The organism is Planobispora longispora (genome assembly GCF_016863135.1).
GTDB classification, from domain to species: domain Bacteria; phylum Actinomycetota; class Actinomycetes; order Streptosporangiales; family Streptosporangiaceae; genus Planobispora; species Planobispora longispora.
Genome location: NZ_BOOH01000008.1, coordinates 1 through 56,835 on the forward strand (window position 1 = coordinate 1; position 56,835 = coordinate 56,835).

The 56,835-nt window shown below is 71.9% G+C and carries 52 protein-coding genes (1 of these 52 only partly in view); 33 read left to right on the forward strand and 19 right to left on the reverse strand.

Annotation, left to right across the window (positions count from 1 at the left end; translation table 11 throughout):
- Positions 1–369: 369 nt before the first annotated feature.
- On the forward strand, positions 370–2,034 hold the full coding sequence (locus Plo01_RS03695) for a cell division protein PerM (protein ID WP_203889050.1): 1,665 nt from the start codon (positions 370–372) through the stop codon (positions 2,032–2,034).
- 21 nt (positions 2,035–2,055) lie between these two features.
- Here Plo01_RS03695 and pip read toward each other — a convergent pair whose 3' ends face one another.
- A complete protein-coding gene (gene pip, locus Plo01_RS03700; protein WP_203889051.1) occupies positions 2,056–3,015 on the reverse strand; it encodes a prolyl aminopeptidase in 960 nt (319 codons plus the stop codon).
- A 47-nt stretch (positions 3,016–3,062) separates the two neighbouring features.
- On the opposite strand from pip, the gene Plo01_RS03705 reads away from it, so the two are divergent.
- The gene (locus Plo01_RS03705) at positions 3,063–3,599 is read left to right on the forward strand and encodes a MarR family winged helix-turn-helix transcriptional regulator (protein ID WP_203889052.1); all 537 of its coding nucleotides are present in this window, start codon (positions 3,063–3,065) and stop codon (positions 3,597–3,599) included.
- 21 nt (positions 3,600–3,620) lie between these two features.
- On the opposite strand, the gene Plo01_RS03710 is transcribed toward Plo01_RS03705, so the two are convergent.
- Positions 3,621–4,031 carry a hypothetical protein gene (locus tag Plo01_RS03710; protein ID WP_203889053.1) on the reverse strand — a complete coding sequence of 137 codons (411 nt, stop codon included), beginning with the start codon at positions 4,029–4,031 and terminating at the stop codon, positions 3,621–3,623.
- Between the two features lie 83 nt (positions 4,032–4,114).
- On the opposite strand from Plo01_RS03710, the gene purN reads away from it, so the two are divergent.
- The 4 genes from purN to Plo01_RS03730 all read left to right on the forward strand — a co-directional run bounded on the left by purN (position 4,115) and on the right by Plo01_RS03730 (position 7,889).
- On the forward strand, positions 4,115–4,750 hold the full coding sequence (gene purN / locus Plo01_RS03715) for a phosphoribosylglycinamide formyltransferase (protein WP_203889054.1): 636 nt from the start codon (positions 4,115–4,117) through the stop codon (positions 4,748–4,750).
- A 116-nt stretch (positions 4,751–4,866) separates the two neighbouring features.
- Positions 4,867–6,411, forward strand: a complete 1,545-nt coding sequence (purH, locus tag Plo01_RS03720; RefSeq protein ID WP_203889055.1) for a bifunctional phosphoribosylaminoimidazolecarboxamide formyltransferase/IMP cyclohydrolase — start codon at positions 4,867–4,869, stop codon at positions 6,409–6,411.
- Between the two features lie 356 nt (positions 6,412–6,767).
- The gene (locus Plo01_RS03725) at positions 6,768–6,941 is read left to right on the forward strand and encodes a hypothetical protein (protein WP_203889056.1); all 174 of its coding nucleotides are present in this window, start codon (positions 6,768–6,770) and stop codon (positions 6,939–6,941) included.
- 102 nt (positions 6,942–7,043) lie between these two features.
- Positions 7,044–7,889 (forward strand): bifunctional methylenetetrahydrofolate dehydrogenase/methenyltetrahydrofolate cyclohydrolase, encoded by an 846-nt coding sequence (locus Plo01_RS03730; protein WP_203889057.1) that lies wholly within the window; start codon positions 7,044–7,046, stop codon positions 7,887–7,889.
- Between the two features lie 171 nt (positions 7,890–8,060).
- Here the strand turns inward: Plo01_RS03730 and Plo01_RS03735 are convergent, their stop codons facing one another.
- A complete protein-coding gene (locus Plo01_RS03735) occupies positions 8,061–8,705 on the reverse strand; it encodes an FHA domain-containing protein (protein WP_203889058.1) in 645 nt (214 codons plus the stop codon).
- Positions 8,706–8,886: 181 nt separating this feature from the next.
- On the opposite strand from Plo01_RS03735, the gene Plo01_RS03740 reads away from it, so the two are divergent.
- The 3 genes from Plo01_RS03740 to Plo01_RS03750 all read left to right on the forward strand — a co-directional run bounded on the left by Plo01_RS03740 (position 8,887) and on the right by Plo01_RS03750 (position 11,635).
- The gene (locus Plo01_RS03740) at positions 8,887–10,008 is read left to right on the forward strand and encodes a citrate/2-methylcitrate synthase (RefSeq protein WP_203889059.1); all 1,122 of its coding nucleotides are present in this window, start codon (positions 8,887–8,889) and stop codon (positions 10,006–10,008) included.
- A complete protein-coding gene (locus tag Plo01_RS03745) occupies positions 10,008–10,289 on the forward strand; it encodes a DUF3017 domain-containing protein (protein ID WP_203889060.1) in 282 nt (93 codons plus the stop codon). Before Plo01_RS03740 ends, Plo01_RS03745 begins: the two co-directional genes overlap by 1 nt.
- A 131-nt stretch (positions 10,290–10,420) precedes the next feature.
- Complete coding sequence (locus Plo01_RS03750) at positions 10,421–11,635, forward strand: NADP-dependent isocitrate dehydrogenase (protein ID WP_203889061.1); 1,215 nt, start codon at positions 10,421–10,423, stop codon at positions 11,633–11,635.
- Positions 11,636–11,710: 75 nt separating this feature from the next.
- Here the strand turns inward: Plo01_RS03750 and Plo01_RS03755 are convergent, their stop codons facing one another.
- Positions 11,711–12,682, reverse strand: coding sequence for a hypothetical protein (locus tag Plo01_RS03755; RefSeq protein ID WP_203889062.1), 972 nt, complete (start codon positions 12,680–12,682; stop codon positions 11,711–11,713).
- The gene (locus tag Plo01_RS03760; protein ID WP_203889063.1) at positions 12,597–13,349 is read right to left on the reverse strand and encodes a hypothetical protein; all 753 of its coding nucleotides are present in this window, start codon (positions 13,347–13,349) and stop codon (positions 12,597–12,599) included. The genes Plo01_RS03755 and Plo01_RS03760 overlap by 86 nt, the downstream gene beginning before the upstream one ends.
- A gap of 104 nt (positions 13,350–13,453) precedes the next feature.
- Here Plo01_RS03760 and Plo01_RS03765 point away from each other — a divergent pair, with 104 nt between their 5' ends.
- The gene (locus tag Plo01_RS03765; RefSeq protein WP_203889064.1) at positions 13,454–13,990 is read left to right on the forward strand and encodes a hypothetical protein; all 537 of its coding nucleotides are present in this window, start codon (positions 13,454–13,456) and stop codon (positions 13,988–13,990) included.
- A 54-nt stretch (positions 13,991–14,044) separates the two neighbouring features.
- Here Plo01_RS03765 and Plo01_RS03770 read toward each other — a convergent pair whose 3' ends face one another.
- Positions 14,045–15,580, reverse strand: a complete 1,536-nt coding sequence (locus tag Plo01_RS03770) for a sigma factor-like helix-turn-helix DNA-binding protein (RefSeq protein WP_203889065.1) — start codon at positions 15,578–15,580, stop codon at positions 14,045–14,047.
- Positions 15,581–15,807: 227 nt separating this feature from the next.
- On the opposite strand from Plo01_RS03770, the gene Plo01_RS03775 reads away from it, so the two are divergent.
- Positions 15,808–17,991 (forward strand): bifunctional serine/threonine-protein kinase/glutamate ABC transporter substrate-binding protein, encoded by a 2,184-nt coding sequence (locus tag Plo01_RS03775; protein ID WP_203889066.1) that lies wholly within the window; start codon positions 15,808–15,810, stop codon positions 17,989–17,991.
- On the opposite strand, the gene Plo01_RS03780 is transcribed toward Plo01_RS03775, so the two are convergent.
- Positions 17,972–18,511 carry a PadR family transcriptional regulator gene (locus Plo01_RS03780; RefSeq protein ID WP_203889067.1) on the reverse strand — a complete coding sequence of 180 codons (540 nt, stop codon included), beginning with the start codon at positions 18,509–18,511 and terminating at the stop codon, positions 17,972–17,974. The two genes, Plo01_RS03775 and Plo01_RS03780, sit on opposite strands and share 20 nt — an antisense overlap.
- Before the next feature lie 55 nt (positions 18,512–18,566).
- Between Plo01_RS03780 and Plo01_RS03785 the strand changes: the two genes are divergently transcribed.
- From Plo01_RS03785 to Plo01_RS03795, 3 genes are all read left to right on the forward strand, one after another.
- Positions 18,567–20,024, forward strand: coding sequence for an MDR family MFS transporter (locus Plo01_RS03785; RefSeq protein WP_203889068.1), 1,458 nt, complete (start codon positions 18,567–18,569; stop codon positions 20,022–20,024).
- 42 nt (positions 20,025–20,066) lie between these two features.
- Complete coding sequence (locus Plo01_RS03790) at positions 20,067–21,044, forward strand: malate dehydrogenase (RefSeq protein WP_203889069.1); 978 nt, start codon at positions 20,067–20,069, stop codon at positions 21,042–21,044.
- A 188-nt stretch (positions 21,045–21,232) separates the two neighbouring features.
- Positions 21,233–22,054 (forward strand): DUF11 domain-containing protein, encoded by an 822-nt coding sequence (locus tag Plo01_RS03795; protein WP_203889070.1) that lies wholly within the window; start codon positions 21,233–21,235, stop codon positions 22,052–22,054.
- 35 nt (positions 22,055–22,089) lie between these two features.
- On the opposite strand, the gene galE is transcribed toward Plo01_RS03795, so the two are convergent.
- Complete coding sequence (gene galE, locus Plo01_RS03800; RefSeq protein ID WP_203889071.1) at positions 22,090–23,049, reverse strand: UDP-glucose 4-epimerase GalE; 960 nt, start codon at positions 23,047–23,049, stop codon at positions 22,090–22,092.
- A gap of 122 nt (positions 23,050–23,171) precedes the next feature.
- On the opposite strand from galE, the gene Plo01_RS03805 reads away from it, so the two are divergent.
- From Plo01_RS03805 to Plo01_RS39965, 4 genes are all read left to right on the forward strand, one after another.
- Complete coding sequence (locus Plo01_RS03805) at positions 23,172–24,575, forward strand: hemolysin family protein (RefSeq protein WP_239315855.1); 1,404 nt, start codon at positions 23,172–23,174, stop codon at positions 24,573–24,575.
- 14 nt (positions 24,576–24,589) lie between these two features.
- Positions 24,590–25,594, forward strand: coding sequence for a tryptophan--tRNA ligase (gene trpS / locus Plo01_RS03810; RefSeq protein WP_203889072.1), 1,005 nt, complete (start codon positions 24,590–24,592; stop codon positions 25,592–25,594).
- Positions 25,595–25,824: 230 nt separating this feature from the next.
- Positions 25,825–26,757 (forward strand): YihY/virulence factor BrkB family protein, encoded by a 933-nt coding sequence (locus Plo01_RS03815; RefSeq protein WP_239315856.1) that lies wholly within the window; start codon positions 25,825–25,827, stop codon positions 26,755–26,757.
- A gap of 56 nt (positions 26,758–26,813) precedes the next feature.
- Complete coding sequence (locus tag Plo01_RS39965) at positions 26,814–27,671, forward strand: MarR family winged helix-turn-helix transcriptional regulator (RefSeq protein ID WP_239315857.1); 858 nt, start codon at positions 26,814–26,816, stop codon at positions 27,669–27,671.
- A 68-nt stretch (positions 27,672–27,739) separates the two neighbouring features.
- Here Plo01_RS39965 and Plo01_RS03825 read toward each other — a convergent pair whose 3' ends face one another.
- Together Plo01_RS03825 and Plo01_RS03830 are read right to left on the reverse strand one after the other, a co-directional pair.
- Positions 27,740–28,681, reverse strand: a complete 942-nt coding sequence (locus tag Plo01_RS03825) for a 1-aminocyclopropane-1-carboxylate deaminase/D-cysteine desulfhydrase (protein ID WP_239315858.1) — start codon at positions 28,679–28,681, stop codon at positions 27,740–27,742.
- Between the two features lie 131 nt (positions 28,682–28,812).
- Positions 28,813–29,388 carry a GNAT family N-acetyltransferase gene (locus Plo01_RS03830; protein WP_239315859.1) on the reverse strand — a complete coding sequence of 192 codons (576 nt, stop codon included), beginning with the start codon at positions 29,386–29,388 and terminating at the stop codon, positions 28,813–28,815.
- A 129-nt stretch (positions 29,389–29,517) separates the two neighbouring features.
- On the opposite strand from Plo01_RS03830, the gene Plo01_RS03835 reads away from it, so the two are divergent.
- Positions 29,518–29,904 (forward strand): VOC family protein, encoded by a 387-nt coding sequence (locus Plo01_RS03835; protein WP_203889075.1) that lies wholly within the window; start codon positions 29,518–29,520, stop codon positions 29,902–29,904.
- A gap of 142 nt (positions 29,905–30,046) precedes the next feature.
- Here Plo01_RS03835 and Plo01_RS03840 read toward each other — a convergent pair whose 3' ends face one another.
- Positions 30,047–31,195: a D-alanyl-D-alanine carboxypeptidase family protein gene (locus tag Plo01_RS03840; RefSeq protein WP_203889076.1), complete on the reverse strand. Its 1,149-nt coding sequence runs from the start codon at positions 31,193–31,195 to the stop codon at positions 30,047–30,049.
- An 87-nt stretch (positions 31,196–31,282) separates the two neighbouring features.
- Between Plo01_RS03840 and Plo01_RS03845 the strand changes: the two genes are divergently transcribed.
- Positions 31,283–31,552, forward strand: a complete 270-nt coding sequence (locus Plo01_RS03845; protein WP_203889077.1) for an SCO4848 family membrane protein — start codon at positions 31,283–31,285, stop codon at positions 31,550–31,552.
- Here Plo01_RS03845 and Plo01_RS03850 read toward each other — a convergent pair.
- Positions 31,511–32,896 (reverse strand): peptide ligase PGM1-related protein, encoded by a 1,386-nt coding sequence (locus Plo01_RS03850; RefSeq protein WP_239315860.1) that lies wholly within the window; start codon positions 32,894–32,896, stop codon positions 31,511–31,513. The two genes, Plo01_RS03845 and Plo01_RS03850, sit on opposite strands and share 42 nt — an antisense overlap.
- A gap of 553 nt (positions 32,897–33,449) precedes the next feature.
- Here Plo01_RS03850 and Plo01_RS03855 point away from each other — a divergent pair.
- The 7 genes from Plo01_RS03855 to Plo01_RS03885 all read left to right on the forward strand — a co-directional run bounded on the left by Plo01_RS03855 (position 33,450) and on the right by Plo01_RS03885 (position 41,894).
- Positions 33,450–34,691 (forward strand): M20 family metallopeptidase, encoded by a 1,242-nt coding sequence (locus Plo01_RS03855; protein WP_203889079.1) that lies wholly within the window; start codon positions 33,450–33,452, stop codon positions 34,689–34,691.
- Positions 34,692–35,021: 330 nt separating this feature from the next.
- Positions 35,022–36,101, forward strand: a complete 1,080-nt coding sequence (locus Plo01_RS03860; protein ID WP_203889080.1) for a BMP family lipoprotein — start codon at positions 35,022–35,024, stop codon at positions 36,099–36,101.
- Positions 36,102–36,199: 98 nt separating this feature from the next.
- Complete coding sequence (locus Plo01_RS03865) at positions 36,200–37,738, forward strand: ABC transporter ATP-binding protein (protein WP_203889081.1); 1,539 nt, start codon at positions 36,200–36,202, stop codon at positions 37,736–37,738.
- Between the two features lie 46 nt (positions 37,739–37,784).
- Positions 37,785–38,939, forward strand: a complete 1,155-nt coding sequence (locus Plo01_RS03870) for an ABC transporter permease (protein WP_203889082.1) — start codon at positions 37,785–37,787, stop codon at positions 38,937–38,939.
- Entirely contained in the window at positions 38,936–40,210 is a 1,275-nt protein-coding gene (locus tag Plo01_RS03875; protein ID WP_203889083.1) for an ABC transporter permease, read from the forward strand. The genes Plo01_RS03870 and Plo01_RS03875 overlap by 4 nt, the downstream gene beginning before the upstream one ends.
- Entirely contained in the window at positions 40,207–40,614 is a 408-nt protein-coding gene (locus tag Plo01_RS03880; protein ID WP_203889084.1) for a cytidine deaminase, read from the forward strand. Before Plo01_RS03875 ends, Plo01_RS03880 begins: the two co-directional genes overlap by 4 nt.
- 2 nt (positions 40,615–40,616) lie before the next feature.
- Positions 40,617–41,894, forward strand: a complete 1,278-nt coding sequence (locus tag Plo01_RS03885) for a thymidine phosphorylase (protein WP_203889085.1) — start codon at positions 40,617–40,619, stop codon at positions 41,892–41,894.
- A gap of 105 nt (positions 41,895–41,999) precedes the next feature.
- On the opposite strand, the gene Plo01_RS03890 is transcribed toward Plo01_RS03885, so the two are convergent.
- On the reverse strand, positions 42,000–42,464 hold the full coding sequence (locus Plo01_RS03890) for a MarR family winged helix-turn-helix transcriptional regulator (protein ID WP_203889086.1): 465 nt from the start codon (positions 42,462–42,464) through the stop codon (positions 42,000–42,002).
- Positions 42,465–42,551: 87 nt separating this feature from the next.
- Between Plo01_RS03890 and Plo01_RS03895 the strand changes: the two genes are divergently transcribed.
- From Plo01_RS03895 to Plo01_RS03915, 5 genes are all read left to right on the forward strand, one after another.
- The gene (locus Plo01_RS03895; protein ID WP_239315861.1) at positions 42,552–43,991 is read left to right on the forward strand and encodes an MFS transporter; all 1,440 of its coding nucleotides are present in this window, start codon (positions 42,552–42,554) and stop codon (positions 43,989–43,991) included.
- Between the two features lie 168 nt (positions 43,992–44,159).
- Positions 44,160–44,831, forward strand: a complete 672-nt coding sequence (locus Plo01_RS03900; RefSeq protein WP_203889088.1) for an AMIN-like domain-containing (lipo)protein — start codon at positions 44,160–44,162, stop codon at positions 44,829–44,831.
- 33 nt (positions 44,832–44,864) lie between these two features.
- Complete coding sequence (locus Plo01_RS03905; RefSeq protein ID WP_203889089.1) at positions 44,865–45,218, forward strand: cupin domain-containing protein; 354 nt, start codon at positions 44,865–44,867, stop codon at positions 45,216–45,218.
- A 96-nt stretch (positions 45,219–45,314) separates the two neighbouring features.
- A complete protein-coding gene (locus Plo01_RS03910) occupies positions 45,315–46,394 on the forward strand; it encodes an adenosine deaminase (protein WP_203889090.1) in 1,080 nt (359 codons plus the stop codon).
- 64 nt (positions 46,395–46,458) lie between these two features.
- Entirely contained in the window at positions 46,459–47,163 is a 705-nt protein-coding gene (locus Plo01_RS03915; protein WP_203889091.1) for a PH domain-containing protein, read from the forward strand.
- A 103-nt stretch (positions 47,164–47,266) separates the two neighbouring features.
- Here the strand turns inward: Plo01_RS03915 and Plo01_RS03920 are convergent, their stop codons facing one another.
- The 4 genes from Plo01_RS03920 to Plo01_RS03935 form a co-directional block, all read right to left on the reverse strand.
- Positions 47,267–48,700 (reverse strand): ATP-binding protein, encoded by a 1,434-nt coding sequence (locus Plo01_RS03920; protein WP_203889092.1) that lies wholly within the window; start codon positions 48,698–48,700, stop codon positions 47,267–47,269.
- Positions 48,701–49,026: 326 nt separating this feature from the next.
- Positions 49,027–50,706, reverse strand: a complete 1,680-nt coding sequence (locus Plo01_RS03925) for a phospho-sugar mutase (protein ID WP_203889093.1) — start codon at positions 50,704–50,706, stop codon at positions 49,027–49,029.
- Between the two features lie 11 nt (positions 50,707–50,717).
- Positions 50,718–51,521, reverse strand: a complete 804-nt coding sequence (locus tag Plo01_RS03930; protein WP_203889094.1) for a purine-nucleoside phosphorylase — start codon at positions 51,519–51,521, stop codon at positions 50,718–50,720.
- A 107-nt stretch (positions 51,522–51,628) separates the two neighbouring features.
- The gene (locus Plo01_RS03935; RefSeq protein ID WP_203889133.1) at positions 51,629–52,093 is read right to left on the reverse strand and encodes a gamma-glutamylcyclotransferase family protein; all 465 of its coding nucleotides are present in this window, start codon (positions 52,091–52,093) and stop codon (positions 51,629–51,631) included.
- Between the two features lie 115 nt (positions 52,094–52,208).
- Here Plo01_RS03935 and Plo01_RS03940 point away from each other — a divergent pair, with 115 nt between their 5' ends.
- Complete coding sequence (locus Plo01_RS03940; protein ID WP_203889095.1) at positions 52,209–53,603, forward strand: NAD(P)H-quinone dehydrogenase; 1,395 nt, start codon at positions 52,209–52,211, stop codon at positions 53,601–53,603.
- Positions 53,604–53,804: 201 nt separating this feature from the next.
- Here the strand turns inward: Plo01_RS03940 and Plo01_RS03945 are convergent, their stop codons facing one another.
- Entirely contained in the window at positions 53,805–55,511 is a 1,707-nt protein-coding gene (locus Plo01_RS03945) for a histidine kinase N-terminal 7TM domain-containing diguanylate cyclase (protein ID WP_203889096.1), read from the reverse strand.
- Positions 55,512–55,682: 171 nt separating this feature from the next.
- Positions 55,683–56,835, reverse strand: the 3' portion of a protein-coding gene (locus Plo01_RS03950) for an alpha/beta fold hydrolase (protein ID WP_203889097.1). Its footprint extends 494 nt past the window's final position; the window shows 1,153 of its 1,647 coding nt (coding positions 495–1,647); the start codon falls outside the window, past its right edge — the gene reads right to left on this strand; it ends in the stop codon at positions 55,683–55,685.

Here is a 56,835-nt window from a genome sequence, read left to right on the forward strand (position 1 = left end):
ATCATGCAGTCCCGCTAGGGACCGCCCCCGGTAGCCGCCGGGCGCACCACCCTGAGCGGTTACGGACGTTCACCGGCTGCTCGCCGTACGGCGGGCGCCGGGAAGGCCGGTACGGCGTCTCGCCGTACCGGCGCCGTCGTTCACGGGCCATTCCCGTGGGACGGCGTGGCGCCGCCGCGGGCGATGCCGGTTCGGAGTCGTCGTCCGCGGGGCGGTTTCCATGGGGATGACCCGTGCCGTCGCGGGCGGCGCCGGGTCCGGAGGGGAGACCGGTTCCGTCGTGACCGGGACGGCTTCCGGAGGCGTTCCGCGACACGCGGGACGGATGAGGGCCCGTGCACACGCAAGATCCTGAGACTATCGAGTATTGTGACCGCCCTTCTCGACCAGCTGCGGACGGCTCCCCGTACCGTCCTGCGCCGCATCCCCCTGCCCGGCGTCACGGGTGACGACGACATCCGCCGTCCGCTCCCCGTCTCCGGGGTTCTCGCCGCGGTCTGGACGCTCGGCGTCGGTCTGGCGGTGCTCACCACGCTCACCCTGATCGGCTGGATCGCCGCGCCCCGGGACGCGATCGGTCCCGGCCTGCCCGGCGTGTTCCGCACCGCGGCGCAGCTCTGGCTGGCGGCCCACCACGCCGGATTCGCGATCCCCGGCGGATCGGTCGGGCTGATCCCGCTCGGGTTGACGATCCTGCCCACGTTCCTGCTCTACCGCGCCGGGATCTGGATGGCCCGGGACGCCGACCTGCGGTTGCGGATGCCCGCCCGGCTGCCCAAGGACAGCCCCAAGGACGAGGCCAAGGCCCGCCGCCGGGCGCAGCTCGCCCTGGTCGCGCAGGGAGGCGTCTCGCTGGCGGCGCCGTACGCGCTGCTGGCCGGGGGGATCGCGCTCGTCGCCCGGAACGAGATCACCCAGCCGTTCCTCGGCGACGTCCTGGTCAGCCATCTCGCGCTGGCCTTCCTGGCGGGCACGCTGGGCACGGTCAGGGTGATCGGGCCGTGGCGGTCGATGGTGCGCCTGCTGCCGGAGCGGGTGCGGTCGGTCGCGGCCGGCACGGCCGCCGCGACGGGGGTCATGCTGGCGGCGGGCGCGATCCTGGTGCTCGGCGCCGCCGTGGCGAACTTCGACCAGGTCCGGCAGCTGACCGACGTCCTGGCCCCGGGGTTCGTCGGGGGCCTGCTGCTCCTGCTGGTCCAGGGGCTTTACCTGCTCAACGCGTTCATCTGGGGGATGGCCTACATCGCCGGGCCGGGCTTCGCCGTCGGCACCGGCACGCTGGTCGCCCCGACCGGCGTGCAACTGAGCACGGTGCCCAGCCTGCCCATCCTGGGCGCGCTCCCGGAGGCGGGGCCGACCCCGGCCTGGGTGATGGCGGTGATAGCGGTGCCGTTCGTGGCCGGGGCCGTGGGGGGCGTCGTGCTCGTCCGGATCGCCCCGTCGGCCTCGTACGAAGGGGCGCCCCTGTGGGGTTTCGCCTGCGGCGTCACGACCGGCTGCGTGGCGGGGCTGCTGGCGGCCCTGTCCGGGGGCGCGCTCGGCGGGGCCAGGCTCGCCTCGATGGGCCCGGCCGGATGGGAGGTCATGCTCTCGGTGACGCTGGAGACCGGCGTCGCCGCCGGGATCGCGGCGGGCCTGGCCAACTGGTGGCTGATCTTCCGGGGCCAGCACCCCGCCGTCGTCAAGGCCGCCGCCAAGGTCGGAACGGCCACGGCCCCGGTCCGCAAGGCGGGCGTCAAGCTGGCCAAGGCCGCCGGGTCGGTGGCGAGCAAGGCCGGGTTCGCCGAGCCGGGCGAGTCGCGCGCGCTCCCCGGTCACTGGCTGGACGCCACCGAGTGCGACACCCAGCCGATCCCGGTCATCCGGGACGACTGGGAGGACGAGCACGCCTCGGTCGCGGCGGAGGCCCCGGGCGAGGACTCACGCCCCCGTCACGAGGAGCCCCGGCCGCCCCGGCGCGACATCGTCGACGAGACCGACGACAAGGGCGGCCACGTCATCTACCTCGACCCCTACGCCTGGGACCGCGACTGACCCCGGCCGGGCCGGGCCGCCTCACCGTTCGGCGAACCGGTCGATCGCGGCGAGGATCTCGTCGCGCATCGCGTCGCTGCCGGTGTGCCCCGAGTCCTCGATGACGATCAGCTCCGCGCCGGGCCAGGCGCGGGCGAGCTCCCAGGCGGTGCCCACCGGGGAGCCCAGGTCGTGGCGGCCGTGGATCAGGACGCCCGGGATCCCGGCCAGCCGTCCCGCGTCGCGCAGCAGCGCGCCCTCCTCCAGCCACGCTCCGTTGGCGAAGTAGTGCGCGCAGATCCGGACGAACGCCATCAGGTCGTCCGACGGGCGGTCGCCGTAGGCGCCCGGCGTGCCGTTCGACTCCAGGGAGATCACCGCGTCCTCCCAGGTCATCCAGTCGATCGCGGCCTTCGCCCGGACGTCCGCGTCGGGGTGCTCCATGAGCCGGGCGTAGGCCGCGACGAGGTCACCGTCGCGGTCGGCCTCGGGGACGCCGGCCCGGAACCGGTCCCACTGCTCGGGGAAGAAACGCCCGACGCCCCGGTAGAGCCAGTCGACCTCCGAGCGCCGGGTCGTGGTGACAGCGGGGATGACGATCTCCGAGACCCGCTCGGGGTGGCGCTCGGCGTAGGCGAGGATCAGGGTGGATCCCCACGAGCCGCCGTACAGCAGCCAGCGGTCGACGCCGAGATGCTCACGCAGCAGTTCCATGTCGGAGAGCAGATGCTCGGTGGTGTTGAGGCTCATGTCGGCTGCGGGGTCGCTCGCGTGCGGCGTGCTGCGCCCGCAGCCGCGCTGGTCGAACAGGACGATCCGGTAGAGCTCGGGGTCGAAGGTCCGCCGCTGGCCGGCCGTGCACCCGCCTCCCGGCCCGCCGTGGACGACGAGGGCGGGCTTGCCGTCAGGATTGCCGCAGACCTCCCAGTACACGAAGTTTCCGTCACCGGTGTCGAGCATCCCGTGGTCGTACGGCTCGATCGGGGGATGAGGGCTGGCCATGGCGGGGGTCCCTTCGTCAGATCTAACAGCGCTGTTATATTTTAGCCATGGACGTCCCGCCCTCCGGTCCCGCGATTCTCGGGACGCGACTGCGTCATCTGCTCGACCTGCTCGACGGGGACGTCGCCGCCGTCTACGCCGATCTCGGGCTGGCGGATTTCCGCCCCCGGTTCACCCCGGTCGTCAGGGTGCTGGCCGCCTCCGGCCCCCGCTCGATCCGCGACCTGGCACGCGCCATCGGGGTGACGCACTCCGCGGCGAGCCAGACCGTGGCCCAGATGGCCAGGGACGGGCTGGTCTCCCTCACGCCGGGCGAGGACGCACGCCAGAGGATCGTCGGGCTCACGCCGAAGGCCGAGGCGCTCGTGCCGACGCTGGAGGCGGAGTGGGCGGCCACCGCCGCCGCGGCCGCCGCCTTCGAAGCGGAGCTGTCGTTCCCGTTGAGCCGGATCGTCGACGAGGCGCTGGAGGCCCTGGGGCGGCGGTCGATGCGGCAGCGGATCGCCGACGCGGCACCCGGCCTCACCGCCGGCGCGGCACTCGATCTCGCCGCCGGCCGCGCACCGGCCGGCGGCGAGGAGTGAGGAACAGGGAAGGGCCGGCGATCAGGGAGGGAAGGGGAACTCGAGGCTGCCGGGCTCGACGAAGGGGAAACGCTTCTCCATGGCCCGCTCCAGCTGCTCCACGCACTCGTTCTGGGCGGTGACCGTACCCGCGCCGATCTTGCACTCGGCGTAGGCGGACAGCTCGTCGCTGAGGTAGAACTGCAACGCCGTCACCGAGAGCGAGGCCAGGAGCGCCAGGGACGACAGGACGATCCCTGTGACGGCCAGGCCGACGGGTTTGGACACCAGCTTGAGTGTGGGGATCGCGCGGACCGAGACGACGAGTGCGAAGAGCGACATGAACACCCCCGCCAGGGGGAGGATGAGCGTCAGCACGACCGCCGCGAACGCCAGCCACAACGCCCGTCGTCCCGCACCCTCGGCGGGCCGTAGCTGGACCGGTGTCGTCACCTGCAGGACCTCCTTGCGTCACGTGAGCCGGTGGGCCGATACCCTTGCAGCGGCGTGAGTCCCCGTCCGAATGGAGTGCGTCGGTGTCATCCCAGGCCGTTCGGCTTGTGGTTCTCGTGTCCGGCTCTGGAACCAACCTACAGGCCCTGCTGGACGCCGTGGAGGACGAGGGGTACGGTGCCCGGATCGTGGCGGTGGGCGCCGACCGCGAGGGCATCGAAGGGCTGTCCCGCGCGGAGCGCGCCGGAGTGCCGACCTTCGTCGAGCGCGTCCCCGACCACCCGACCCGCGAGGCGTGGGACCTGGCGGTCGCCGCGAAGGTCGCCGAGCACAAGCCCGATCTGGTGGTGCTCGCGGGCTTCATGAAGATCCTCGGCGCTCCCACGCTGGACGCCTTCCCCGTTCTCAACACCCATCCCGCGCTGCTGCCCTCCTTCCCGGGGGCGCACGGGGTCCGCGACGCCCTCGCCTACGGCGTGCGGGTGACCGGCTGCACCGTGATGCTCGCCGACGCCGGGGTGGACACCGGGCCGATCGTCGCCCAGGAGGCCGTCCGCGTCTACGACGGCGACGACGAGCACACCCTGCACGAGCGCATCAAGGCCGTCGAACGGGGCCTGCTCGTCGAGACCGTCGGCCGGATGGCCCGCGAGGGCTGGACCGTGACCGGCAGGACCGTCCGCATCGGGCGGTCCCGCGACCTCGGGCACGCCGGCTAGCCGGCGCGTCCCGCGACCTTCGGGCGTGCCGTTCCCCGGAACGCCCGGCGACCTCGGACGACCCGGCGCACGAGCCGGGCGCCCCGGACCACCGGAAGCAACAGGAGGACCAGGAAGTGACCCGCATCGCCATCCGGCGCGCGTTGATCGCGGTGTACGACAAGAGCGGGCTGGAGGAGCTGGCACGCGGACTCGACGCCGCGGGAGTGGAGATCGTCTCCACCGGCGGCACCGCAGCGAAGATCGCTTCTTTCGGCGTCCCGGTCACCCCGGTGGAGACGCTGACCGGTTTCCCCGAGTGCCTCGACGGTCGCGTCAAGACCCTGCACCCGCGCGTGCACGCCGGCCTGCTGGCCGACAGCGGCAACCCGGCCCACCTCGCGCAGCTGGAAGAGCTGGAGATCGACCCGTTCCAGCTGGTCGTGGTCAACCTCTACCCGTTCCAGGAGACCGTCGCCTCCGGCGCCTCCGACGCCGAGTGCGTGGAGCAGATCGACATCGGCGGCCCGGCGATGATCCGCGCCGCCGCCAAGAACCACGGCACCGTCGCGGTCGTGGTGAACCCCGGGGCGTACGGCGAGGTGCTCGCCGCGGTCGGCGAGGGCGGGTTCACCGTCACTGAGCGCCGCCGCCTGGCCGCCGCGGCCTACGCCCACACCGCCGCCTACGACACCGCGGTGGCCTCCTGGTTCGCCAACGTGTACGCCGCCGAGGACGACGCCTGGCCCGCCTTCATGGGCGCCTCCTGGGAGCTGGCGGCGCCGCTGCGCTACGGCGAGAACCCGCACCAGCGCGCCGCCCTCTACACCTCGGGCGCCGGCGGGCTGGCCGGGGCCGAGCAGCTGCACGGCAAGGAGATGTCCTACAACAACTACCTCGACGCCGACGCCGCCTGGCGGGCCGCGTGGGACTTCGCCGAGCCCGCCGTCGCCATCATCAAGCACCAGAACCCGTGCGGCATCGCGGTCGGCGCCGACGTGGCGGAGGCGCACCGCAAGGCGCACGCCTGCGACCCGGTCTCGGCCTACGGCGGGGTGATCGCGGTCAACGGCGAGGTCACCGGGGAGCTGGCCCGGCAGATCGCGGAGGTGTTCACCGAGGTCGTGGTGGCCACCGCCTTCAGCGACGAGGCGCTGGCCGTGCTGACCGGGAAGAAGAACATCCGGCTGCTGGCCTGCCCGCAGGGCCCGGCCAACGCGGCCGAGTTCCGCCGGATCGACGGCGGCCTGCTGGTGCAGACGGCCGACCGGGTGGACGCCCCCGGCGACGCGCCCGAGACCTGGGAGCTCAAGGCGGGTCCCGCGGCCTCCCCGGAGGTCCTCGCCGACCTGGCCTTCGCCTGGAAGGCGTGCCGCTCGGTGAAGTCCAACGCGATCCTGCTCGCCGCGGACGGGGCGAGCGTCGGCGTGGGCATGGGTCAGGTCAACCGGGTCGACTCGGCCCGGCTCGCGGTCACCAGGGCCGGCGAGCGCGCCAAGGGGTCGGTCGCGGCCTCCGACGCGTTCTTCCCGTTCGCGGACAGCCCCGCGCCCCTCATCGAGGCGGGTGTGAAGGCGATCGTGGAGCCCGGCGGCTCGATCCGGGACGACGAGGTGATCGCCGCGGCCGAGGCCGCCGGGGTCACGCTCTACTTCACCGGCACCCGCCACTTCTTCCATTAAGGGCCTTACACCTGAGGGCTCCGGAGCCCGCGGTACGGCCGCCGCGTCCCCGCGGCGGCCGTGCCTTCTCCGCGATGAGCCGTCGCGGGAAAGGTGCGGGGAGGGTGCGGGGAGGGTGCGGGCGGGCGGGCCCCCGCCGAAGCCCTATGGTCAGGAACGGCCTCGCCGATACTGCTGATGTCGCTTTCGCGTCGTTCCTACTCCGGGAGACGTTCCGGATCTCCGGCCGCCGCCGGATCGGAATGCTGGGACAGGTGACAAGAAAGTGGCGAAATAAGCAGGTTGTTTAGGTTTAATCATCTTTGCCCTGTGATTAGCCTGAAGCATTCCCGATCCCGGCCCTTTGGAGACCTCCCATGCCCATGCTTGACCTCATCCTGCCCATCATGGTGATCATCGGCGGCCTCTGGCAGAGCCCGATCGTCCTGGTGGTGCTCGCGCTCGGTTCGGCATACATGGGTGGGAAGCTCATGGAGGTCATCCCCTTCACGCGCCGGATCATCGAGCAGCGTGAGGCCGGCCGCGGCTGATCCCGCCGGGCGCTCCCACCCGGACAGGTGAGCGCGGGCCCGGGCGGCCACGGAGGGTGGCGGGCCGCCGGACGCGGTTGATCTCATGAGAAGGTTGGTCCCATGAGCGCGCAGATTCTGGACGGCAAGGCCACCGCAGCGAAGATCAAGGCAGACCTCACGGCGCGGGTGGCCGCGCTGAAGGAGCGGGGGATCACCCCCGGCCTCGGCACCGTCCTCGTGGGCGACGACCCGGGCAGCCAGATCTACGTCGCGGGCAAGCACCGCGACTGCGCCGAGGTCGGCATCGCCTCCATCCGCAGGGATCTGCCCGCCGACACCACCCAGGCGGAGCTCGAAAAGGTCATCGACGAGCTCAACGCGATGCCGGAGTGCACCGGCTACATCGTCCAGCTCCCGCTGCCCCGGCATCTGGACACCCAGGCGGTCCTGGAGCGCATGGACCCCGCCAAGGACGCCGACGGCCTGCACCCGGTCAACCTGGGGCGCCTGGTCCACATGGTCGACGCCCCGCTGCCCTGCACCCCGAACGGCATCGTCATCCTCCTGCAGCAGTACGGCGTGCCGATCAAGGGCGCCGAGGTGGTCGTGGTCGGCCGGGGCATCACCGTGGGCCGCTCGCTCGGCCTGCTGCTCACCCGCCGTAGCGAGAACGCCACCGTGACCCTCTGCCACACCGGAACCCAGGACCTGGCGGCGCACACCCGCCGCGCCGACATCGTCGTCGCCGCCGCGGGAGTGCCGCACCTGATCACCGCGGACATGGTGAAGCCCGGCGCGGCGGTGCTCGACGTCGGCGTCTCCCGGGTCGACGGGAAGATCGCCGGTGACGTCGCTCCCGGTGTCGCGGACGTCGCGGGCTTCCTCACCCCCAACCCCGGCGGCGTGGGCCCGATGACCCGGGCCCTGCTCCTGGCCAACGTGGTCGAGGCCGCCGAGAAGGCGTGAACCCCGGCCGTCCGCGGGAAACACCGGCCGGCCGCACCCTCCACGGGCAGGCCGGCCGCGCCGTCCCCGGGGAACGCCGGCTGGCCGCGGGGCCCCTGCGGGGCGGCCCCGCGGCAGGTCAGGGCGTCTCGCCTGCGGGGCGTCCGTCCGGCACCGGGACGCCCGCGGACGTCAGGACGCCCTGCGGCTCACCGAGGTCTGCTGTTCCGGGGTCCCGGCCGCTCGCTGCGGCGGAACCACCGGGGTGGGCCTGACCAGCCCCAGGGCGACGACCTCGTTGGCCAACCTGGTGCGCCGGTTGGTGCCCTCCGGAATCCGGAACTTCTGGTAGAGACGGAGCAGGTGCTGCTTGACCGCAGCCTCGGTCACCACCAGGTCGTCGGCGATCTCGCGGGCGGTCGCCGGCGCGACGAACGCCTCGTCCGACAGCGCCGGCCGGCACAACGAGGTGAGCACGTCGACCTCCCGCCGGGTCAGCTCCGGCGCCGCGGCGCGGCGGAGTTCGACCTCGGGGACGAAGTCCTCACGGGGGACTCCGCCGATCCTGCCCCGGGCGGCGCCGAAGGAGACGACGTCGCCGTCGTCAAGGACCCTCCGGGCGATCGGCCTGCCGTTCACCCGTGTGCCGTTGCGGGACAGGCCCAGGTCAACGACATACACGTAAGGTCCGCGCCGGACGAATTCCGCGTGCAACCGGGACACGCTCGGGTCGGTGAGCCGGATGTCGACTCCTCGGCCGCGCCCGACCGTCGTGATCTCGGGGCGCAACGGGACCACCTCGCCGGTGTCCTCGATGCGTATGAACGGCCCCTCCACGGCAGTTCCTCCCCAGGTAGCCCGCCGTAACTATTACTACAGCTCCGGCTTACCCAGACGAGGGGATGGGGAATCGCCTTTGCCAGAAGCAGAATCCTTCGTGAAATTGGTCTGGACCTTTCGCGGGGGTCTGGCCTGCTCACGGGTAGACTTCGGGCGAAGATAAGCGGAGGAAACACTCATGGCGGACAAACCCACCAAGGGCCTCGCCGATGTCGTAGCCGCGTCCACGGCGCTCAGCGACATCGACGGCAAGGCCGGACGCCTCTTCTACCGCGGCTACGACATCCATGACCTGGCCGGCCGCACCACCTTCGAAGAGACCGCCCACCTGCTGCAGTGCGGCAAGCTCCCGAACCGGGAGCAGCTGGCCTCCTACGGGACGGAACTGGTCCGGGGGCGCACGCTCGGCGCTCTCGTCGAGGCCAACATCCCCGAGATCGCGGAGAAGCAGGCGCCCATGGAGGCGCTGCGCACCCTCGTCTCCCTCGCCGCTGCCGACGATCCGGACAAGGACTCCAACAGTCCGGACGCCAACCTGCGCAAGGCCGCCCGGCTGACCGCGCAGCAGCCCCTGCTCGTCGCCCGCTATCACGCGGCCAGGACCGGGAGCGCGATTCCCGACCCGGACCCCGAACTCAGCATCGCGGCGAACTTCCTGCTCCAGATCACCGGCCGCGTCCCGGACCCGCGCGCGGTGGAGATCTTCGACGCCTGCCTGGTCCTGCACGCCGACCACACGATGAACGCCTCGACGTTCGCCGCCCGCGTCTGCGCCGCGACCCTGTCGGACATGCACTCGGCCATCGTCGCCGCGATCGGCACCCTCAAGGGCCCGCTCCACGGCGGCGCCAACGAGCAGGTCATGCGCACCCTGGAGTCGCTCGACCCGGACGGCGTGGCCCAGTCCGTGCGCGACCGGCTCGCCGCCGGAGAGAAGATCATGGGCTTCGGGCACCGGGTCTACAAGACCGAGGACCCGCGTGCCACGCACCTGCGCCGGATGTCGCAGGAACTGGCCGAGGCCTCCGGCGACGACACCTACTACCGGATGTCCAAGGAGATGGAGGAGGTCGTCTACGAGACGAAGGGCCTCTACCCCAACGTGGACTTCTACGCCGCGACGGTCTACCACTACCTCGGCGTCCCGACCGACCTGTTCACCCCGGTCTTCTCGGTCAGCCGCATGTCAGGATGGACCGCGCACGTCATCGAGCAGCACGCCGACAACCGGCTGATCCGCCCGGACAGCGAGTACATCGGCGAGCGCGACCAGAAGTGGAAGCCGATCGACGAGCGGTGATGAACAGAACCGACAATCGATGGGGACCGTACCCGCTGGTGCTGGCGGGTGCGGTCCTCGCCGTGGCATACGCCGCCCTGGCGCCGGAGCCGAATCTCTACTGGGGCGGCTTCGGGCTGGGCGCCCTCATCGCGCTGGGCGCGCTCATCCGGCTGATCGGGGGTGGCGGGCGGCTGGCCGTACGGAAGAAGGCGACCGACGTCGTCACGCTCGGGCTCTTCGGCGTCGCGCTCATGGCGGCCTCCGTCCTCCTGATCCTCAAGGACGAAATCCCTCTGTAAAAAGCCATGCCCACATAAGTCGGATGACCGGGTGGCCCGCAGGGTGCGGGCGCCCGTCCGATAGCCTCACGGCCAGTGAGCCTCAAAAGGACTAACTGGCTGGTTGTTCGTTAAGAAGGGGAACCACACGCATGCCCAAGATCAAGGTAGAGGGCTCCGTCGTCGAGCTTGACGGCGACGAGATGACCCGGATCATCTGGCAGTTCATCAAGGACCAGCTGATCCTTCCCTACCTCGACGTCGACCTGAAGTACTACGACCTGGGGATGGAGCACCGCGACGCCACCGACGACCAGGTGACGATCGACGCGGCGAACGCCATCAAGCAGTACGGCGTCGGCGTCAAGTGCGCCACCATCACCCCGGACGAGGCGCGCGTCGAGGAGTTCGGCCTCAAGAAGATGTGGAAGTCCCCGAACGGGACCATCCGTAACATCCTCGGCGGCGTCATCTTCCGCGAGCCGATCATCATGTCCAACGTGCCGCGGCTCGTGCCCGGCTGGACCAAGCCGATCGTCGTCGGCCGTCACGCCTTCGGCGACCAGTACCGCGCCACCGACCTCAAGGTTCCGGGCGAGGGCACGCTGACCCTCACCTTCACCCCGAAGGACGGCTCGGAGCCGATCGAGCTCGACGTCTACGACTTCCCGGGCGGCGGCGTCGCCATGGCGATGTACAACCTGGACGAGTCCATCCGCGACTTCGCCCGCGCCTCCATGCGGTACGGCCTGGCCCGCAACTACCCGGTCTACCTCTCCACGAAGAACACGATCCTGAAGGCCTACGACGGCCGGTTCAAGGACATCTTCGCCGAGGTGTACGAGACCGAGTTCAAGAAGGACTTCGAGGCCGCCGGCCTGACCTACGAGCACCGCCTGATCGACGACATGGTCGCCGCGGCGCTCAAGTGGGAGGGCGGCTACGTCTGGGCCTGCAAGAACTACGACGGCGACGTCCAGTCCGACACCGTGGCCCAGGGCTTCGGCTCGCTCGGCCTGATGACCTCGGTCCTGATGACCCCCGACGGCCGCACCGTCGAGGCCGAGGCCGCCCACGGCACCGTGACCCGTCACTACCGCCAGCACCAGCAGGGCAAGCCGACCTCCACCAACCCGATCGCCTCGATCTTCGCGTGGACCCGGGGCCTCGCGCACCGCGGCAAGCTCGACAACACCCCCGCGGTGATCGAGTTCGCCGAGAAGCTGGAGCAGGTCTGCATCGAGACCGTCGAGGGCGGCCAGATGACCAAGGACCTCGCCCTCCTCGTCGGCGGCGACGCCGAGTGGCTGACCACCCAGGACTTCCTGGCGGCCCTGGACGAGAACCTCAAGAAGAAGATGGCCTGACCAGGTCAGGACAGCACGCGGGGCCGCCCCTCGGGGCGGCCCTCTGCTTTCCCCGGCTCCGGATCGGCCCGGTCGTCACTCGCCGCTCACCTTCCCGATCACCGTCTTCCCGGAGTCCTCGACGGGACCGGAGTCCCGAGGTTCGGCGATCTCGCCCGTGGCAGGGTGGACCAGGTGGAGTCCGCCGTCATCGGGCTCTTCGGGCGAGAGCCTGGCCAGGAAGCGGCCGTCCCCGCTCCAGCCGAGGAACTCCGGGGCGTTGCCGTACGGGTCCAGCCGGAGCTTGATCTTCACCCGGCGCACGGTCCTCCCGGTGGCCGGGTTCACCGTCACCGCCTCGCCGCCCCCGGTGAGGACCAGCAGGCGGCGCCCGTCCGGGAAGAGGCGGGCGACCGACGCGGAGTCGAAGGGCACCCTCGTGCGTACGGCGCCGCGCAGGTCCACCGTGACCAGGTCGGTCTTGTCGTCCTCGGGTACGGTGACCGCCGCGAAGCCCTCCGGGCCGACGCCGAGCACCCGGGCGAGGCCCGGCACCTCCACGCTCCGCCCGTCGCCGGTGCCGACGAGGCGGGTCGTGCCCGGCCCCGTCCCGGTGGTGAGGGCGACGTACCGGCCGTCGTAGGAGAGCACCGGCACCGGGAGATCCGCGTCGGGCAGCGGGCCGGTGAGGTCGCGGCGGGCTCCGGTGCGCAGATCGTGGTGGACCATCCGCCGGGTCCGGGTGTGCAGGTAGACGGCGTGGAAGCCGTCGCCGCTCAGTGCGAGCGGCGCGGGGCGTGGGAGCGGTCCCCACCGTCCGGCGAACGCGGCGGCCTGCGGAAACCAGAGACGGCGCCTCGGCTCGTCGGGCCCCTGGTCCTCCGGGAACAGGCTCCACGTCACGCAGTCCCGGACGGTCAGGCGGGTGCCGCACTTCGACAGCGCCGCGGAGGCGATCGGCAGGGACGAGGTGTTCTCCTCGTCACGTGCGGACCAGGTGACAGGCTTCTCGGGCGGCCGCGGGACGGTGGCGGACCAGGTGAGGGCGGCGCCCAGCGCGACGGTCACCGAGACGGCCGTGACGGCGGCGGTGACCGCCCGCCGGCGCCCCGGTGGCGGCCACCTCCGCCGCGACCCGGCCGCTCAGCAGCACGTGCGTGGATCGGGACCGTGCGGCGGCTTCCAGCGCGGCCTGGTCGGCCGGTTCGAGGGGCAGCGGCCGCGTCCGCAGCCCCCGGGTCAGGAGCATCACGGCCGGTACGGCGGCCGCCGTGATCAGGGCCCACAGCAGGGTGGTCATGCCCGCGTCGAGCAGCAGGAACCGGGCCACCCCGGAGACGGCCAGCGCTCCCGCGACCACCGCGCTCACGCCCCACAGCCAGGTCGCCACCGGCGGGACCAGCCGCACGCCGAGATTTTTCCGCCCGGCCGGCCGGGCCCGTGCCAGCCGTACCTCCGCCACCAGCACGCCGGCGAACCAGCCGAGGACTGGGAAGGGCGGAGCGATCCTGAGCGGTTCGGACGCGAGTACGGCGAGTGCCCCGAAGACCAGGCCGAGGGCCCGCCAGCGGCGGGTGACCCGCAGGTAGGTCAGGATGAGGTCGCTGTCGGCAGGGGCCGGTGCGAGGCCCTGGCGGCGGACGAACCGCTTGATCTGCCCCGGCTCGACCTGGTCGGTGACGGCAGGGACGAGGATCAGGGCGATCGGGGCGAGCACGAGAGCGATGGACAGCACGGTCCCCCTTCCGTCCGAACCGGGAATCTAGCATGATCAAATATCAGTGCATAAGGGGGGATATTGTGACTTCTGGCCAGATTCCGGGAATTCGGGACTCCGGGGTGGGGACACTCACCCGGCGGGACCGGCGCCGGTTCACAGTGGCGGGCTGCGCGGGCCTGGTCCTCGTCGCCGCGGGCCTGCTCTTCTGGCAGGCGGGCGCACTCGCACCCAGGTTCTCGGCCTTCTCCGGGGGCTTCGGCGAGGAACTCCTGGACGACAGTCCGGAACGGCCCGGAACCCTCCTCGTCCACGAGGAGAGGACCGTCGTCAACGACGGGTTCCTGCCGATCACGGTCGCGGAGCTGACGGCGAGCGGCCGGGGGCTGGCGCCGTACTCCGTCACCGCCCAGGACGGACGGGACTTCCCCAGGGTCCTCGAGGCGGGGGAGAGGCTGCCAGTGGTGGTCGACTACGCCGTCACCGACTGCGAGACGGCGACGGAGGTGATCGACCTCCGGGCCCGGGTGGAGCGGTGGTGGGGGACGGCCGAGGCGGGCGTTCCCCTCGTCGAAGCCCTTCCGGGGATAACCGGGCCGGTCACCTCCGCCTGTGGATATGCGGAGTTCATGGCGGAGCACCGGGGAGAGCCGGGGTAGGGGTTTCCCGCGCCGTGACCCGGCGAGGCCGTCTCGACGGCGCCGGGCCGGGGGTCACGGCGCCGTGGTCGCGCCGATGACGACCCGCTTGTCGGCGGGGAGACCGGGCAGGCGGTGGGCCCGGCCGGTGACCGCGTCGATCCGGTAGAAGCCCAGGACGTCCTGGCTGGTACGGCCGGTCAGCATGACGACGACCTCGCGGGCGTTCAGCCAGTCGACGACCCCGCCGTCGACGGGTTCCCCCAGCGAGGGCAGCGGCAGGCGCTTGACGACCCGTCGCGAGGCGGCGTCCACGATGTGCAGGGCGTCGTTCTTGGAATCCCCCGGCACCGTGGCGGCGGCGTACTTGCCGCTGGGGGAGTCCGCCCAGAAGGGGTACTCCTCGCTGAGCCAGTCCGCGGCCTTCTCCACGGGGGTGAGGTCCGCGGCGGACAGGGTGGTCGCCGAGCCGGTGGTGAAGTCGGTCCGCAGCCGCCCGGAGGTCAGGGCCACGGTGAAGTGGCGGCCGTCCGGGGAGACGCTGACGGACGGGCCGTGCCCGACCTCGGCCGGGGTGAGCACCGGGGACAGGTACCGCTTCGTCCCGGACGGCAGGTCGTGGGCGACGTACCTGCGCTCCGCCGCGCTGAGGTAGGCGACGCGCCGGCCGTCGCGGCTGAGGGCGAGGTCGAACTGCCAGGAACTGCCGTCGCCGTCCCCCAGCTCCTGGACCGCCTCTGGGATGCTCAGAGCGGTCTGGCAGGGGAGCGGCTCGCAGGTCGCCTTCGGCAGGTTGGCGTGCTCCTTCGCGGGGTCGTTGGAGATCAGCGTCAGAGTCCAGCCCGAGCAGAGGTCCCTGCCCGCCCACGGCGTCGCGGGACGCGCGCCCGCGCACTTCTCGGGGACCGCGTGATGGATCACATAGGACGTGCGCGGGGCCTGCCACGGCGTGGGAGCGGCGCCCGGGTCCGGGGAGGGGGCGGCGGTCTCCCGGCTCATGGCCGACGCCTGAGGGCCGTTCTCGCCCGAGGCGAGGGCGGGAAGCCAGGCCTGGCCCTGCGGGGTGAGGCCGATGATGAGGCCGACCATCAGGACGAGGACGAACGCCGTCAGCAGGGCCCTCCGCCTGCCCCGGCGGCGCAGGGTCGTCAGGGAGCGGGCCGAGAGGTCGGGGACGGACGCCTCGCCCGCCTGCATGGCGAACCGGTTGACCAGACGCTTGTGGTCGCCCTTGGTGAGGGTCTCGACCCCCTCGGCGAGCTCCGCCTCCACGGTCTCGGCGGACAGACCCAGGATGTCGGCCACTTCGGCCGGGGACCTGTCGTGGTGCAGGCAGGCCACGACGATGAGGCGGCGCCGGGGCGGGAGCTTCACCAGCGCGGTCGCCCCCGCGGCGCTGGGCCGGCGGAGGAAGGCGTGGTAGAGGGCGATGTGGGCGTGCTCGCCCGGGCTCTCCCAGGCGGCGGGGGGCCAGGCCGCGCCGACGACGCGCAGGGCCTGCAGGGTCAGCCGGATGGCCTGCTCGTGGCTGCCGGTCAGGAGCAGGCCGGTGCCGACGAGCGAGCGCTGATCGCGCTGGACGAACTCGCGAAAACCGATATATCGCCTCATAGGCCCTTGCTCCGCTTGGTCGGGGATCTCAACGGTAGCGAGCCAAGAGGCTATAGCGCCAAATCGTGGCGATTGTCGTTATTGATAGTTCGGTGTCCGGCGAGTCCGCGAGGGCGGGTGAGCGGTGAGAGGCGCGCCGGGACGCCAACAGGGTCACGTCGCGGTAACGCGTAGGGTCAAGACGTCGGCGGGCCGTAAAGTTTGGCTGGTCAGAGTTTGACGAAACCGTGGGGACGAAGATGCCGCAGATCGAGCCACTGGGAGCGGGGGAGCCGCGCCAGCTGGGGCCGTTCCGCGTCGTCGGGCGCATTGGCGAGGGCGGCCAGGGGATCGTCTACCTCGGGGAGGACGCGTCCGGGGAGCGGGCGGCGATCAAGCTCCTGCACGTGAAGTTCACCGGCGACGCCTCCGCCCGGTCCCGCTTCGCCCGGGAGGCGCGGGCGGCCCAGCGGGTCGCCTCGTTCTGCACCGCGGGCGTGGTCCACGTGGACCTGGAGGGCGACACCCCCTACATCGCCAGCGAGTACATCGAGGGCAGGTCGCTGAGGGAGGTCGTCGAGGCCGAGGGCCCGCTCCGGGGCGCCCCGCTGCAGCGGCTGGCGGTCGGCACGGCCACCGCGCTCGTCGCGATCCACCACGCCTCGATCGTGCACCGCGACTTCAAGCCCGACAACGTGCTCATGGCCGCCGACGGCCCCCGGGTCGTCGACTTCGGCATCGCCCGCATCATCGACTCCACCGGCACGATCACCAGCCGGGCCATCGGCACCCCCGCCTACATGGCGCCGGAGCAGATCTCCGGCGACGACGTCGGCCCGTACACCGACGTCTTCGCCTGGGGCGCGACCATCGCGTTCGCCGCGACGGGAGAGACGTCCTTCTCCGGCGGCTCGATCGCCGTGGTGCTGAACCGCATCCTCAACCACGAGGTGGACGTCACCTCCATGCCGGAGCCGCTGCGGAGCGTGGTGAGCGCGGCGCTGGCCAAGGCCCCCGCCGAGCGGCCCTCCGCCGACCAGCTCCTGCTCCGGCTGCTCGGCCGCTCCGAGGCCACGAGCGTCTCCCCGGCGCTGCTCACCCAGGGCGCGCAGGTCGCCGCCCCGGAGCCGGGGGACGCCACCAACCCCATGCGCATCCCGCAGCACACCGGCCCGCGCCTGCCGCTGCCGGGCCCCCAGGACCCCCGTACCGGCGCGTCCCAGCCGTTCTCCGGCACTCAGGACCCGCGCACGGGCGCGTCCCAGCCGTTCTCCGGCACTCAGGACCCGCGCGCCGCCGGGCCCCTCCCCGCCCCGCCCGCCACCGGCCGGCGCACCGAGGCCACCGCCGCGGACGAGGCGGGCGCCCACGCCGGCCAGGTCTCCGGGCCGCCCGATCCTTCCACCGGCGTGCGCGTGCCGTACCCCACCCACCCGGACCCCTCCGCCCACGGCTGGCCGGGCGGGGAGGTCGGGCCGCCGAGCTGGGCGACCCGGCCGGTGCCGCCCGCCGACCCGCCCGCGCCCAGGCGCTCGCGGCGGACGGTCTGGGCCGCGGCGGCCATCCTCATCGCGCTGCTCGGGAGCGCCTCGGCCGTCTACGCCACCGGCTGGCGCCCGCCGTTCCTGACCGGCTCCGATCCCACGGTCACGCCCGGCACGGACTCCACCCCGCCGGGCTTCACCTCGCTGGTGGACCGGGCCGCGAAGACCAGGAAGCTCACCGTCGGGATGCGCAACTTCCTGCCGGGCATCGCCCTGAAGAACACCGACGGGACCTGGACCGGGTTCGAGGTGGACCTCGCCACCGAGATCGCCGAGGCGCTCGAGGTGCCCGCGGGCAACATCACCTTCCGGGAGACGGCGCGGGACGAGCGGCCCGGACTGCTGGCGGACGGCGGGGTCGACATGGTCATCTCGACCTACTCGATCAACGACAAGGACGACGTCACCTTCGCCGGGCCGTACTACCTCGCCCACGTCGACGTGCTCGTCAGGGACGGCGCCGCGATCGGCTCCGCGGCCGACCTGCGCGGCAAGCGGATGTGCCAGCCGATGGGCAGCGTCTCGACCGAGCGGGTGAGCCGGGAGGTCGACGGCGACCTGCAGCTGGTCCGGGCCGAGAACTACGCCCAGTGCATGGACAAGCTGCGGGCCGGGGAGGTCGACGCGGTGCCGGGCGACGACCTCCTGCTGGCCGGGTACGCCAACCGGGAGACGGCCCGCTACGAGGTCGTCGGGCTCGAACTCACCGACGAGCGCTACGCCGTGGCCCTGCGCGAGGGCGACGAGCGCGCCTGCAAGGCCATCCAGGCCGTGATCGCCGACCTCTATCAGAACGGCACCGTCAAGGAGCTGCTCGACAAGCACTTCGCCAACGTCGACTTCACCACCCGCGAGGACGAGCTTCCCGCTATGGCCGACTGCGGCTAGACCGCTCGATCTCGTCGGCGGTGTCGCGGGCCCAGTCCCGCATCATCCGCATGTGGCGCAGCCCCAGGTCCAGGGCGTATCTGCCGAAACCTTCGGCGCGCCTCCCACGCTCCAGGGTCTTGGGCTCTCCGAGCGCCTCCAATTCGGCCAGCCTGGCGTCGTAGCCGCGGGCCTGCTCCCGCAGCAGCGCCACGGCCTCGTCCGGCTCCAGCGCGGGCACCAGGAAGGCGCGCAGCGACTCCTCGTGGCGGGCCAGCCGGGAGGGCTCCCCCGCCAGCAGCCATTCGCGCAGCAGCCGGGCTCCCTCCTCGGTGACGGCGTAGGTCTTGCGGCCCCGGGCTCCCTGCTCCCCGACCGTCACCAGGCCGTCGGCGGACATCTTGTTGAGCTCCGGATAGATCTGGCTGTGCCGGGCCTGCCAGGCGTGGTTGATCGAGCTCTCGAAGAGCTTCGTGAGGTCGTAACCGCTCGCCGGGCCCGAGATGGTCAGCAGGCCGAGCAGTGCCATGCGCAGGGACATGCCCCCATCTTAGGTGCGGATTGACATGTTGAAAACAACAGGTAAGTATCGACACGTGGCTATCGACGTTTCGAATCCCCCCTCGGAGAACCGCACCGGCAACGGGCTGCTCCTGCTCGCCGTGCTCGGCGGGATGTTCCTGGCGATGCTCGACCAGACGATCGTCGGCACCGCCCTGCCGCAGATCGTCCGGGAGCTCGGTGGCGCGGACCTCTACACGTGGGTCGTCACCGCCTATCTGCTCACCTCGACGATCACCGTCCCGCTGTACGGCAGGCTGTCCGACATCTACGGCCGCAAGCCGCTGCTACTCGTCGGCGTCGCGCTGTTCCTGCTCGGCTCGGTGCTGTGCGGCGTGGCCCAGGACATGGGCCAGCTCATCGCCTTCCGCGCGGTGCAGGGACTCGGCGCGGGCGCCCTCCTGCCGCTCTCGCTGGCCCTGGTGATGGACCTGTTCCCGCCCGACAGGAGCGGACGGGTGCAGGGCGCCCTCGGCGGCGTGATGGCGCTGAGCTACATCGCCGGGCCGTTCCTCGGCGGGGTGTTCACCGACACCGCGAGCTGGCGCTGGGCCTTCCTGGTCAACGTACCGATCGGCCTGGCCGTCGTCGCGGTCGTCGTGGCGCGGCTGCCGTACTCCCCCGGACAGGGCCGCGGCACCCGTCCCGACTACGCGGGCATCGCCGTGTTCACCGCGGCGATCGGCGCCCTGCTCGTCGGCCTCACCGAGAAGGGCCTGGACGACCGGTCGTGGACCAGCGGCCCGGTGCTGTGGCCGATCGCGGCGGCGGTCGTCCTGCTGGCGGTGTTCATCCAGGTCGAACGGCGCGCCTCAGCGCCGATCATCCCGCTGGAGCTGTTCCGCAACCGGACCTACGCCCTGGCGAACGCGGCCTCGTTCCTGACCGCGGCCTGCCTCTACGCCGGCGTGGTCTTCCTGCCGCGCTACTTCCAGGAGTCCCTGGGACTCAGCGCGACGGACTCCGGCCTGCGGATCTACCCGCTCATGCTCGGCATGGTCGCCGGAAGCATGGTCACCGGCGCGCTCATCTCGAAGACCCGGCGATACAAGCCGTGGCTGGTGGCCGGGCCGTTCCTGATCGCCGTCGGCGCGCTGCTGTGCTCCGGGCTCACGGCCGGCACCTCCGGCGCGGCCCTCGCCGGCTGGATGGCGCTGCTCGGCCTGGGCATGGGGCCCATGCTGTCCGGGCTCACCGTGGCGGTCCAGTTCTCGGTCCCGCCCCGGTTCATCGGCACCGCCAGTGCGAACCTCACCTTCTTCCGGCAGATCGGCGGTTCGGTCGCCCTGGCCCTGGCCGGTTCCCTCTACGCTTCCGTCATCCGGGATCAGGCCCCGCTCCACGGCGCGCAGGCCGCGCACGCCGCGGCGACGGCCACGGTCGTCCCCTGGCTCGCCGTCACCGGGGCCCTGCTCGCCCTCCTGGCGCTCCTCGCGCTGCCCGGAGGGCGGATCGGGGCACTCGCCGGGAGACCGCCGCAGGCCGAGGGGTAACATCCCGTCCGTCAGAATTCACGCTTCGAGTGGGGGAAGGTCATGGCCCAGACTCCCGTAAAGGTCACCGTCACCGGCGCCGCCGGTCAGATCGGCTACGCGTTGCTCTTCCGCATCGCGTCGGGCCAGTTGCTGGGCGCCGACGTCCCGGTCAAGCTGAGCCTGCTGGAGATCCCGCAGGCCGTCAAGGCCGCCGAGGGCACCGCGATGGAGCTCGACGACTGCGCGTTCCCGCTGCTGAGCGGCATCGAGATCACCGACGATCCGAACGTCGCCTTCAACGGCGCCAACGTCGCGCTGCTGGTCGGCGCCATGCCGCGCAAGGCCGGCATGGAGCGCGGCGACCTGCTGGAGGCCAACGGCGGCATCTTCGGCCCGCAGGGCAAGGCCATCAACGACCACGCGGCCGACGACATCCGCGTCCTGGTCGTGGGCAACCCGGCCAACACCAACGCGCTCATCGCGCAGCAGCACGCGCCGGACGTCCCGGCCGAGCGCTTCACCGCGATGACCCGCCTGGACCACAACCGCGCGCTCTCCCAGCTCGCCGCCAAGCTCCAGGTCCCGGTCACCGAGATCAAGAAGATGACGATCTGGGGCAACCACTCCGCCACGCAGTACCCCGACCTGTTCCACGCCGAGGTCGGCGGCAAGATCGCCGCTGAGCTGGTGGACGAGGGCTGGCTGCGCGACACCTTCATCCCGACCGTGGCCAAGCGCGGTGCCGCGATCATCGAGGCCCGGGGCGCGTCCTCGGCCGCCTCCGCCGCCAACGCCGCGATCGACCACGTCTACGACTGGGTCAACGGCGCCGAGTGGACCTCCGCCGCCATCCCGTCCGACGGCTCGTACGGCGTGCCCGAGGGCCTCATCTCCTCCTTCCCCGTCGCCTCGCGCAACGGCAAGTGGGAGATCATCCAGGGCCTGGAGATCGACGCCTTCTCCCGCGAGCGCATCGACGCCTCGGTGCGCGAGCTGGAGGAGGAGCGCGACGCCGTCCGCCAGCTCGGCCTGATCTGACCCGGCGGTCCCCGTAGGGGCCCCCGGCCCGCCGGAATTCCGGCGGGCCGGGGGCTTTTTCGTGGCACGGCGGACGCTCCGGCGTCATACGGCGTGAACACGGAGAGTGCGGTGAACGGCGTGTCGGTCGGGCGGGAAGGGGCGATCTGCGCGTTCAATGACCTCTGAGGGTCGGGGGATCGGTGTTCATGACGCGTGGTGCGGCGCGGCTCGCCGCTGTATTGATCGGTGTCGTTCTCGTCTCGGTGCCCGGTACGGCGGCGCTGGCGGCGCCCCCGGAACCGGACTGGGGCGGGGCCGACCTGTCCGTGCGGCTGGACGCCTCGCCGCGGCGCGCGCAGCCCGGACAGCCGCTGCTCTACCGGGTGAACGTGCGCAACGCGGGCCCGGGAGACGCGGTGCTGCCCGTGCTCACCGTCCGGATCCCGGCCGGGGTGGAGATCGTCAACGCCGACGTGGCCGAGTGCCGGCCGGGGCGGGTCCGGGGCGAGGTGATCTGCGCCTCGGACGCCGACGTCCCGGCCGGGAGCACCGGCGGGGTGACGATCACCGGTGTGGTCCGGCCCGGGGCGCGCGGCCCGCTGACCGCCACCGCCTCGATCACCTCCGAGGTGGTGGACGGCAACGCCGCCAACGACTCGGCGCGGTTGCTCACCCCGGTGGCCGAGGGCGCGGACCTGGCCCTCCGGCTGACGGACAGGTCGCGCGCCGGCCGTACCGTCACCATGGGCGCGACGGTCCGCAACCGGGGGCCGAGGACCGTCCGCGACGCGCTGGTCCTCTTCCAGGCGGGGCGGGCGCGCTTCGTGGCGGCCCGGGGCGCGCGCTGCCGTCCCTACCCCGGCTACGTGGGCTGCGCGCTGCGCTCCGTCGGCTCCGGCGAGCAGGTCAGGCTCCGGCTCTCCTTCCGCGTGCGCGGCCGGGCGGTGCGCGCGGAGGCCGCCGTCTACTCCGCCCACCTGGGAGACCGCCGTCCGCGCAACAACGTGGCCCGCCTTCTCATGCGCTGAGGTCCGCGCGCGTGGCCGCCGAGGCCCCGCCGCGTTCAGCGCGGCGAGGCGTCCCAGGCGTCGGCGACGATGTCCCGCAGGGACGGGTGCTCGGGCTTCCAGCCGAGCTCGCTCTTGATCTTCTCCGAGGAGGCGACCAGCACCGCCGGGTCGCCGGGGCGGCGATCGGCGACGATCGCGGGGATCTCGTGCCCGGTGACCTCGCGGCAGACCGACAGGACCTCCTGGACCGAGAAACCGGTGCCGCTGCCCAGGTTGTAGACCTTGTGCTCGCCCGGCGCGCAGGCGTCCAGCGCGAGCAGGTGCGCGCGCGCCAGGTCGGCCACGTGGATGTAGTCGCGCACGCATGTTCCGTCGGGGGTGGGATAGTCCGTGCCGAACACGTTGACCGCCTCGCGCTGCCCGAGCGCCACGGCCAGGACGTTGGGAATCAGGTGGGTCTCCACGGTGTGACGCTCGCGGTAGACGCGGCCGTCGGCGGCGGTGTGGGCGCCGCCCACGTTGAAGTAGCGCAGGCTCACCGCGGCCAGGCCGTACAGCCCGGCGAACGCGCCGAGCGCGGTGTCGACCGCCAGCTTGGACGCGCCGTAGGGGTTGGTGGGACGGGTCGGGTCGGTCTCCAGGATCGGGGAGCGCTCCGGCTCGCCGTACGTGGCGGCGGTGGAGGAGAACACGATCCGCCCGACGCCGGCGGCGCGCATGGCGTCCAGCAGGGCGAGGGTGCCGCCCAGGTTGTGCTCCCAGTAGAGCGCGGGCTTCTCCACGGACTCGCCCACCAGCGACTTGGCCGCGAAGTGCAGCACGCCGTCCATGCCGTCCAGCACGGCGGCGGCCTCGGTGATCGACGCCTCGACGAAGCGCGCCCCCGCCGGCACCGCGTCCGCGTGGCCGGTGGACAGGTCGTCCAGCACCGTGACCCGGTGGCCCGCCTCGACGAGCTGGGCGGCCACGACGCTTCCGATATAGCCGGCACCTCCGGTGACCAGCAGCTTCACAAGCCCTCCTGTTTGGTCGTGTTGAGAGATGTTTATTTCTGTAAGGCTACTGCCAGCATATGCTGTCAGCTCACCCATCGGTCCCGGCCTGAACGGGCGACGGCCATGACGGAGACGCTCCGGTGAACAGTGTCCTGGCTAACATCTCGCTGGTCCTGCTCTTCGTTCTGATCGGCGGATTCTTCGCCGGGGCGGAGATGGCCCTGGTCTCCCTCAGGGAGAGCCAGGTCCGCAGGCTCAGCACCCGGGGGCGCGCGGGGGCCAGGGCCGCCAAGCTCGCCCGCGATCCCAACCGCTTCCTGTCGGCCGTGCAGATCGGCGTCACCGTGGCGACCATGTTGTCGGCCGCGTTCGGCGCCGACACCCTCGCCAAGGACCTCATCCCCGTGCTGACCGGCTGGGGGGTGCCCGAAGGCGTCGTCGCGCCGCTCTCGCTGGTCGCGGTGACCCTGGTGATCTCCTACTTCTCGCTGGTCCTGGGCGAGCTGGTGCCCAAGCGGCTGGCCCGGCAGCGGGCCGAGGGGCTCTCGCTCCTGGTCGCGCCGTTCCTCGACCGGCTGGCCGCGCTCTCCCGGCCGGTCATCTGGGCGCTGTCGAAGTCCACCGACGGCGTGGTCAGGCTGCTCGGGGGCGACCCCGAGGCCGACCGGGAGGAGATCTCCACCGAGGAGCTCCGGGACATGGTGGTCGGCCACCAGGAGCTCACCGAGGACGAGCGCAGCCTGATCGCGGAGGTCTTCGCGGCCGGCAAGCGGCAGTTGCGCGAGGTGATGCTGCCCCGCACCGAGGTTGAGTTCATGTCCGCCGACACCCTGCTGGCCGAGGCCGCCGTGCTGGCCGCGGCCATGCCGCACTCCCGCTTCCCGGTCTACCGCGACACCTACGACGACGTCATCGGCTTCGTGCACATCCGCGACCTGCTCGACCCGGTCCTCACCGGGTCGGTCGAGCCGATCAGCGAGGTGGTGCCGATCCGGCCGGTCAAGCTGGTGCCCACCAGCAAGCAGGTGCTGACCACGCTGTCGGAGATGCGCGACGAGGGGCACCACCTGGCGATCGTGGTGGACGAGTACGGCGGCACGGCGGGGATCGTCACCCTGGAGGACCTGGTTGAGGAGCTCATCGGCGACATCCGCGACGAGCACGACATCGAGGACGAACACGTCGTCCTGCCCGCCGGGGAGGTCGAGGTCGACGGGCTGAGCAACCTCGGCGAGGTGGTCGACGAGACCGGCATCCGGCTGCCCGACGGCCCCTACGAGACCCTCGGCGGGTTCGTGATGGCGGCCCTGGGGCACGTGCCGGTCCTGGGGGAGAGGGTGGAGATCCCCGGCTTTGAGATGTTCGTCACCGAGCTGGACGGCCGCAGGATCTCCAGGGTCCGCATCAAACGCCTCCCGGAGAGCCCGGCGGAGGAGGGCGCGCGGGCCGCCCAGGAGGCCGGGTCCTCCGGCGCGGGCTCCCCGGCCGTCCCCGGCGCGTCTTCCGGTTCCGGCGGGGAGGGCCCGACCACTCCGGACAGCTGACAGAATTGTGTGTTATGGCGAGTCCCCGTGTTCTGTCCGGCATCCAGCCCACCGCAGACTCCTTCCACCTGGGCAACTACCTGGGCGCGGTGCGGCAGTACGTCTCCATGCAGGAGGGCTACGACGCCTTCTACTGCGTCGTCGACCTGCACGCGATCACGGTGGACTACCAGCCCGAGGCCCTGCGCCGCCGCTCCCGGGTCGCCGCGGCCCAGCTCTTCGCCGCCGGCCTCGACCCGGAGCGCTCCACGGTCTTCATCCAGAGCCACGTGCGCGAGCACACCGAGCTGGCCTGGATCCTGATCTGCCTCACCGGCATGGGCGAGGCCGGCCGGATGACCCAGTTCAAGGACAAGTCGGCACGGTACGGCGAGACCTCGGCCGGGGTCGGCCTGTTCACCTACCCGATCCTCCAGGCCGCCGACATCCTGCTCTACCAGGCGAACAAGGTCCCGGTCGGGGCCGACCAGAAGCAGCACCTGGAGCTCACCCGCGACCTGGCCCAGCGCTTCAACCACCGCTTCGGCGAGACCTTCACGCTGCCCGAGCCGCACATCGTCAAGGGCGTCGAGAAGATCACCGACCTGCAGGACCCGACGGCCAAGATGTCGAAGTCGTCCTCCTCGCCCGGCGGCATCCTCGACCTGCTGGAGCAGCCCGGACCGCTGCGCAAGAAGGTCATGCGCGCCGTCACCGACACCGGCACGGAGATCCTGTTCGACGAGGAGAACAAGCCGGGCATCGCCAACCTGCTCCGCATCCAGTCCGCGCTGACCGGCACGCCGATCCCCGAGCTGGAGGCGCGCTACGCCGGACAGGGCTACGGAACCTTCAAGAAGGACGTGGCCGAGGCCGTGACCGAGACCTTCACGCCGATCCGGGAGCGGACGGAGAAGCTCCTCGCCGACGAGGCCGCGCTCGACAAGATGCTCGCCGCCGGAGCCGCCAAGGCCCGTGCGGTGGCCGCCGAGACCATGGAGAAGGTCCGCGAGCGCGCGGGCTTCCTGCCGTCCCTCTGATCCACGGGCCCTGCCCGTGACCCGCGGGGCCGTTCCCGTGATCCATGAGGCTGTTCCCGTGACCCGCAGGGCTGTTCGCATGACCCCGCGGAGTCCACGCCCGGCTCGCTGACCGTCGCCGGGCGGGGGCTCCCGCCGGAACCCTCAGCCGGATAAGGCTTTCCCGTTTGCCCGCGATGTCCCCGGGTACCGGGACCGTCACGCACGGTGCTGTCCTGAGAGGGGGGCGGGTGTCGGGACTGGGGGAGCGCGTCGAGGCGTTCCACGTGTGGCGCCACGACCGGATCGAGACCGGCCGGGTCCGCTGGCACTGGTTCGACCACCTGCTCAGGACCGTGCAGCGCTACCAGCTCCAGTTCGGCGACCGGCTGGCCGGGGCGGTGACCTACTTCGCCTTCCTGTCCTTCTTCCCGATCATCGTGCTGTCCTTCGCGGCGGTCGGGTTCTTCCTGTCCGTCACACCGGACGCCGACGACACCCTGCGGGCGGCCATCAACGGCTACCTCCCCGGCCTGGCCGGCAAGCTCCCGATCGACCAGATCGCCACCTCCAAGGCCACCGCCGGGATCATCGGCCTGCTCGGCCTCCTCTACTCCGGCCTCGGCGCGATCGACGTCCTGCGCGGCGCCCTGCGGCAGATGTCCATGACCACCGACCCTCCGCTGAACTTCGCCCTCGGCAAGCTCCGCGACCTGTCCGCGCTGATCCTGGTCGGCATCACGATGATCACATCGGTCGTGATCGGCGGCTTCGCCACCCAGGCCAGCGAGACCGTGGCCGGATGGCTGGGCCTGTCGAAGTCGTTCCTCGGCACCGGCACGGTCTGGCTCGTCGGCCTGGGGGTCAGCGTGGCCGCCGACACCGTGGTCTTCCTGATCCTGCTGGGCTGGCTGGGCCGCTCCACCCAGCCCTTCCGGGTGATACTCCGCGGCGCCCTGCTGGGCGCGATCGCCTTCGCGCTGCTCAAGCAACTCGCCGCGTTCCTGCTCTCGTTCACCCTCGGCAACCCCGCGTACGGGGTGTTCGCGGTGATGGTCGGCCTCCTGGTCTGGATCAACTTCTCCGCCCGGATCATCATGTACGCCGCCGCCTGGACCGCCACCGCCTCCTTCGGCCCTCCCCCCGAGCCCACCCCCGTGCCCGGGACCGGGAACGACGTCTAGACGGCCGACGCGCCGCCGGCATGGAAGAATGTATGCGAATCGCATACAGTTTGCAGGTGAACACTTCCGAGCTCACCGAGGCGGCCGTCGGACGTTGGCACGCGGCCGTCGACGGCAAGGACCCGGCCGCCGCACGCCTGGCTGTGTGCGATCCGATCGTCGTCAACGGGCCGAAGGGCGCCGGCCCGATCACCCCGGGGGAGTTCGCCGACTGGATCACGCGATCGGGCGTCGAACTGCGTCCGCGGTCGTGGCATCCGATCGGCGACGGGGTGACGGTCGTCGAGCAGGACGCCCGCTGGCCTCAGGACGCCGGATGGACGCGCGTGGCGACGGTCTTCCGGGTCACCGGCGACCGGGTCTCCGCCGCGCTGCGGTTTACCGACCTGCGCGCCGCCCTGGACTTCGCGCGTCTCCACATCGAGCTGGTCGCGACCGAGCCGCCTTCGCACGTGGCCCGGCAGGACGCCGTCGTCGAGGCGGGCGCCGGCCAGGCGCTCTTCCGGTTCGTCCGGCACTGGTCGCGCCGCTGGAACGCCGACGGCACGCCGGCCGAGCGCGGCAGGGACGTCCAGGTGACCGAGGCGGTCCACGCGCTGCGGGGACGTCAGCAGGTGACCGTCAACGACGTGGCGGCCGAGCTGGGCATCGACCAGTCCGGGGCGTCACGGATGGTGGCGCACGCGGTCGATCAGGGCTACCTCATCACGCACCGGGCTCCGGCGGACGCCCGGCGTCGCGCCGTCGGTCTGACCGACGCGGGGCTCGCCCTCTTGGACGCCGCGCACTCCTGGCAGGAGTCGACCTTCGCCGCGCTCACCTCGGACTGGACCGGCGCGGAGCGGGCGGAGTTCCACCGTGCGATGCTCCGCCTCCTCGACCGGTCTCCGGAGCTGTCCGCCGGGCTCGGGTAGCCGTCTCGATGTCCGTACGGGCGGCGACGCGACGGTCGCGGGCCGCTCCCGTCCCCGCCCGGGCGGGGTCACGGCCCGCGGGTGACGGGCGCCCGGGGGAGGCGGCGATCTTCCACGGGACCCGTGATCACCGCGATGAGGGTGGTTCCGGAGGCGAACGCCCCGCGCTGGGCCAGGGTGAAGACGCCCCACATCATCTTCGCGGTGTAGATCGGGTCCAGCAGCATGCCGTGCCGGCCGGCGAAGTCGGCGATGAACGCGTCGAGCTCGCGGTCGCGCCTGGCGTAGCCGCCCGCGTGGAAGTCGCAGTCGATCGTCCAGTTGGCCGACGGTCGGCCGTAGGCGGCGATCTGGAGGTCGGCGACGTCTCCGCGGAGGAACTCCCCGCCGCGCAGGACAGAGAACCCCAGCGCTCGGGAGCCGGGCCCCAGCCCGGCGGCGATGCCCGCCAGGGTGCCGCCGGTGCCGACGGGACAGCAGACGACGTCGAACGGCACGTCGATCTCCGCCGGCAGTTCGGCGCAGCCGTGTACGGCCAGCGCGTTGCTGCCGCCCTCGGGCAGCAGATAGAAGCGGCCGAACTCCTCCCGGAGGGCCTCGACGACGGGCGGGGAGTTCTTGACGCGATAGGCGGTGCGGTCCAGATAGGTCAGCCGCATTCCGCGATCGACGGCGAAGGCCAGCGTGTCGTTGAGCGGGAGGTGCTCCTCGCCGCGGATGACGCCGACGGTCGAGAAGCCGTAGCGGGCGCCCGCCGCGGCGACGGCCCGCACGTGGTTGGAGTAGGCCCCGCCGAAGGTCAGCAACGTATCGTGACCCAGTTCGGCGGCGCGCACCAGATTGTGCTTCAGCTTGCGCCACTTGTTGCCCGGCAGGAGCGGATGGATGAGATCGTCGCGCTTCAGGAGCAGTCGCACGCCCGCGCGGGTGAGCCGGGCGTCGTCGAGCTCCGCCAGGGGCGAGGAGAGCGCGCGGCGGAGTTCACCGCGATCGTGTCGGGGCTGGTTCACGGTTCTCGGCATGCCGGTCCGTGCGTCGGGGCTGGTTCACGGTTCTCGGCATGCCGGTCCGTGTGTCCGGGCTGGTTCACGGTTCTCAGCATGCCGGTCCGGCGGCGCCGCGAGCGGCGGAGGCCTCCGGATCACACGTCGGTTCCTCCGGGAGGATCGTCCGTGCCCGGCTCGTCGTCCCAGTCCAGAGGGGTGACCGTATCGGCCAGCCAGTCCCGCCGGAGGATCCCGTATCCGATGGAGGCGTACACGCTCCCCTCCGCGCCCGGCCACGCCTCCCGATAGTGGGCCTCCTTGAGGTATCCGCAGCGCCGGAAGATCCGCCGCATGGCGTGGTTGTCCTGGCGGGTGGTCCCCTCGATGCGCGAGATCTCCGGGAACGTGGTGAACAGGTACTCCGTCAGCCAGGTGACCGCGCGTCCGCCGATGCCGAGACCCCGGTGGTCCGACCGGATGCGGAGATCGAACATCGGGGTCTCGTCGTCGAGGTCCTCCAGCCGGATCAGCCCGGCGCGCACGTCATCCACCATGATCCAGAAGGTGCGCGCCGACGCGTTGTCGTAGTAATCCTCCGCGATCTTTCTCCGGACGGCGTCCCCGCTGACCGACTCGCCCACGTGGTAGGGCCATCTCTCCCCGGACAGGAACCCCGCCAGCAGTTCTTCCTGTTCTTCGTTTCGGACGAATCGCTCGTATTTGACGCGCACTTATATACCGTCCTTTTCGCCGCATCGGACTGCAATCTTGTAGCGCGAGGCGCTCCCGACCGGCAACAGGGTTTCTCCACAGGTGCGGCACGGCATGCCGATGGCGGCGGGCTGCGGCACCATGGAGCCATGGCCCGGCTCAAGGACGTCGTGTTCGACTGCCAGCACCCCGCCTCGCTCGCCCGGTTCTGGGCGGCCGCCCTGGACGGCTATCAGGTCGCGCCGTACGACGAGGCCGAGCTGGAGCGGTTGCGGGGCGAGGGGGTCGACGACCCGGAGGACGACCCGACCGTCCTGGTGGAGGCGGCGCCGGGCATCGCTCCGCGATTCTTCTTCCAGCTGGTGCCGGAGCCCAAGACCGTCAAGAACCGGGTCCATCTGGACCTGCTCTGCGACGACCTCGACGCCGAGACGAAACGGCTGACCGGCCTCGGAGCCCGGGTGGTCGCGGTCCATGAGGACTGGGTGGTGCTGGCCGACCCGGAAGGCAACGAGTTCTGCCTCCAGGGGGCCTGAGACGCGCAGCCGCGGCGGCCGGCCCGAGCTCCTCGGCCGGCCCCGGGCCCCTTCCGGCCGCGGTGGCCGTGATGCGGTCCAGCCACGGTGGCCGTGATGCGGCGCCGGTCACGCCGGTACGGCGCGACCGGCGTCGTCCGGGTCAGCGGGACCGGCGGCGCAGGCCGTAGCCGAACCAGGCGAGGCCGCCGAGGACGGCTGCGCCGATCAGATACGGGGCCAGGGAGGCGGACTGCTCCGTGGTCTTGGCGGCCGCCGCGTCGGCGGCGGCCGGCGGCGGGTTCTGCGCGCCCGCCGAGGCGGCGGCCTCGGACGGCAGGGGGGCGGGTTCGGGGGCCGGGCCCACCAACCGGCCGACCGGGGAGACCTTGCCGCGGGCGGCGAAGCCCCAGTCGAGCAGGTCGGAGACGTCCTCCCAGAAGTATCCGTCGTGCCGCATGATCGAAACGATGATCGTGTGGCCGTTCCGCCGGGCCGCGCCGACGAAGCTGGCCTGGGCCTTGGAGGTCCAGCCGTTCTTGACGCCGATCATGCCCTTGTAGCGCCACAGCAGCTTGTTGTGGTTGCCGATCTCGTAGTAGCCCTTGGGCGCAGGGAACTTGTCGGTCTTCAGGCTGACATATCGTCGGAAATCAGGGTTGGCGAGTCCGGCCCGCGCGATCAGCGCGAGGTCGTAGGCCGAGCTGCTCTGGCCCGGCTTGTCCAGCCCGCTGGGCGTCTTGGCCACGGTGTCGAACGCCTGGATCCGCTGGGCCTCGGCGTTCATGTCCGCGAGCGTCTTGGCCAGGCCGCCGTTGGCCTCGGCCAGCGCCATCGCCGAGTCGTTGCCCGAGACCAGCATCAGCGCCTTGAACAGGTCCTCCACCGTGTAGATGGGTCTGTTCACCAGCCCGACCGCGCTGCCCTCCTGGTTGACGGCGTTCCTGCTCGGCCGGACCTTCATGGTCCTGTCGAGCTTCGGGATGAGCGTCAGGGCGGTCAGGGCCTTGAGGGTGCTCGCCGGACGGTAGCGCCCGTGCGGGTGCTTGGCGGCGAGGACCTCTCCGGTGTCGGCGTCCGCGATCACGTATGCCTTCGCGGAGGTCTTGGGCGGAGCCTTGATCTCGGTGGGGAGGATGAGCCCTCGCTCGCCGAGCCGTCCGCCGCCCACGGGCTCGGCGGGCGCGAGGCCGCCGGCGGCGGGAGCGGTCGGGGCCTCGGCGGGCGCGGGAGCGCCTGCGTATGCGGGAGCACCGAGGAAGGTGGTCGCCGCGATCAGCACCACGACGGGTGCGGTGTATTTCGTCCCCATAGTGATCTCAGGGTAGCTTCGTACCGATTCGCATGTGTTTGCACATCCCCTCACCAGGGGCGGAGCACGCGACGGGATACCGACATAATGCAAATATCACGAAAGATCGCCAGTTTTCTGCTGGCCCTTGCCGGGTTCATGATCTTTGAGTGGGTCAACCTTGGGTTCAACCTCGCGGACGGTCATCCGCGATCTTTCTACGTCGTCCACGGCATCCTGATCGCGGTCAACATCGTCCTCGCGATCGTGCTCGCGGTGATCGGCGTGCGCGGCCTGCGAGCCCTGCGGGGCTCACGCGGTCCGCGCGGCGGGACCCTACGGGGTGGGGCAGAGGAATCGGAGCGTTCGCCGGTGTAGCTCGGCGGCCTCCTCCGCGGAGTTCCCGATGCTGGTGAAGCCGAGCTTGCCGTACTCCGGGATCGCGCCGAGCAGGTGCAGCACGTTCCCGGTGCGGGTCTCGCGGTCGAATCCGAGGCCCGCGGCGCGGATCCGCGCGACGATCTCCCCCGGCGCGCGGCCCCGCAGGCAGGCGGCGGCGCAGTTGTCCGTCGCGACGTAGTACTTCGACTGGTCCCCGCACATGAGCGTGCCGGTGCCGGGGTCGTAGACGGCGCCGGTGGTCAGCAGCGCGGCGCCGAACGGGTGGGTCGTGCCGCCGATGCGCAGGTTGATCTCGCACAGCAGGGCCCGGTAGCCGCCGTCGGTCTTGACGGCGAAGAAGTCCATCCCGAACAGCCCCACCACGCCCCGGTCCGCCAGGACGCCCGCGATCCGCTCGGCGCACTCGCCCACCTCGGCGCGGTACTCCGGCCGGGCGGGGAAGGCGCAGCCCTGGTAGACGTCGCCGTTGGGCCCGCCGAGCACCTGCTCGTGCGTGGCCACCACGTCGTAGGCGCCGCCGGGGGTGATCCTCGCCAGGGCGCTGGGGGAGTACAGGGGCCGCTGGTCGATGAACTCCTCGATCACCGCGCCCCGTTCGGCGATCTTCTCGGCGAAGGTCGTCCAGTTCTCGTCGGCGGCGGAGAAGCTGGTGTGGCAGGCGGTGAGCGGCCGGTCGTCCTTGACCACGATCGCGTTGCCCAGGCCCGAGTAGCTGTTGTTGAGCTTGACCATCAGCTTGCCGCCGTGGCTCAGCGGAGCCAGGGCGCGGGCGGCGTGCTCCACCTCGGTCAGCGACCGCAGGTCGGCGAAGCCGCGGGCCAGCGGGACCTTGGCGTCCTCCGCGACCGTCCGGGCGCCGCTCTTGGAGCCGAGCTGGGCCAGGGCGGTGGCGGGGCCGTAGATCGGCAGCCCGAGCGCCGCGGAGAGCCGCTCCTCGGCCTCGCTGACCACGAAGGGGACCAGCCAGGCGTCCGCCGTGCCGTCCAGCGCCTCCTGGATGCGTGCGATCGTCCGGGGGCCGTGCAGGATTTTCTCGGTGAGCGGGCAGAGCCGGGGATCACCCAAACTGATCATTTCCAGGCGGGCGCGCGCCTCCGCGGGGTCGTCGAGGAAGTCAAGGTAATAGTCCACGATCGCCGGATCCACCGGGGCGGAGGTGAGATAGACGACCTTCACGCCCGGCCGCTTCAGGGTCAGCAGGAGGAAGAGGAGCCGCTCCTCGTAGCAGCGTGCGCCGGTTATCCGGCGGAGTTCGTCTTGGGGCAGCGACAGTGAGGGGATGACCACCAAGGTTCCCTCGTTCGGTTCGAAGATGCTCAATCTGGAGTGCTTCTCCCCAAATGGGATATTCGTGATCATATGCGGAGTGAACCATGCATTATTCCGGCATGCATCCCTCCGCCGGGTGCGATGAGTGGCACCTGAAGTCACGTAAATTGCCAGTTCAGCCAGGTTTCAACCGTCGCGGAGCGGCCAGTGGCCGATGGAGGGGGTGCGGTACGGCGCCGGCAAGGCTACTGATCCTTAGTCACTCCAGGCCATCGGCAGTGGTCCTCCTGGGTCAGGCGAGGCAGAAGAGGGGCATGAGGCTACAAAACATTTGGCTGAGATGTCGGCAAGTGCCGTCGGAAGAGAGATAAAGTCAATGTCATACGCCGACGCGTCGGCGGCCGCACCTCGGCCCGCCGGTTCCGTGCCGGCGCGTTGTCATCCGCACAGACTTGGCCCCGTGACACCCACTCCGGCCGCGGTGCGGTGATCGCTTTTCTGAGCCGGCGCTGTCTCATGAGCCCGGCTCATGGGGCAGGCGATTCTGGGCAGTGGCATATGCGTCGAATATTTCCAACTACCGGCGCGGATGGGACGGTGACCGATGCGGGGGCGTAATCTCCGAGGGGAGCTCGACGCGTTCCTCGCCGGCTTCGAACGGGAGCTGATCAGCTTCCGTCGCGACCTGCACATGAACCCCGAGCTAGGGTTCGCCGAATACCGCACGACGCAGCGCATCGCCGAGCGTCTGGGCGCGATCGGGCTCGTTCCGTCGGTGCTGCCGCGCGGCACCGGCCTGATCTGCGACGTCGGCAGCGGCGACGGGCCGACCGTGGCGCTGCGCGCCGACATCGACGCGCTGCCCGTGCCCGACGAGAAGGACGTCCCCTACAGCTCGACGGTGCCCGGCGTGTGCCATGCCTGCGGTCACGACGTCCACACCACGGTCCTGCTCGGCGCGTCCATGTTCCTCGCCCGCCAGGCGGAGGCCGGGCTCCTGCCCGGCCGGGTCCGGCTGGTCTTCCAGCCCGCCGAGGAGGTGCCGGGCGGAGCGCTGGAGGTCATGGCCGCCGGCGGCCTCAGCGGGGTCGACCGCATCTTCGGCCTGCACTGCGACCCCCGGGTGGACGTCGGCAAGGTCGGTCTCAAGACCGGTCCGATCACCTCCGCCTGCGACCGGGTCACCGTCCGGGTCAGCGGCCCCGGCGGGCACACCGCCCGGCCGCACCTCACCGCCGACCTGGTCTTCGCGCTGGCGAAGATCCTCACGGAGCTGCCCGCCGCCCTCTCCCGCCGGGTGGACCCCCGCTCGTCGCTCAGCCTGGTCTGGGGTCGGGTCGAGGCGGGCTCGGCGGCCAACGCGATCCCCGACGACGGCGTCGCCGAGGGCACCGTGCGCTGCCTGGACGAGGAGGCGTGGCACGCGGCCCCCGACATGATCAAGGCGCTGCTGGAGTCGGTCGCCGGGGCCTACGGGGTCGAGGCGCAGATGGACTACGTCCGCGGCGTGCCCCCGGTGATCAACGAAGAGGTCAGCGTGCAGATGCTGATCGAGGCCGCGGAGGGCGTGCTCGGCGAGGGGTCCTCGGTCCCGACCCAGCAGAGCCTGGGCGGCGAGGACTTCGGCTGGTACCTCGAGTCCGTCCCCGGCGCGTTCGCCCGGCTCGGCACCCGCACCCCGGGCGAGGCGCACGCCGGCGACATCCACCAGGGCACCTTCGACGTCGACGAGTCCTGCATCGGCATGGGCGTGCGGTTCATGGTGGCGACCGCGCTGACCGCCCTCTGGGAGGGGCAGCGGTCCGTGACGGGTGAGCCGGTCGTCCTGGCGAATTTGGACAACTAACACCACTGTCTGGATTTCCCCTTACGCCGTAGCGGTCACGTTAGTGAGTAAAAAGTGCATCGCGTAATGAGATAGTCGCCGTCTGTAGGGCGGACGCAGGCGGGCGGCCGGCAGGAGTCGCCGCCCTCCCGGACCGTTCTCGAAGGCAGCCGATCCTACCTGTCGGTAGCGTCGGCCGCCTTCGTGTGTCACAAGGTGGCGTGAGCTGGGTAACGGACCTATTGCGGAGCTGTGTGCCGGTTTGGTCCGTACTCGGCAAACAACTATCTTCCGTGCAGAGTTGCCGTGCGTCTCTTCGCGCGTGCACTGACAACGCGAAGGGAGTCCATCTTGCTTCACAACCGATTCGGCAGGCTGGCCGCGACCGCTCTGGCCGGCACCATGCTCATGGGCGCCGCCGCGTGCGGGGGGAGCGAGGAGCCGACCACGACCGCGTCTCCGGGCGACGCCGCGACCAGCGCCGCTCCGGGCGGCACCGGTCCGAAGGTCGGCCTGGCCTACGACATCGGCGGCCGTGGCGACCAGTCGTTCAACGACGCCGCCGCCGCGGGCCTCGACAAGGCCAAGGCCGAGCTGGGCCTGGCCGAGGCCAAGGAGCTGGAGGCCGGGAACGGCGAGACCGACGCGGCCAAGGAGGAGCGGCTGCGCCTGCTCGCCCAGGGCGGTTACAACCCGATCATCGCCGTGGGCTTCGCCTACTCCGGCCCGCTGAAGAAGGTCGCCACCGAGTTCCCCGAGGTCAAGTTCGCCATCGTCGACGACGAGGCCGCGACCGGCCCCAACATCTCCAACCTGGTCTTCGCCGAGCACGAGGGCTCCTTCCTGGTCGGCGTCGCCGCGGCGCTGAAGTCCGAGAAGAACCACGTGGGCTTCGTCGGCGGCGTCGAGGTTCCGCTGATCAAGAAGTTCGAGGCGGGTTTCGCCGCGGGCGCCAAGGCGGTCAAGTCCGACATCAAGGTTGACGTCAAGTACCTGACCCAGCCGCCGGACTTCGCCGGCTTCGCCGACCCGGCCAAGGGCAAGACCGCGGCCGAGGGCATGTTCGACGCGGGCGCCGACGTGGTCTACCACGCCGCGGGCGGCTCCGGCGGCGGCGTGTTCGAGGCGGCGAAGGCCGCCAACGGCAAGGCGATCGGCGTCGACTCCGACCAGGCCAAGACGGCCGCCGCCGACCTGCAGGGCGTCATCATGACCTCCATGCTCAAGAAGGTCGACGTCGCGGTCTTCGACTTCCTGAAGAACGCCGCGGCGGGCGCGCCCAAGGCCGGCACGACCGTCTACGACCTCAAGGCGGGCGGCGTCGACTACTCCACCACCGGTGGCCAGGTCGACGACATCAAGGCCAAGATCGACGAGTACAAGCAGAAGGTGATCTCCGGCGAGATCACCGTGCCGAAGGAAGTCGGCTGACCGACCGGCTGACCTGATATCACTGGAGGGCCCGGTGGACGTCTCACCGGGCCCTCCGATCACTTTCCCCACCACGTAACGTAATCGAGGCCATCCGCATGGAGGAGGCCGTCATCAGCACCTCGACATCGGCCGTCGAACTTGAGGGGATCACCAAGCGGTTCCCCGGCGTCGTGGCCAACAGCAACGTCTCCCTCTCCGTACAGCGGGGACACGTGCACGCCATCGTCGGCGAGAACGGCGCGGGCAAGTCCACCCTCATGAAGATCCTGTACGGCATGCAGCGCCCCGACGAGGGGGAGATCCGCGTCAACGGCGCGCCCGTCTCCTTCCGTTCCCCCTCCGACTCCATCGCCGCGGGCATCGGCATGGTCCACCAGCACTTCATGCTGGCCGACAACCTGACCGTCCTGGAGAACGTGGTCCTCGGCAGCGAGCCCCGCAAGGGCGGCATCGCCATCGACTTCGGCTCCGCGCGCAAGAAGATCAAGCAGATCTCCGACACCTACGGCCTGGGCGTCGACCCCGACATGCTGGTCGAGGACCTGGGCGTGGGCGCCCGGCAGCGGGTGGAGATCCTCAAGGTCCTCTACCGGGGCGCGCGCATCCTCATCCTCGACGAGCCGACCGCGGTGCTCGTGCCGCAGGAGGTCGACGAGCTCTTCGGCAACCTGCGCGAGCTGGTCCGCGAGGGACTGACGATCATCTTCATCTCGCACAAGCTGGACGAGGTGCTCTCGGTCGCCGACGCCATCACCGTCATCCGGCGCGGCACCACCGTGGCGAGCGTGAACCCCAAGGACGTCACCGCCCGCCAGCTGGCCGAGCTCATGGTCGGCAGCGAGCTGCCCAGCCCGGAGACGCGCGAGTCCACCGTCACCGACGTGGTGGCGCTCTCGGTGCGGAACCTGTCGGTGCACTCGCCGGACGAGCGCTGCATCGTGGACGGCGTCACCTTCGACATCCGCAAGGGCGAGGTGCTGGGCATCGCCGGCGTCGAGGGCAACGGCCAGGCCGAGCTCGTCGAGGCCATCATGGGCATGCGCCCCGCCGACGGGGAGATCCGGCTCGGCGAGGAGGACATCTCCGCCTGGTCCACGCTGCGCCGCCGCGAGGCCGGGATCGGCTACATCCCCGAGGACCGGCACCGGCACGGCCTGCTGCTGGAGGCCCCGCTCTGGGAGAACCGCATCCTCGGCCACCAGACGCGCAAGCCCAACGTCAAGGGCCCCTGGATCGACCGGGCCGGGGCCCGCAGGGACACCCAGCGCATCGTCGAGCAGTACGACGTGCGCACCCCCGGCATCGACGTGGACGCCGCGGCCCTGTCCGGCGGCAACCAGCAGAAGCTGATCGTCGGCCGGGAGATGAGCGGCGACCCGGTCTTCCTCATCGCCTCGCACCCGACGCGCGGCGTGGACGTCGGCGCCCAGGCCGCGATCTGGGACCACCTGCGCGCCGCCCGCGCCGCGGGCCTGGCCGTCCTGCTGATCTCGGCCGACCTGGACGAGCTGATCGGCCTCTCGGACACGCTGAAGGTGATCCTGCGCGGGCGCGTCGTCGCCGACGTGGATCCGCAGAACGTGACGCCCGAGCAGCTCGGCTCGGCCATGACGGGCGCGGGAGAGGCGGCATGAACACCTGCGCGGCGCACGCCGTACCCGAAGCCCCCGGAGTCACCGCATGAACGCCGCTGAGTCGAGTTTCACCGACCGCCTGCTCGGGCGGGTACGGCTGGAGGGCCTGCTCCCGCTCGCCGCGCCGCTGCTGGCCGTCGTGTTCGCCGGGGTGATCACCTCGATCGTCCTGCTGGTCAGCGGCGACCCGCCGCTGGAGACGCTGGTCGCAATGGCCGACTACGGCACGCAGCCGCGGTCGATCGTGCTCATGCTGAACTACGCGACGACCTACTACCTGGCCGCGATCGCGGTGGCGATCGGGTTCCGGATGAACCTGTTCAACATCGGCGTCGACGGCCAGTACCGCCTCGCGGCGCTGGTCGCCGCGGCGGTGGGCGGCGCGCTGACCCTGCCCGCCCCGCTGCACATCGCACTGATCATCCTCGTGGCGATGCTGGTCGGCGCGGGCTGGGCCTCGATCGCGGCCCTGCTCAAGGTCAAGCGCGGGGTCAGCGAGGTCATCTCCACGATCATGCTGAACGCCATCGCCACCGCGCTCGGCGCGTGGCTGCTCAACAAGGAGCGGCTGGCGGTCGAGATCGCGGGCAGCAACAACATCGGGACCAAGCCGATCGCCGAATCCGGCCAGGTGCCCGGTATGGCGATCATCCCCGGGACCGAGCTCAAGGTGTTCGGCCTGATCATCCTGGCGATCGCCATGGGCGTGCTGTACCACGTGCTGCTCAACCGGACCCGGTTCGGCTTCGACCTGCGCGCCACCGGCCGCTCGGAGTCGGCCGCGGTCGCCAGCGGCGTGAACGTCAAGAAGATGGTCCTGATCGCGATGATCATGTCCGGCGCGGCGGCGGGCCTGATCGGCATGCCGCAGCTGCTCGGCTCGTCCTACTCCTACAGCCTGGACTTCCCGACGGGGCTCGGCTTCACCGGCATCGCCATCGCGCTGCTCGGTCGCAACCACCCGGTCGGCATCGCGTTCGGCGCGCTGCTGTGGGCCTTCCTCGACACCTCGTCGAGCATCCTGCAGCTCCGGGAGGTCTCTCCCGAGATCGTGAGGATCATGCAGGGCACCATCGTGCTCTCGGTGATCATCGCCTACGAGCTGGTCCACCGTTACCAGATCACGGCCGGGCAACGCCGGGTGAGCAAGGAACTGTCGGGCGGGACGACCCCGCCGCGGGTCGAAGGAGCGTCGGCATGAGCGCAAGCGGCCTGAAGACAGGCCAGCCACCGGTGGAGCAGGCCAGGTCCGGGGCGTTCAAGCTCACCTGGCGGCTCCTGCTGATCGGCATCGGCGCGCTCGTCCTGCTGCTCTCGGTCACCCGGTTCTTCACCGGAGCCGTCGACCTCACCTCGGCCGGCGCGATCAACGCGGCCGTCGCGCTGGCGGTGCCGATCGGCCTGGCCGGTCTGGGCGGTCTGTGGTCCGAGCGGGCCGGCGTGGTCAACATCGGCCTGGAAGGCATGATGATCCTGGGCACCTGGGCCGGCGCCTGGGGGGCGATCCAGTTCGCCAACCCGTGGATGGGCGTGCTCGCCGGCGCGATCGGCGGTGCGGCCGGCGGCCTGCTGCACGCGGTGGCCACCGTGACCTTCGGCGTCGACCACATCATCTCGGGTGTGGCGATCACCATCCTGGGCGGCGGCATCACCGAGTTCCTGTCCAAGGTGACCTTCGCCGAGATGCCGGGCGGCGGTGACACCCAGTCGCCCCCCGTGCCCAAGCCCCAGGTCGTGAGCCTGCCGGGAATCGGCGAGCCGCTGGCCGAGCTGGAGTCCCAGCGCTGGTTCCTCATCTCCGACCTGGCGGGGATCCTGCGGGGCCTGACCACCAACGTCTCGCTCTTCACCATCCTGGCGGTCCTGCTGGTCCCGCTGACGTTCTACGTGCTCTGGCGGACGGCGTTCGGCCTGCGGCTGCGCTCCTGCGGCGAGCGGCCGGTCGCCGCGGAGTCGCTGGGCGTCAACGTCTACACCTACAAGTACGCCGCGGTCGTCATCTCCGGCGCGCTGGCGGGCCTGGGCGGGGCGTTCCTGTCGCTGGTGGCCTCCAGCGCCTACCGCGAGGGCCAGACCGGCGGGCGCGGCTTCATCGGCCTCGCCGCCATGATCTTCGGCAACTGGCGGCCGGGCGGCCTGGCGGGCGGCGCGCTGCTGTTCGGCTACACCGACGGCCTGCAGCTGCGCCGGGGCGGCGAGTCCGTGCACGCGCTCCTGCTGCTGGTGGCGATCCTGATCGCCGCCGTGGCGGTCTACCAGCTCGTGCGGCAGCAGCGCACCCAGGCGGCGATCATCACCGGGTCCGCGGCGGTCATCGTGTTCGCGATCTTCGCGCTGACCGACAGCGTCCCCGGGCAGTTCACCTCCGTCACCCCGCACATCACCACGCTGCTGGTGCTGTCGCTGGCCGCCCAGCGTCTGCGGATGCCGGCCGCCGACGGCCTGCCGTACCGGAAGGGGCAGGCGAAATGATGGACGCCACCGACATCGACTGGGACGCGCTGCGGGCCGAGGCCGTGCGGGCGATGGGCAACGCCTACGCGCCCTACTCCAAGTTCCCGGTGGGCGCCGCCGCGCTGGTGGACGACGGGCGGATCGTGTCCGGCTGCAACGTGGAGAACGCCTCCTACGGGGTGGGCCTGTGCGCCGAGTGCGGGCTGGTCTCCGCCCTGCAGGCGGGCGGGGGCGGCCGTCTGGTCGCGTTCACCTGCGTGGACGGGCACGAGGAACTGCTCATGCCGTGCGGGCGCTGCCGCCAGCTGCTGTTCGAGTTCGGCGGGAACGACCTGCTCGTGGAGACCGTGGACGGGCCGAAGCCGATGGCGGAGATCCTGCCGTACGCCTTCGGGCCCGATGATCTGAGCCGGGGGACCTGATCATGGATGCCATCGACGTCATCGTCACCAAGCGGGACGGCCGCGAGCTGTCCCGGGAGCAGATCGACTGGGTGATCGACGCCTACACCAAGGGCGTGGTCGCCGACGAGCAGATGTCCGCGCTCGCGATGGCGATCCTGCTCAACGGCATGAACCGGCGGGAGATCGCCGAGTGGACCCAGGCGATGATCCGCTCCGGGTCGCGGATGGACTGGTCCGCGCTGCCGGGCCGTACCACCGACAAGCACTCCACCGGCGGCGTCGGCGACAAGATCACGCTGCCGCTGGCCCCGCTGGTCGCCGCGTGCGGCGGCTACGTCCCGCAGCTGTCGGGGCGCGGCCTGGGCCACACCGGCGGCACGCTGGACAAGCTGGAGTCGATCCCGGGCTGGCGGGCCTCGCTCTCCAACGACGAGATGCTCGACGTGCTGGGGAAGGCCGGCGCGGTCATCTGCGCGGCGGGCGACGGCCTGGCCCCGGCCGACAAGAAGCTCTACGCGCTGCGGGACGTGACCGGCACGGTCGAGGCGATCCCGCTGATCGCCTCCTCGATCATGTCCAAGAAGATCGCGGAGGGCACCGGCGCGCTGGTCCTGGACGTGAAGGTCGGCTCCGGCGCGTTCATGAAGACCGTGGAGCGGGCCCGCGAGCTGGCCACGACCATGGTCGAGCTGGGCACCGACGCCGGGGTGAACACCGTCGCCCTGCTCACCGCGATGGACCGCCCGCTGGGCTGCGCGGTGGGCAACGCGCTGGAGGTGACCGAGTCCGTGGAGGTGCTCGCCGGCGGCGGGCCCGCGGACGTGGTCGAGCTGACCGTGCGCCTGGCGCGCGAGATGCTCCAGGCGGCGGGCGTCTCCGGCAAGGACCCGGAGGAGGCGTTGAAGGACGGCTCGGCGATGGACGCCTGGCGCCGGATGATCATCGCTCAGGGCGGCGACCCGGACGCCCTGCTGCCCCGGGCCGCCGAGAGCATGGAGATCACCGCGCCCGCCTCGGGTGTGCTGACCAGGCTCGACGCGTACGGCGTGGGCCTGGCCGCCTGGCGGCTGGGAGCGGGCCGGGAGCGCAAGGAGGACCCGGTGTCCTTCGGCGCCGGCATCACGCTCCACGCCAAGCCGGGCGACCTGGTCCGCGAGGGCCAGCCGCTGATGACCCTGCACGCCGACGAGACCTCTCGCTTCGATCGGGCGCTCGCCGCGCTGGAGGGCGCCTACGCGGTCGCGGCCTCCGGGGACGAGGAGCTGCTCCCCCTGGTGATCGACCGGATCACCGCCTGATCCGCGTTCCCGGCCGCTCGCCGTACGGCGGCGCCGGAGACGCGCGTGTGACACCTCGCCGCACCGGCGCCGCCAGAGGCGGTATCCGGTGCGGCGGCGTCGTTTTCAGGAGGCGCCGGCCGTCTCCGGGACGGGGGCCTCGGCGGGTTCCGGGACACGGGTCTCCGGGGGGAGGGGACAGGGCGGCAGCGGGGGAGCGCCGGGGGCGAAGGCGCGCAGGACCACGGCGCGATGGGTGGGCAGCGCCTCGGCGTGGCGGGCCCGGCCCTCGTCGGTGATGACGACGTAGATGCCGCGCCGGTCGGCCTCGCACATCCCGCGGCGTACCAGACCGGCCTTCTCCAGGCGGGCGATCACCCGGGAACACGCGCTCTGGCTCAGGTGAACCGCGTCGGCGATCTCCTGGGCCCGGTACTTCTCCTGGGCGCGTTCCACCATGCGCTCCAGGACCTCGAACTCGCTCACGCCGAGGCCGTGCTTGTCGGACAGGTCCCGCTCCAGGGCGCAGGAGATCGAGGCGTGCCTGGCCAGCACCTCGCGCCAGGCCTGGACGGCGGACTCCTCGCTCATGGGGCGGATCGTAGCATGCGTGAACATTAGATGCACATGAATTAAATGCCTTTGCATTAGATGCGTCTGCATGTATTGTCGGGCAGCATGATCTCCACGACACACGATGAGCGGATCCACGACGAGCGCTGGGACGGCCGTCTCTGGGCGGCGCTCACGGTGCTCTGCGCAGTGGTCTTCCTTGACGCGCTGGACGTCTCGATGGTGGGCGTCGCCCTGCCGTCCATCCAGGCTGACCTCGGCCTGTCCACCTCCTCCCTGCAGTGGGTGGTCAGCGGCTACGTGCTCGGATACGGCGGCCTGCTCCTGCTCGGGGGCCGCACCGCCGACCTGCTCGGGCGGCGCAGGGTCTTCCTGGTCGCACTGGCGGTCTTCGCCGTGGCCTCCCTCCTGGGCGGCCTGGTCGACGACGGCGCCCTGCTGATCGCGGCCCGGTTCGTCAAGGGCATCAGCGCCGCCTTCACCGCGCCCGCCGCCCTGTCGATCATCACCACCACCTTCGCCGAGGGACCGGCCCGCAATCGGGCCCTCAGCATCTTCACCGCCTCCGGCGCCAGCGGCTTCTCCCTGGGCCTGGTCATCTCCGGCCTGCTGACCGGCCTCGGCTGGCGCTGGACGTTCCTCATGCCCGTTCCCGTCGCGCTCATCGCCCTCGTCGCGGCCCTGAAGTTCCTGCCCAGGCAGCGTGAGGAGCGGGCCGCGGGCGGTTACGACCTCATCGGCGCCGCGACCATCACCGCCTCGATGCTGCTGCTGGTCTTCGCCGTGGTGGAGGCCCCCGAGGCCGGCTGGGGCTCGGCCCGCACCATCGGCTCGCTGATCGCCGCCGCCGCCCTGCTGGCCCTGTTCGTGCTGGCCGAGCGGAAGGTGAAGCACCCCCTGGTACGGCTCGGCATCCTGCGCTCGGGCCCCATCGTCCGGGCCAACCTCGGCCTGGTGATCCTCTTCGGCTCCTACGTCGGCTTCCAGTTCGTCGCCATGCAGTACTTCCAGAACTTCCTGCACTGGTCCGCCCTGGAGACCGCGCTGGCCTTCCTGCCCGCCGGCCTGCTGGTGGCCGTGACCTCCACGAAGATGGGCGGCCTGGCCGACCGCTTCGGCACCGCCCGCCTGATCGTGATCGGCTCCGCCGCCCTGGCCGCGGGATACACGTTCTTCCTGCAGATCGACGCCCACCCCAGCCTGGCCACGCTGGTCATCCCCGGCATGGTCCTGCTGGGCGTCGCCTTCGCGCTGTCCTTCCCCTCGCTCAACATCCAGGCCACCAACGGCGTCGCGGACGACGAGCAGGGCCTGGCCTCCGGCCTGCTGAACACCTCCGGCCAGGTCGGCGGCGCGGTCGTGCTGGCGATCGTGACGGCGGTGCTGACCTCCAGCACGAGCGCCGACCCGCTCGACGGCTTCCGCTCGGCGATCACGGTCTCCGCCCTCTTCGGCGTGGCCGGCCTCGTCATCGCCCTCACCGGCCTGCGCGGGTCTCGCAGGGCCGCCGTGGCGGCCGAGGAGAAGGTCCTGGAGACCGTCTGACCCGTCCGGCCCTCGTGCCCCCGGCGGACACCTGGGATCCGCCGGCGGCGCGAGCCCGCCGCCGTGGGACGCCGGGGCCCCACGGCGGCGGTTCCATATCCGGACGGCATCCGAACGGCGCTGAACCATTCCGGGTCGTCAGGCGTCCTACCAGGTAGGAGGCTTACGATGAACCGTTCCCGCGCCGCGCTCGCCCTGCTCGTCCCGCTCGCCCTGCTGGCCGGGTGCGGTGACGGGACGACCCGGGCCGAGCCCTCGTCCGCCCCGCCCTCGGCGGTCGCCGAGACGGCGTCCCCGCCGGACGACTCCTCGTCGCCGGCCCCGCCCGTCTCTCCGTCCACCGCCCCGTCCGCCTCCGGTGCGGCGTCCGAGCCGGTGTCCGACGCGTCCGCGGCGACCAAGCTGAAGCCGCCGACGAGCACCGGGAAGGTCGAGGTCAAACGGGGTCTCGACGTCCCGCCCCTGGTCACCGGCGTGCGGTTCGCCCGGCACCGGGGGTTCGACCGCGTCGTGGTGGACTTCAAGGGAAGCCTTCCGGGCTACCGGATCGAGTGGGTCCCCGAACTCGTCCAGGACGGCTCGGGGGAGCCCTTCGACGTCAAGGGAGGCGCCTACCTCCAGGTGACGATCATCCCGGCCAACGCGCACACCGAGTCGGGCGCGCCCACCTGGTCCGGCGGGCCGATCTTCCAGGCCGACCTGGGCAACGTGCGCAACGTCGTGCGGACCGGCGACTTCGAGGCCGTGGTGGGCGTCGGCATCGTGCTGGACCGCAAGGCCGGCTTCCGCGTGCTGGAGCAGAAGCAGCCGAACCGGCTGGTCGTCGACGTGGCCCACTGAGGTCCCCGCCGGGGCCGGTGACAGAATGGGCTGATGGTACGGAAAATCGACAACGCGACGCGGATCCCGGTCCCGGGCGGCAAGGTCATCGAGGAGTACGTCGGCCGGGTCAACAGCGGTGACGCGCAGATCTCGATCGCGCACATGAAGGCCCCGGCCGGGTGGGACGAACCCGCCCAGACGCCGCAGTTCACCGAGTACACCCTGGTGCTCAAGGGCACGGTCGTCGTGGAGCACGCCGGGGGCAGCACCGAGGTCGGCGCCGGCCAGGCGTTCGTGAGCGCGCCCGGAGAGAAGATCCGCTACAGCTGCGGGCCCGAGGGCGCCGAGTACGTCGCGGTCTGCACGCCCGCCTTCTCGCCGGAGAGCGTCAACCGCGAGGAGTAGTCCTCCCGTCCCGAGCGGCCGGCCGCCCGGCGGGCCGCGGGAGCGTCGAAGATCATCAAAAGACGGCTGATCAGCCCGGAGCAGTAGGATTACGAAATGAGTCAGCTACCCACTCTCGAGGAGATCCGCCGGGCTCCGAAGGTCTTGCTCCACGATCACCTTGACGGTGGTCTGCGGCCCGAGACCATCGTCGACCTGGCCCGTGAGACCGGCTACGACAAGCTGCCCACGACGGACCCCGGAGCCCTGCGGACCTGGTTCCAGGAGGCGTCCGACTCCGGCTCGCTGGAGCGCTACCTGGAGACCTTCGACCACACGGTCGGCGTCATGCAGACGCGCGAGTCGCTGGTCCGGGTCGCCGCCGAGTGCGCCGAGGACCTGGCGGCCGACGGCGTCGTCTACGCCGAGGTGCGCTACGCCCCCGAGCAGCACACGTCCGCCGGACTGAGCCTGGAGGAGGTCATCGAGGCCGTCCTGGAGGGGTTCAGGATCGGATCGGAGGGCCGGGGCATCCGGGTGGGCACCCTGCTGACGGCCATGCGCCACCAGGCCAGGTCCATGGAGATCGCCGAGCTCGCGGTCCGCTACCGCGACGTCGGCGTGGCCGGGTTCGACATCGCCGGAGCGGAGGCGGGCTACCCGCCCACGCGCCACCTGGACGCCTTCGAATACCTCCAGCGGGAGAACGCCCACTTCACCATCCACGCCGGCGAGGCGTTCGGACTGCCGTCGATCTGGCAGGCGATCCAGTGGTGCGGCGCCGACCGGCTCGGCCACGGCGTCCGGATCATCGACGACATCACGGTGCCCGCGGACGGCGAGGCCAAGCTCGGCCGCCTGGCGGCGTACGTCCGGGACAAGCGCATCCCCCTGGAGATGTGCCCGACGTCCAACCTGCAGACCGGTGCGGCGCCGTCCATCGCCGAGCACCCGATCGGCCTGCTGCGCCGCCTGAACTTCCGGGTGACGGTCAACACCGACAACCGCCTGATGAGCGGCACCACGGTCTCGGAGGAGTTCGCCAAGCTCTCGGAGGCGTTCGGCTACAGCTGGGACGACATGCAGTGGTTCACCATCAACGCGATGAAGTCGGCGTTCCTCCCGTTCGACGAGCGGCTGGCGCTCATCAACGGGGTCATCAAGCCGGGCTTCGCGCAGCTGAAATGGCACGGATGAGCGGGGCCGCGCGGCCCGGGCCGGACGGGCCGCGGCGGACGTCCCGGCGGATGGGACGGCTCCGGTGAAGCAGGTCTTCCGGTCGAAGTTCGCGGTGGTCCTCGGCTGGGTGTGGATGGTGTTCGCCGCCTTCAGCGCAGTCGACCTGGTCGTCCGCTACAGCGGGCCGTCGTCGCTGGTCGCGGGGGCGGTCCTGGGAGTGCTGACGGCGCTGGTCGTCATCACCTGCCTGCGCCCCGCGATCCTGTTCACCGAGGAGGGCGTGCTGGTCCGCAACCCGTTCAGGAACGCCTTCGTGCCCTGGACCGGGGTGGACGACGTGACGGTCTCCCACGCGATCGCGATCTCCTCCGGCGGTCGCGTCGTGCGCTGCTGGACGCCGCAGACCTCCTCCAGGGAGCGGGCGTCGGCCACGCGGCGCGCGCAGCGGCCCGCCTCCGCGCGCGGTCGCGGGCTGGCCACCGAGCCCGCCCGGACCGCGGCGGAGCAGGCCGCGGCCGAGGCCCTGGCGGGCAAGACCCACGCCGACTGGGTGGCCGAGCAGATCACCGAGCGGGCCGAGGCCGCCAGGCGCGCCGCGACCGCCGCCCGGCCGGGACGCGAGTCCCGGGCGGGGGACGAGCCGGAGACCGCCGAGGCCGCGTCCGGCGCGGTGCCCGGTTCCGGGGCCGCGCGGCCGGACGCCATGCGGGTCACCTGGGCTCCGAGCGCCCTGGCCACCTTCGGCGTCGCGCTCGCCCTGGTGGTGGCGGCCCTCATCGTCGCCTGAGCGCCCCCGCCGGCCTCCCGGGAACATCAGGCCCCCGGCCCCTCCGGGGAGGCCGGGTCCGTCGGCCTTCCGGGGAGGCCGGGTCCGTCGGCCGTCCCGGGGGTCAGGTCCCGTCGGTCTCCCCGGGGCGCCAGGCCCCGACCAGGTCCTCGGGGGTCACCAGGGTGACCTCCGAGGTCGCCGAACCGCTCCGGGAGACGGCCAGCAGCGGGACGCCCGCGTCGGCGCCCGGCAGCCTGGACCTGCGGACGATCAGCTCGTCCAGGTCGCGCCGGCTGAACGGCCGGTCCTCCCGCCACACCACCGCGCCGGCCGTCGTGATCCTCCGGCCGACCGGCTCGCGGTCCGTCCCGACGATGTCGATCTCCGGATCGCCGGTGCGGGTCCAGTAGCCGCCGACCGCCCCGGTCCCGCGCGGCAGCCCGTCCATCCGCCGCAGCGACTCCCGGACCAGGGGCACCACGGCGGCGCTCCGCCACGCGTCCCACGACCGGAGCACCCGGGCCAGGGTCAGGTCGCCCCGGCCCCGTTCGATCTCCGGGAGCCAGGGGCCGACGAAGGCGAGCCAGAACCGCAGGTGCGTGTCCGCCAGCCGGTAGCGGGTCTCGCGCGAGGGCCGGACGGACAGCGGCAGCTCGGCGGCGAGCAGGCGCCGGTCCACCAGGGACTGCAGCGCGCGGTTGAGCGAGGCCCTGGGCACCTCGGGCACGGCGCGGCCGATCGCGGAGTGGGTGCGCGCTCCCGCGCCTACGGCCTCCAGGACGGTCCGGGCCTGCGCGTCCGGCGCCAGCTCGGCGGCGAGGGCGCGTTCGCCGGTCACCACCAGCGCGGACGCCGGGTCGGTCAAGGCCGGGCGGAGACAGTCCCGGACGGCGAGCCCCCGGGGCCACCGCGCGCAGATCATCGGCAGGCCGCCGGAGACCAGGTGGGCGTCGACCGCCTCGGCGGCGGGCAGCTCCAGGGTCGCGGCCAGGTCGGCGGGCGTGAGGGGATGGAGCACCATCTCGGCGGCGCGCATGTAGAAGGGCCGGCCGGGCTGGTTGATCGCTTCCATCGCCGCCGAGTCCGAGCCGACGAGGATCAGCAGCACGGGACGGCGGGACAGCTCCCGGGCGAACATCAGCTGCAGGACGCCTTCGAGGTCCGGGTCGCTCGCGAGCAGGTGGGGGAACTCGTCCACGACGATGACGCCGGGGGAGTCCTGGGGGACCGCCTCCGCCACGAGCCGCAGCGCCTCCTCCCACGAGCCGGCCGTCCGCCCGGCCAGGGACGGTCCGCCGGGCAGTCCTGAGGCGGCGCCCGCCGCCAGCAGCTCGCGGAGCTGGCGGGCCCGCGGCCCGGGGGCGGCGCAGTGGAACAGGTGGGGCACGTCCGCGCGCCTGACGAACTCCTCCACCAGCCTGGACTTGCCGACGCGGCGGCGGCCCCGCAGCAGGACGGCCCGGCCCGGCCGCCCGCCCCGCCCGCCCGACTCCACCCGGTCCAGCGCCCGCTGGAGTTTTGCCAGCTCAGAAGCCCTTTCCAGGAACCGGTCCATTGCTCTCCAAGAGTCTCATCCATGAGACTCTCAGGCGGGAGACCATCACGGATGAAACCATCGGTCGCGGTTCTCCCATTCTTGGGACAATCCGGGGCGAGCCTCTCCGGCACGAGCCGCCCGGAGAGGCGCGGAGAGCGGCCCCGGCGGACGGATTCGCCCGCCGGGAGGCCGTTCCCACAGGCCCGGCGCGGTCACCGGGCACTCCGGCATGCGCGGCCCGGCGCGGTCACCGGGCGTCCTGCGTGCCGGAGGGTCCGGCGCGGCCGCCGGGCCCTCCGAACGCTCCGGGGGGCCCTTCAACGGCCGCACCGGGGCCGCTGAGGCTAGGCGCCCGGGAGGTCCAGTGCGGCCGCCAGGTCCCGCTTCAGGGCCTTCAGGTCCTGTACGGCCCGCGCCCGCGCGTCGGCGACCTCGCCCGTCACCGGGACCACGACCTCCAGATAGCACTTGAGCTTGGGCTCGGTGCCCGAGGGCCGGACCACGACGCGGGCGCCGCCGGACAGCAGGTACCGCAGACCCTCGGTGGGCGGCAGCCCTCCCGTCCCGAGGCTCAGGTCCTCCACCGACTCGACCTTCCGCCCGCCCAGCTCCGTGGGCGGGGCGGCGCGCAGGCGGGCCATGGCGCCGGCGATCAGGGAGAGGTCGCTCACCCGGGCCGAGAGCTGGGAGGTGGCGTGCAGGCCGTACCGGCGGGCCTGGTCGTCGAGGAGGTCGAGCAGGGTGCGGCCGTCGCGCCTGGCCCGGGCCGCGATGCCGGCGACGGTCAGGGCCGCGCCGATGCCGTCCTTGTCGTGGACGGGCAGGCCCGCCTCCGAGCCGACGCTGTAGCCCAGCGCCTCCTCGTACCCGTAGAGCAGGCGGTCCCCGGCGTCGCCGGGCCCGTCCGGCCCGGAACCCGCCTTCATGATCCACTTGAAGCCGGTGAGGGTCTCGGCGTAGCGCACGCCGTACTCCGCGGCGATCTTGCCGAGCAGGGACGACGAGACGATGGTGGTGGCCACCAGGCGCTCGCCGGTGGTGCTCCGGATCACGTGCTCGCCCAGCAGCGCGCCGACCTCGTCACCGGTGAGCATCCGGTGGCCGCCCCCGGGCAGCGGGACGCCCACCGCGCAGCGGTCGGCGTCCGGGTCGTTGGCCAGCACCAGGTCCGCGCCGATCCGCCCGGCCAGCTCCAGCGCGAGGTCCATCGCGCCGGGCTCCTCGGGGTTGGGGAAGGCGACGGTCGGGAAGTCCGGATCCGGGTCGGCCTGGGACTCGACGACCGCGGGGGCGTCGAATCCGGCGGCGCGGAAGGCGGCGGCCAGCGTGGCCCCGCCGACGCCGTGCAGCGGCGTGTAGGCCACCTTCAGATCGCGGGCGTCGCCGAGCGGGAGGGCGGTCACCGCCTCCAGGTAGGCCGCCGTGATCTCCTCGCCCAGCTCGGTCCAGGCCGGGTCGTCCGGCGAGCCGAGGGGCAGCTCGGAGACCGGGCCGACGGCGTCGATGGCCGCGGAGATCTCCACGTCGATCGGCGGCACGATCTGGGAGCCGTCGCCCCAGTAGACCTTGTAGCCGTTGTCGCGGGGCGGGTTGTGGCTGGCGGTGACGGTCACGCCCGCGTCCGCGCCCAGGTGGCGGACGGCGAAGGCGAGCACGGGGGTGGGCAGCGGCGCGGGCAGCACCGAGGCGCGCAGCCCCGCGCCGGTGAGGACGGCGGCGGTGTCGCGGGCGAAGACGTCGGAGTTGTGCCGGGCGTCGTAGCCGATCACGACGTGCCGCCCGGGGCCGAGGACCGCGGCCAGGCCGGCGGCGGCGCGCATGACGGTGACCCGGTTCATCCGGTTGGGGCCCGCGCCGAGCTCGCCGCGGAGCCCGGCCGTGCCGAACTCCAGCTTGGCCCGGAACCTGTCGCGCAGCGCCGCCTCGTCGCCGGCGGACAGAAGTGTCTCCAGCTCGCCCCGTGTCTCGGGGTCGGGGTCCTGCTCCAGCCAGGCTCGCGCGAGCCGTACGAGATCGCTGCTCATGATCGCTCCGGCTACAGCTTGTTGACGACCTGGGCGAGGAGGGCGCCCATGCGGGTGGCCGTGGCGCGGCCCACCTCCAGCACCTCCTGGTGGTTCAGCGGCTCGCCGACCAGGCCGGCCCCCGGGTTGGTGACCAGGGAGATGCCGAGCACCTCGGCGCCGCCCTCGCGGGCCGCGATGGCCTCCAGCACGGTGGACATGCCGACCATGTCGCCGCCGATGGTCCGGCACATCTGGATCTCGGCCGGAGTCTCGTAGGTCGGGCCGCGGAAGGCGATGTAGACGCCCTCGGCCATGGCGGGCTCCACCTCGCGGACCAGGGTGCGCAGCCGCCGGGAGTAGACCTCGGTGAGGTCGATGAAGGTGGCCCCGGTGATCGGGCTGGCGCCGGTCAGGTTGATGTGGTCGCTGATCAGGATCGCCTCGCCGACCTTCTGGGTCTCCGGGCGCAGGCCGCCGGCGGCGTTGGTCAGCACGACCGTGCCCACCCCCGCCTTGATCGCGGTTCGCACCCCGTGCACGACCGGATCGACCCCGCGCCCCTCGTAGAGGTGGGTGCGGCCGAGGAAGATCAGCGCGTTCTTGCCGGACTCGGTCCGCACGACGCGGATCCGGCCCGCGTGGCCGGCCACGGCGGCGGGCGTGAAACCGGGCAGGTCGGTCACCGGGATCTCGGCGACGGTCTCGCCGAGCGCGTCGGCGGCCGGGACCCAGCCCGACCCCATCACCAGCGCGACGTCGAAGGAGTCGACCCCGGTCGCGCCCTTGAGCGCGACCGCGGCGTCCGTGGCGAGTGCGTAAGGGTCATTGGTCATCTCACCGAGCGTACTCGCCGGGTTCCGCGGATCACGCCAGGGACAGGCCCTGACGTGGGTTCGACCCGCGCCCCGGCCCGGATCTCCGCCCGGGGCGGGGCCCGGCGCTAGTCCAGGCCCTGGCCGCCGAGGGAGGTGCAGGGGCGGATGCGCAGGGCCTTGACGTAGTCGTCGGGGGCCCCGGCGGTCTCGGCGGCGTCGGCCAGGGTGCCGAGGTAGCGCGCCGAGGGCAGGCCGCCCTCGTAGCCGTCGAGCACGTAGAACCAGGCCACGATCTCGCCGTCCAGGGTCTGAACCCGGAGCCGCACCTTGTGGTAGACCCCGCGCATGGCGGCCTCCCACTCGTCCAGGGAGGTCTCGTCCCACTCGGGGACGTCGTAGAGGACGACGAAGACCTCCTCGGCGGGATCTTCGACGATGGTGGCGAGCGCGCCTCCCCAGGCGAGGTCGTCCCCGCCGAACGTCAGGCGCCAGCCCTGGAGCCATCCCGTCCCCCGCATGGGGGAGTGCGGGGCCCGCTGGGCCATCTGCTTGGGGTCCATGTTGCTGCCGTAGGCGGCGTAGACAGGCACGGCATCCAAGCCTAATCCACGATCACCCGGAAACTCACCCGTCGGCCGGAGATCGCGGGCGTGTTCCACGGGACCTGGCGGCGGGCCGCTCCGGGGATGCGGGACAATGGGGTACGTGACAAGGATCGTGATCATCGGTGGCGGGCCCGGCGGATACGAGGCGGCGCTGGTGGCCGCGCAACTCGGAGCACAGGTCACCGTGGTCGAGCAGGACGGCCCCGGCGGGGCCTGCGTGCTGACCGACTGCGTGCCCTCCAAGACTCTGATCGCGACCTCCGTGCGCAAGCAGGCGCTGCTCGACGCGGCCACCCTGGGCGTGCACTACTCCGGGGGTCCCGACGGCGACGTCGGCACCCCCATCGCGGACATGCCGCTGGTGAACCGCCGCGTCAAGGAGCTGGCCCAGGCGCAGTCCGCCGACATCGCGGCGCGGCTGGCCGCCGAGGGCGTCGAGGTGGTCCGGGCTCCCGGGCGCCTGGTGGACCCGCAGGTCGTCCGGGCGGGCGACCGGACGATCCGGGCCGACGTGGTCATCGTGGCCACCGGCGCGACCCCCCGCATCCTGCCCACCGCCGAGCCCGACGGGGAGCGCATCCTCACCTGGCGGCAGATGTACGACCTGGAGGAGCTGCCCGAGCACCTCATCGTGGTCGGCTCCGGCGTCACCGGCGCGGAGTTCGCCGGCGCCTACCGCTCGCTCGGCTCCGAGGTCACCCTGGTCTCCTCGCGCGACCGGATGATGCCGAACGAGGACGCCGACGCCGCCGAGGTCCTGGAGGAGGTCTACCGGCGCCGCGGGATGAACGTCATGGGCCGCTCCCGCGCCGAGTCGGTCAAGCGCACCCCCGACGGCGTGGTCGTCACCCTGGAGGACGGCCGGACCGCCGAGGGCAGCCACTGCCTGATGACCGTCGGCATGGTCCCCAACACCGCCGGGATCGGCCTGGAGGAGGCCGGGGTCACCCTGGACCGGGGCGGGTTCATCCAGGTGGACAAGGTCTCCCGCACCTCCGCGCCCGGCGTCTACGCCGCCGGCGACTGCACCGGCGTGCTGATGCTCGCCTCGGTCGCCGCCATGCAGGGTCGCATCGCCGTCTGGCACGCCCTGGGCGAGGCCGTGCAGCCGCTCCGGCTGGCCACCGTCGCCTCCAACATCTTCACCGACCCCGAGATCGCCGCCGTGGGCATCGCGCAGAAGGCGATCGAGTCCGGGGAGATCGACGCCAACGTGGTCAAGCTCCCGCTCGCCACGAACGCCCGCGCGAAGATGCAGGGCTTCCACGACGGCTTCGTGAAGCTGTTCTGCCGCCCGCACACCGGCATCATCCTGGGCGGCGTCGTGGTCGCCCCGCGCGCCTCCGAGCTGATCCTGGCGGTCTCGGTGGCCGTGCAGCAGCGTCTCACCGTGGACCAGCTCGCCCACACCTTCGCGGTCTACCCGTCCCTGTCGGGCTCCGTCACCGAGGCCGCCCGCCGCCTCATGCAGCCGATGACGCCCACCGGCATCTGACGCCACCGGCGTCCGGTCGGGAAGGCGCCCGGCAGCGAGGCCGTCTGGCGTCGCGGGTGTCCGGCAGCGAGGGTGTCCAAGGGTGCTCGCGTCGCCGATGCTTGGCGTCATCCATATTTGTCGCCGCCGATATTTGTCATCGCCGGGTATCCGGCGCCGCCCAAGCGCGGCGTCACCGGTGTCCGATGTCCGGGGCGCGGGTCACGCCGTGTGGCGCCCGTCCGCCCGGAGCGGGATGACGGAGGCGCCCGGGGCGGAGGCCGCGGCCTGCTCGACGCGGTTGCGGCCCAGTTCCTTGGCGGCGTACAGAGCCTCGTCGGCGGCGTCGATCAGCCCGGTCGCGGTCCGGACGGCGGGGAAGGTCGCGACGCCGATGCTGATGGTCACCGAGAGCCGCTGCTCACCGGCCCGGGTCCGGGTCTTCGCCACCGCCTCGCGGATCCCGTCCAGGCGGTTACGGGCCGCCTCGGCGCTCAGACCGGGCATGACGACCACGAACTCCTCCCCGCCCATGCGGGCGACGAGGTCATCGTGCCGGACGGCGGTGGCCAGGACCTGGGCGACGCGGATCAGGACGGCGTCGCCCGCGGCGTGGCCGTAGGTGTCGTTGACCTTCTTGAAGTGGTCGACGTCGACGACGGCCAGGCTCAGCGGGGCGCCGGAGGCGACGGCCTCGTCGATCCGCTCCGGCAGCGTGTCCATCAGGTGGCGGCGGTTGTACAGGCCGGTCAGCGCGTCCCGGAGCACCTGCTCGCGCAGGAGCGCGTTGGCCTCCTCGACCTCCCGGCGGAGCCGGTTGGCCTCGGTGACGTCGTGGGCCGCCAGGGCCCAGCCGATGCAGCCGCCCTTGCGGTCGTGCAGCGGGCTGATCCGCAGGTGCAGGTCGAGACCGCTGCCGCCCACGTCGATCAGGAGCTGCTCCGTCTGGGCCTCCTCGCGCAGCGGCAGATCCGCGCCGAGCGTCTCGGTGATGGACGATCCGGTGAGGGGGGAGTGAGGTCCGGTGAAGGAGGGCTGCGGCCCGGAGAGGGGGGACTGCGGCCCGGGAAGGGCGTTCCGGGGCGGGGAGAGGAGGGCGGGCGGCCCGTCGGGCGGGAGCGCCGCGGCCGGGCGGATCCGCTCCACCAGCCGGCGGGCCGCGGGATTGTGGTCCAGGACCCGGCCGCCCTGGTCGGTCACGATGACCGCGTCGGAGAGCGTGTCGAACACCTGCTGCCGCGCCACCGGGATCTGCTCGGGCAGGGTCGGGTGCGCCACCATCCGGTAGGCGATGATCACTGTGATCGCGAACCCCACGGAGGTCATGTCCGAGTACTGGTTCTCCAGCGGGAGACCGACCAGGTTGATCAGCATCGGCGGCAGTACGGTGCCGAGCGTCCAGCTGTAGATCCAGCGCTGCTCGCGCGGGACCCGGCGCCGGGCCCGGGCCACCCGGACCAGGGCCAGGACGACCACGACGTAGCCGTAGACGACGTGCAACCAGTAGAGCGGCCCGATCTGGAGGATGAGCTCGCCCTGCCAGGCCGCCCGCAGGACGTCGGGGATGAGCAACCGGTGCCACGGGTTGGTGGCGAGCAGGGCGACCAGGATCGCGGGCTCGATCAGGAGCGGCGTCACCGTGCGCCACGAGACCCGCCAGGCGCGGTCCGCCACCGTCGCCGCCAGGGCGTAGAACCCGGCGACGACGACGCACTCCGCCGGGAGCAGGATGCTGCCCCACAGCAGCGCCTTGCCGGGGTCGTCGGTCAGGAAGGCGATCACATCCGAGGCCGCCCACAGCGCGACGCCCGCGGAGAAGAACGACAGCACTGCGAACAGCGGGGCCTGGCGCCGCCGGTTCCAGCCCATGACGGTCACGGAGGCGGCCACCATGGCGGCCAGGCCGAACAGCGGAACCACCAGTAGCACGGTTTCACCGTCTCCTTCTGTCACGCGTCACCGACAATGAGTCACATCGGCAGCGGAACAGGGGAACTGAGCGCAACGGGGCGCGGCGGGTCACCGCGGTCCGGCGCGGAGGCCGCCGGATTCGCCGGGTTCCCTGAGCCCGCCGGGGTCTCAGGGGGCGCCGGACACGACTCAGCCGCGCAGGGGGATCGAGACGTACGAGGGGTTCCCGGCGGGGGAGGAGAAGGTGAGCTCGGCCCCGTCCGGGTTGTGCTCGATGTAGAGCGAGTCGACGGTGTCGACGACCAGGGCCAGCCGGTGGCCGGCCGGGACGTCGTAGGCCGTGGAGAACAGCTCCAGGCTGAGGGGGAAGGGCCTGCCGGGGCGCTCGCCGTCGAAGGTGAACGGCGCGTGCGTGATCAGCTTGCCCCTGCCGAGCGGGCCGACGTCGTACAGGTGGGCGATGACGGTGCCGCGGGCCCGGGTGCTCGTCACCGTGGTGCGCAGCGTGACCGTGCCGCGCACGCGCTGCCTGCTCGCGTACGGCCGCGACTGCCAGACGGCGGCGTGGGCGCGCGGCAGCAGGGGGACCACCGTCTCCGGCGGGGCCTTGGCGAGCTGGTCGAGGGCGCTGGAGAGGAAGATCAGCCCGCCGTTCGCGCCGGAGTCGGTGTTGGCGGAGATCCGGCGGGTTCCGGTGAGCGAGACCTTCGCGGTGGTGGAGGGAACGGCCTTCCAGCTGGGGTACCCCTCGGCGCGGCCGCCGGTGCGCGGCGTCAGCCGTACGGGCCGCTCCCGGTCGATGCCGTTGTCCTCGCCCTTGAGGTGGTGGCCGAGCCAGCGGCGGCAGTTCCGCCAGACGTCGTTCGGCAGTCCCAGCAGGCCGGTGGCCTCGGGGGTGGCGTGGTCGCCGGGGCGGAACTCCAGGCGTTTGGGGACGGTGAGCCTGTCGTAGAAGGCGGCGTACTGGTTGGGCGGGAAGATCGAATCGCCCCAGGCGTTGCCCAGCATGATCGCGGGGCCGTTGGCGTTGATCCTGGACACGTAGGAGCCGGCGGAGCGCTTCCGCCCCCACGCGATCATCTCGGACTCCTTGCTCAGGTCCGAGGTGAAGAAGGCCTTCATGTACCGCTGGAGATCCGCGCCGGGGCGGCCGGTGATGAATCCGCTGCCGACGAGGAGGGCCGAGGCCTGGGAGTGCTGGGTCCGGCCGCTGTAGATGGAGTCGACGAGATCCGCCCAGCCGCTCATCGCGACGACGGCCCTGACCCGGCGGTCGAAGGCCGAGGTGAGCAGACTGATGCCCGCGCCGTAGGAGATGCCGGCCATGCCGACCCTGCGGGGA

What these genes read in the sequence shown, in the direction of transcription:
- Plo01_RS03845 (WP_203889077.1), top strand. Translation starts at nt 31,283, where the DNA reads ATGCAAATATCACGAAAGATCGCCAGTTTTCTGCTGGCCCTTGCCGGG.
- Plo01_RS03855 (WP_203889079.1), top strand. Translation starts at nt 33,450, where the DNA reads ATGCGGGGGCGTAATCTCCGAGGGGAGCTCGACGCGTTCCTCGCCGGC.
- Plo01_RS03770 (WP_203889065.1), bottom strand. Translation starts at nt 15,580, where the DNA reads ATGAGGCGATATATCGGTTTTCGCGAGTTCGTCCAGCGCGATCAGCGC.
- Plo01_RS03905 (WP_203889089.1), top strand. Translation starts at nt 44,865, where the DNA reads ATGGTACGGAAAATCGACAACGCGACGCGGATCCCGGTCCCGGGCGGC.
- Plo01_RS03840 (WP_203889076.1), bottom strand. Translation starts at nt 31,195, where the DNA reads ATGGGGACGAAATACACCGCACCCGTCGTGGTGCTGATCGCGGCGACC.
- Plo01_RS03880 (WP_203889084.1), top strand. Translation starts at nt 40,207, where the DNA reads ATGATGGACGCCACCGACATCGACTGGGACGCGCTGCGGGCCGAGGCC.
- Plo01_RS03835 (WP_203889075.1), top strand. Translation starts at nt 29,518, where the DNA reads ATGGCCCGGCTCAAGGACGTCGTGTTCGACTGCCAGCACCCCGCCTCG.
- Plo01_RS03790 (WP_203889069.1), top strand. Translation starts at nt 20,067, where the DNA reads ATGGCCCAGACTCCCGTAAAGGTCACCGTCACCGGCGCCGCCGGTCAG.
- Plo01_RS03745 (WP_203889060.1), top strand. Translation starts at nt 10,008, where the DNA reads ATGAACAGAACCGACAATCGATGGGGACCGTACCCGCTGGTGCTGGCG.
- Plo01_RS03870 (WP_203889082.1), top strand. Translation starts at nt 37,785, where the DNA reads ATGAACGCCGCTGAGTCGAGTTTCACCGACCGCCTGCTCGGGCGGGTA.
- Plo01_RS03725 (WP_203889056.1), top strand. Translation starts at nt 6,768, where the DNA reads ATGCCCATGCTTGACCTCATCCTGCCCATCATGGTGATCATCGGCGGC.
- Plo01_RS03890 (WP_203889086.1), bottom strand. Translation starts at nt 42,464, where the DNA reads ATGAGCGAGGAGTCCGCCGTCCAGGCCTGGCGCGAGGTGCTGGCCAGG.
- Plo01_RS03920 (WP_203889092.1), bottom strand. Translation starts at nt 48,700, where the DNA reads ATGGACCGGTTCCTGGAAAGGGCTTCTGAGCTGGCAAAACTCCAGCGG.
- trpS (WP_203889072.1), top strand. Translation starts at nt 24,590, where the DNA reads ATGGCGAGTCCCCGTGTTCTGTCCGGCATCCAGCCCACCGCAGACTCC.
- Plo01_RS03885 (WP_203889085.1), top strand. Translation starts at nt 40,617, where the DNA reads ATGGATGCCATCGACGTCATCGTCACCAAGCGGGACGGCCGCGAGCTG.
- pip (WP_203889051.1), bottom strand. Translation starts at nt 3,015, where the DNA reads ATGGCCAGCCCTCATCCCCCGATCGAGCCGTACGACCACGGGATGCTC.
- Plo01_RS03910 (WP_203889090.1), top strand. Translation starts at nt 45,315, where the DNA reads ATGAGTCAGCTACCCACTCTCGAGGAGATCCGCCGGGCTCCGAAGGTC.
- Plo01_RS03705 (WP_203889052.1), top strand. Translation starts at nt 3,063, where the DNA reads ATGGACGTCCCGCCCTCCGGTCCCGCGATTCTCGGGACGCGACTGCGT.
- Plo01_RS03865 (WP_203889081.1), top strand. Translation starts at nt 36,200, where the DNA reads ATGGAGGAGGCCGTCATCAGCACCTCGACATCGGCCGTCGAACTTGAG.
- Plo01_RS03780 (WP_203889067.1), bottom strand. Translation starts at nt 18,511, where the DNA reads ATGTCCCTGCGCATGGCACTGCTCGGCCTGCTGACCATCTCGGGCCCG.
- Plo01_RS03740 (WP_203889059.1), top strand. Translation starts at nt 8,887, where the DNA reads ATGGCGGACAAACCCACCAAGGGCCTCGCCGATGTCGTAGCCGCGTCC.
- Plo01_RS03925 (WP_203889093.1), bottom strand. Translation starts at nt 50,706, where the DNA reads ATGAGCAGCGATCTCGTACGGCTCGCGCGAGCCTGGCTGGAGCAGGAC.
- Plo01_RS03900 (WP_203889088.1), top strand. Translation starts at nt 44,160, where the DNA reads ATGAACCGTTCCCGCGCCGCGCTCGCCCTGCTCGTCCCGCTCGCCCTG.
- Plo01_RS03795 (WP_203889070.1), top strand. Translation starts at nt 21,233, where the DNA reads ATGACGCGTGGTGCGGCGCGGCTCGCCGCTGTATTGATCGGTGTCGTT.
- Plo01_RS03875 (WP_203889083.1), top strand. Translation starts at nt 38,936, where the DNA reads ATGAGCGCAAGCGGCCTGAAGACAGGCCAGCCACCGGTGGAGCAGGCC.
- Plo01_RS03930 (WP_203889094.1), bottom strand. Translation starts at nt 51,521, where the DNA reads ATGACCAATGACCCTTACGCACTCGCCACGGACGCCGCGGTCGCGCTC.
- Plo01_RS03895 (WP_239315861.1), top strand. Translation starts at nt 42,552, where the DNA reads ATGATCTCCACGACACACGATGAGCGGATCCACGACGAGCGCTGGGAC.
- Plo01_RS03730 (WP_203889057.1), top strand. Translation starts at nt 7,044, where the DNA reads ATGAGCGCGCAGATTCTGGACGGCAAGGCCACCGCAGCGAAGATCAAG.
- Plo01_RS03750 (WP_203889061.1), top strand. Translation starts at nt 10,421, where the DNA reads ATGCCCAAGATCAAGGTAGAGGGCTCCGTCGTCGAGCTTGACGGCGAC.